The sequence below is a fragment of the Gelidibacter sp. genome (assembly GCF_035515035.1).
Lineage (GTDB): Bacteria > Bacteroidota > Bacteroidia > Flavobacteriales > Flavobacteriaceae > Gelidibacter.
On sequence record NZ_DATJCA010000093.1, the window covers coordinates 1 to 49,477 of the forward strand.

Sequence of the window (49,477 nt, forward strand, 5' to 3'; positions counted from 1 at the left end):
GAGTAAAACAAATTTATATAGAAATATATGCCAACAATTTCACAATTAGTACGAAAAGGAAGAGCCAAAATAACCAAGAAGAGTAAATCGGCTGCTTTAGATTCGTGTCCACAAAGACGTGGTGTGTGTACTCGTGTTTACACGACGACGCCTAAAAAACCTAACTCAGCAATGCGTAAGGTAGCAAGGGTTCGTTTGACAAACGGAAACGAGGTCAACGCATACATCGGCGGCGAAGGTCACAATCTACAAGAGCACTCGATAGTATTGGTTAGAGGTGGAAGGGTAAAGGATTTGCCAGGAGTTAGATATCACATCGTTCGTGGTGCCTTGGACACCGCAGGTGTTACAGGTAGAACACAACGTAGATCTAAGTACGGAACAAAACGCCCTAAGAAGTAAAACAAGTTAGGAGTTATGGGTTATGAGTTTTGAGTGTTTTTTACCTCAATAACTACGCTCTAACAACAAACAACTAAAAACTCAAAAAGAAGACATGAGAAAAAGAGCAGCAAAAAAGAGACCGCTTTTACCAGATCCACGTTTTAACGACCAGTTAGTAACTCGTTTCGTTAACATGATGATGTGGGATGGAAAAAAGTCTGTGGCTTTTAAAGTATTTTACGATGCGATTGACATTGTAGAATCAAAGAAAACTGACGAAGAAAAAACAGCCTTGGAAACATGGAAAGATGCTTTATCTAACGTAATGCCTCACGTAGAAGTACGTAGCCGTCGTGTTGGAGGTGCAACATTCCAGATCCCAATGCAAATTCGTCCAGATCGTAAAGTATCTACCGCCATGAAATGGATGATAACATACTCACGAAAAAGAAACGAAAAATCCATGCCAGCAAAACTTGCTGCTGAAATTTTAGCCGCGGCCAAAGAAGAAGGCGCTGCAGTTAAAAAGCGTATGGATACACATAAAATGGCAGAAGCTAATAAAGCATTCTCACACTTTAGATTCTAATATATGGCAAGAGATTTATTACTTACAAGGAATATAGGAATTGCAGCGCATATTGATGCTGGAAAAACAACCACTACAGAACGTATTTTGTTTTATACCGGGGTCAACCATAAATTAGGTGAAACTCACGAAGGATCATCAACAATGGACTTGATGGAGCAGGAAGCTGAAAGAGGTATTACCATTACTTCAGCTGCAACTACCTGTGATTGGGTCTTTCCTAAAGAAAATGGAGAGCCAACAGCAGATGCACAGAGTTATCACTTTAATATTATTGATACCCCAGGTCACGTTGACTTTACGGTTGAAGTAAACCGTTCATTACGTGTTCTTGATGGGTTGGTATTCTTGTTTAGTGCAGTTGATGGTGTTGAGCCACAATCTGAAACTAACTGGAGATTGGCTGATAACTATAAAGTACCAAGAATTGGTTTCGTTAATAAAATGGACCGTCAAGGTGCAAACTTTTTAGAGGTTAACAAGCAGGTTAAAGAAATGCTCGGGTCTAACGCAGTGCCAATTGTATTGCCTATTGGAGACGAGGGCGACTTTAAGGGTGTTGTTGACTTGGTAAGAAATAGAGCCGTAGTATGGCACGATGAAAACTTTGGAGCTACGTATGATGTAGTGCCTATTCCTGAAGAAATGAAGGAAGAAGTTCGTCAATACAGAGCTTTGTTGATAGAGGAAGTGGCTAGTTACGATGAAAACTTATTAGAGAAATTCATGGAAGATGAAGACTCTATTACAGAAGAAGAAGTACATGCTGCTTTAAGAGCTGCCGTTATGGATATGGCCATTATACCAATGGTATGTGGATCTTCATTCAAAAATAAAGGGGTTCAATTCTTATTGGATGCTGTTTGTCGCTACTTACCTTCTCCAATGGATAGAGAAAGTGTTGTGGGCGTGAATCCAGAAACGGATAAGGAAGAAAGACGTAGACCTGATGTTAAGGAGCCGTTTGCTGCTTTGGCATTTAAGATTGCTACAGATCCTTTTGTTGGTCGTTTGGCATTCTTTAGAGTTTACTCTGGACGTTTGGACGCTGGTTCTTATATCTTGAACAACCGTTCAGGTAAAAAGGAGCGTATCTCACGTATCTATCAAATGCACTCCAACAAGCAAAACGCGCTTGATTATATCGAAGCGGGTGATATTGGAGCGGCTGTAGGATTTAAAGATATCAAGACTGGCGATACCATGTCTGATGAAAAACATCCAATTGTTTTAGAATCTATGGACTTCCCAGATCCAGTAATTGGTATTGCTGTGGAGCCAAAAACTAAAGCTGATGTTGATAAAATGGGGATGGCATTGTCAAAATTGGCAGAAGAAGACCCAACCTTTACAGTAAGAACTGATGAAGCTTCAGGGCAAACAATTATATCAGGAATGGGTGAGCTTCACTTAGATATTATTGTTGACCGTATGCGTCGTGAGTTTAAAGTTGAAGTCAACCAAGGTGCGCCTCAAGTTGAATATAAAGAAGCTATTACCCAAGCTGCACAACATAGAGAAGTTTACAAAAAACAATCTGGTGGTCGTGGTAAGTTTGCTGATATCCAATTTACATTGGAGCCAGCTGACGAAGGTAAAGTTGGATTAGAGTTTATTTCTGCAATCAAAGGTGGTAACATTCCTAAGGAATTTATCCCGTCAATTGAAAAAGGATTTAAACAAGCCATGGTGAATGGACCATTGGCGGGCTACGAAGTTGATGCTATGAAAGTAACGTTGACGGATGGTTCTTACCATGATGTCGATTCTGATCAACTATCATTCGAATTGGCTGCAAGAATCGGATTTAGAAATGCTGCAAAAGCTGCTAAAGCGGTTATCATGGAGCCTATCATGAAGATTGAAGTGATCACTCCAGAAGAAAACATGGGTGACATTGTAGGAGATTTGAACCGTCGTAGAGGACAAATGAGTGATATGGGCGATAGAGCTGGAGCAAAAACTGTTAAAGCAACTGTGCCATTATCTGAAATGTTTGGATATGTAACCACATTAAGAACATTGTCTTCAGGACGTGCAACATCAACAATGGAATTTTCACATTATGCTGAAACACCTTCTAATATATCTGAAGAAGTGATTAAGGCAGCTAAAGGCGTCGAAGCTTAAACTATAAGAAAATGAGTCAAAAAATCAGAATAAAGCTAAAATCATACGATCACAGTCTAGTAGACAAATCTGCGGACAAGATTGTTAAAACAGTAAAAAGCACTGGCGCAGTTGTAACAGGACCAATTCCATTACCAACGCACAAGAAAATTTTCACTGTACTACGTTCTCCACACGTCAACAAGAAAGCTAGAGAGCAGTTCCAATTAAGTTCTTACAAAAGACTTTTGGATATCTATAGCTCTTCATCAAAAACCATTGATGCTTTGATGAAACTTGAATTGCCAAGTGGTGTTGAAGTAGAGATCAAAGTATAATTAGACCTGCGAAGGCAGGTGTCTCAAAATCAAATGACAACACGTTGTGATTGATTGAGAGATCCCCGCTTTCGCGAGGATGGACATGTCCTAAGCTGCGTGCGAAGGAAAAACGGTAAAAATACATTCAGGGCTGAAGTATTTTCGGCCCTGAATATTTTGAAACCGTAGGTACAAGTCACGACTTGTCCGTCCAGCGAGAAAATGAAAATGAGTAGATAGTAAGTAATTAATAATAATCAATAAATAATAATTATGTCTGGGTTAATAGGAAAAAAGATCGGTATGACCAGCATCTTTGATGAAAACGGGAAAAACATTCCTTGTACAGTAATCGAAGCTGGACCATGTATCGTTACCCAAGTCAGAACCGAAGAGGTTGACGGGTACAGTGCCCTTCAACTTGGTTTCGATGACAAGACAGAGAAAAGCGCCACAAAAGCTGAAGCAGGTCATGCTAAGAAAGCCGGTACTTCTGTTAAGAGAAAAGTCGTCGAGTTCCAAGGATTTGAAGGAGATTACAAATTAGGTGATGCCATCACTGTAGCACATTTCATCGAAGGTGAATTTGTGGACATTGCCGGTACATCTAAAGGAAAAGGATTCCAAGGTGTTGTAAAACGTCACGGTTTTGGTGGTTCTGAAATGTCCCACGGCCAACAAAGTGTTGGCAGGGCTCCTGGTTCTGTTGGTGCAGCTTCTTACCCTGGAAGAATATTCAAGGGGAAGAAAATGGCCGGAAGAATGGGTGGCGAAAGAGTGAATGTTGAAAATTTAAGAGTTTACAAAGTAGTTCCTGAAAAGAACTTATTGGTGGTTAAAGGATGTGTTCCTGGCCATAAGAACTCTTATGTAATTATTCAGAAATAATGAAAGTAGCAGTTATAGATGTAAACGGAAAAGACACGGGTAGAAAGGTTGAGCTTTCTGCAGATGTGTTTGCTATTGAACCCAATAACCATGCAGTTTACTTGGATGTTAAGCAATATCTTGCCAACCAACGCCAAGGAACGCATAAGACTAAAGAAAGAGCGGAAATCTCTGGAAGTACTCGTAAGATCAAAAAACAGAAAGGTACAGGTACTGCACGTGCAGGCTCTATCAAGTCTGGTGTCTTTAGAGGTGGTGGGCGTATGTTTGGTCCAAGACCAAAAAACTATAGCTTCAAATTGAACAAAGGCCTTAAGCGTTTAGCGCGAAAATCGGCCTTAACAATGAAAGCTAATGACGAGGCAATCGTGGTTATGGAGGACTTTAATTTTGATACTCCAAAAACCAAAAACTTCACTAACGTATTGAAAGCGTTGGGTGTTGAGAATAAAAAATCCTTGTTTGTGTTGGGAGCGTCAAATAATAATGTATATTTGTCCTCACGTAATTTAAAAGGTTCTGACGTTATAATGAACTCAGAATTAAGCACTTACAAGATTTTAAATGCAAATAAATTAGTCCTTTTAGAGAGTGCTTTGGAAGGAATTGAATCGAATTTAAGTAAATAAGGAAACATGAGCATCTTAATTAAACCTATTATTACTGAAAAAGCGACTATGAATAGTGAGTTGAACAACTGCTTTAGCTTTCAAGTAAATACGAAGGCGAACAAGGTTGAAATAAAAAAAGCGGTGGAAGCTGCTTATGGTGTTTCCGTTGAAAAAGTTCGTACTATAAGTGTCCGTCCAGATAGAAGAACCCGTCACACAAAGACTGGGATCCAAAATGGTAAAACAAATGCTGTTAAAAAAGCAATTGTACAGCTGGCGGAAGGTGAATCTATTGATTTATACACTAACATGTAATTAAAGACAAATGTCAGTAAGAAAATTAAAACCGGTCACACCAGGTCAGCGATTTAGAGTAGTAAATGGTTTTGACGCCATTACTACTGATAAGCCGGAAAAGAGCTTGCTCGTTCCGAACAAAAGATCAGGTGGTAGAAACAGTCAAGGAAAAATGACCATGCGCCAAATTGGTGGTGGGCATAAAAGAAGGTATCGTATCATCGATTTCAAACGTAACAAAACTGGAATTCCAGCAGAAGTTGCTTCTATCGAATACGATCCAAACAGAACAGCATTTATTGCTCTTTTAAACTATCAAGATGGTGAAAAACGTTACGTTATCGCTCAAGCTGGTTTGAAAGTTGGTCAGAATGTCGTTTCTGGAACTGAAAACATTGCTCCAGAAATAGGAAATGCAATGACGTTGAAACATGTACCGCTTGGTACTATTATTTCATGTATCGAATTGCGTCCTGGACAAGGAGCAATCATGGCAAGAAGTGCAGGTTCATTCGCTCAATTAATGGCGAGGGATGGAAAATTCGCATCTGTGAAATTACCTTCTGGAGAGACCCGTTTGATTCTTGTAGAATGTATGGCAACAATTGGCGCGGTGTCCAACCATGATCATCAGTTGATTGTATCTGGTAAAGCAGGTAGATCAAGATGGTTAGGAAGACGTCCACGTGTAAGACCAGTAGCGATGAACCCTGTCGATCACCCAATGGGTGGTGGTGAAGGTCGTGCTTCAGGTGGTCATCCAAGATCAAGAAACGGTATTCCAGCTAAAGGTTACAGAACACGTACGAAAACCAAAGCGAGCAACAAGTATATTGTAGAACGTAGAAAGAAATAATTGAGATAATATGGCACGTTCATTAAAAAAAGGACCTTACATCCATTATAAATTGAGTAAAAAAGTTGAAGAGAATGTAACTTCAAACAAAAAGACGGTAATCAAAACATGGTCTAGAGCCTCTATGATTTCACCGGATTTTGTTGGACAAACAATTGCTGTTCACAATGGTCGTCAATTTGTACCAGTTTATGTAACTGAGAACATGGTAGGTCACAAGTTAGGAGAATTTTCACCAACCCGATCTTTTAGAGGTCACGCAGGTGCAAAAAATAAAGGTAAAAAATAAGTAGAGCTATGGGAAGTCGTAAAAAACAAATGGCAGACGCTATTAAGGAAGAAAAAAAGCATATCGCTTTTGCAAAGCTTAATAACTGTCCTACATCACCTAGAAAAATGCGCTTAGTTGCGGATTTGGTAAGAGGACAAAAAGCTGAGATGGCTCTAAATATCTTAAGATTTAGCCCTAAAGAAGCATCTCGCAGATTAGAGAAGTTGGTGCTTTCAGCAATTGCCAATTGGCAAGCTAAAAACGAAGACGCAAGCATTGAAGATGCTGACTTATTCGTAAAAGAGATCAGAGTAGATGGTGGCGCAATGTTGAAAAGATTACGTCCAGCACCTCAGGGTCGCGCACACAGAATAAGAAAACGTTCCAACCACGTAACTGTGGTAATAGGAGCAAACAATAACACACAAGCTTAAATAGAGATATGGGACAAAAGACAAATCCAATCGGAAATCGTTTAGGAATTATCAGAGGATGGGAATCTAACTGGTACGGTGGCAATGATTATGGAGATAAACTTGCTGAAGACGATAAGATTAGAAAATATGTTCACGCTCGTTTATCTAAAGCAAGTGTGTCAAGAGTAATTATTGAGCGTACGCTTAAACTTGTAACCGTTACTATCACAACTGCAAGACCTGGTATTATTATTGGGAAAGGTGGCCAAGAGGTAGACAAGTTAAAAGAGGAGCTTAAGAAAATTACTGATAAGGAAGTTCAATTGAACATCTTCGAGATCAAGAGACCAGAATTGGATGCATTTTTAGTAGCATCTAGCGTTGCTCGTCAAATCGAGAATCGTATTTCATACAGACGTGCCATCAAAATGGCAATTGCTGCAACAATGCGAATGAATGCGGAAGGGATCAAGATCCAAATTAGTGGTCGTTTAAACGGTGCTGAGATGGCACGATCTGAACACTACAAAGAAGGAAGAATTCCATTATCGACGTTTAGAGCCGATATTGACTACGCTTTAGTTGAGGCACATACTACTTATGGTAGATTGGGTGTTAAAGTTTGGATCATGAAAGGTGAAGTGTATGGTAAAAGAGATCTTTCACCGTTGGTTGGATTATCCAAAAAACAAGGTGGCAAAGGAGGATCTGATGCGCCAAGACGTGGTGGGCCAAGCAAGGCTCGTCGTAGAAAGTAATTTTTAAAGTTAAAGAAAAATGTTACAACCTAGAAAGACAAAATTCCGTAAGCAGCAAAAAGGCCGCATGAAAGGAAATGCCGGTAGAGGACATGAACTTTCAAATGGAATGTTCGGTATAAAATCGGTACACGAAACGGGAATGTTTTTAACATCTCGACAAATTGAAGCAGCTCGTATTGCAGCTACACGTTTTATGAAAAGAGAAGGGCAACTTTGGATCAAAATATTTCCAGACAAGCCTATTACAAAAAAGCCTCTTGAAGTACGTATGGGTAAAGGTAAAGGTGCTGTAGAATATTGGGTAGCTGTAGTAAAACCTGGTAGGGTTATGTTTGAAGTAGGTGGCGTGTCAATGGACGTTGCAAAAGAAGCATTGCGTTTGGCAGCTCAAAAATTACCTGTAAAAACAAAATTCTTAGTCGCCAGAGATTACGGAGTTTAATACATAGATATTATGAAGCAATCAGAAATTAAACAGCTTTCTACAGCTGAATTACAAGATAAGTTAGGTGAAACTAAAAAGAGTTATGCAGACCTCAATATGGCTCATGCAATCTCACCTTTAGAAAATCCGATTCAATTACGCAACGTGAGACGTTCTGTAGCAAGAATTGCAACCGAATTAACTAAAAGAGAAGTACAATAATTTGTATTCCGCTGAACGATGGAAAAAAGAAATTTAAGAAAAGAACGTATAGGAGTTGTAACTAGTAACAAAATGATGAAATCCATCGTTGTTGCCGAAGTTAAGAAAGTAAAACATCCTATGTATGGAAAATTCGTGTTAAAAACGAAAAAATACGTTGCGCACGATGAGACAAATGACTGTAACATTGGAGATACGGTAAAGATCATGGAAACACGACCTTTAAGTAAATCTAAATGTTGGAGACTAGTAGAAATAATTGAAAGAGCTAAGTAATTATGTTACAACAAGAATCAAGATTAAAAGTAGCTGATAACACTGGAGCAAAGGAAGTATTGACTATCCGTGTTCTAGGTGGTACTAAAAGAAGGTATGCTTCTCTAGGTGATAAGATAGTTGTTTCTGTAAAAGATGCAACGCCTAACGGTAACATCAAGAAAGGAGCTGTTTCTACAGCCGTTGTTGTACGTACTAAAAAGGAAGTTAGACGCCCGGACGGATCATATATCAGATTTGATGATAACGCTTGTGTACTTTTGAATCCGCAAGGAGAAATGAGAGGCACGCGTGTTTTTGGACCTGTAGCAAGAGAACTTCGTGATAAACAATTCATGAAAATTGTATCATTGGCACCTGAAGTGCTTTAATGACTAATAAGATGACAAAGTTTAAAATAAAAACAGGAGATACAGTACAAGTCATTGCCGGAGACCATAAAGGTACAGAAGGTAAGGTTGTCAAGATCTTAAAGGAAAAAAACAAGGCGATCGTTGAAGGCGTGAACATGGTTAAGAAACATACTAAACCAAGTGCACAAAGTCCTCAAGGTGGTATTGTAGAGAAAGAAGCGCCTATTCATATTTCCAACCTATCCCTTTTGAACAAGAAAGGGGAAACAACACGTGTTGGTTATAGAATGGAAGGCGATAAAAAAGTGAGATTTTCTAAGAAATCAAATGAAGTAATTTAGTTATGGCATATATTCCAAGATTAAAACAAGAGTATAACGAGAAAGTAATTTCGGCTCTTACAGAAGAATTCGGATATAAGAACGTAATGCAAGTTCCTAAACTTCAAAAGATAGTATTATCTAAAGGAGTTGGTGCTGCCGTTGCCGATAAGAAGTTAGTAGACCATGCAGTGGACGAGTTGACCAAGATCTCTGGTCAAAAAGCGGTTCCTACATTATCTAAAAAAGATATCGCATCGTTTAAATTACGTAAAGGTATGCCAGTTGGCGCTAGAGTTACATTACGCGGTGAGCAAATGTATGAGTTTCTAGACCGTTTGGTGACATCAGCATTACCACGAGTAAGAGACTTCAACGGGATTAAGGCCAAAGGCTTTGACGGTAGAGGTAACTACAACTTGGGTATTACTGAGCAAATTATATTCCCGGAAATTGATATTGATAAAGTCAATAACATATCTGGAATGGATATTACGTTTGTTACTTCAGCCGATACAGATAAAGAAGCAAAATCGCTATTAACAGAATTGGGTTTACCTTTTCAAAAGAATTAAGATATGGCTAAAGAATCAATGAAAGCCCGTGAGGTGAAAAGACAAAGAATGGTAGATAAGTATGCTGATAAACGCAAAGCTTTAAAAGAAGCTGGCGATTATGAAGGCTTACAAAGATTACCAAGAAATGCATCACCAGTACGTTTGCACAACCGTTGTAAATTGACCGGAAGACCAAGAGGATACGTTCGTATTTTTGGAATCTCTCGTGTTATGTTACGTGAAATGGCAAACCAAGGGTTGATACCAGGTGTTAGAAAAGCATCTTGGTAATTGATGCGAAATTTCGCATCTCAATAAGAGTATGAACTGGGCAAAGGTTTGGGGAGAACCAAAAACCACGCCCGCAATTTAATATAAATGAATACAGATCCAATCGCAGATTATCTAACGCGAGTTAGAAATGCAGTTAAGGCCAACCACAGAGTAGTTGAGATCCCTGCATCCAATCTAAAAAAAGAAATTACTAAAATATTATTCGACCAAGGATATATTTTAAGTTACAAGTTTGATGACTCTTCAGTACAAGGCACTATTAAGATAGCGCTTAAGTATAACAAAGAGACTAAAGAACCTGTGATCAGAAAAATTCAAAGATTAAGTAAACCAGGTTTACGTAAATACGCAAGTTCTAGTGAAATGCCAAGAATCCTTAACGGTCTTGGAATTGCAATCGTCTCTACTTCTCATGGAGTAATGACAGGAAAGCAAGCGCATAGAGCGAATGTTGGTGGTGAATTATTGTGCTACGTTTACTAAAAAAGGGAAGATATGTCAAGAATAGGAAATAATCCAGTAGCAATTCCGGAAGGAGTTACAGTAGACGTGAAAGACAACGTGATTACCGTAAAAGGTAAGTTGGGTGAATTAACTCAAGAGTTTTCAAACGTTGAAATTACAGTTAAAGATGGTGAAGTGTCAGTGGCACGTCCATCAGACAGTAAAGAAGCAAGAACTAACCATGGTCTTTACAGATCATTGGTAAATAATATGGTACACGGAGTATCAGAAGGTTGGACCAAAAAATTGGAATTGGTAGGTGTAGGTTATAGAGCTACAAACCAAGGACAAAAATTAGATTTGGCTTTAGGATTCTCTCATAATATCGTTTTATCGGTAGCACCTGAGGTTATAGTAGAGACGATTTCTGAAAAAGGAAAGAATCCAATCGTAAAGTTGACTTCTCATGACAAACAATTGGTAGGACAGGTAGCTGCGAAGATTCGTGGATACAGAAAGCCTGAGCCTTACAAAGGAAAAGGAATTAAGTTTGTAGGAGAAGAATTAAGAAGAAAAGCAGGTAAATCAGCATAATCGATTAGTTATGGCATTGACAAAAAATCAAAGAAGATTAAGAATAAAAAACAGAATCCGTAAGGTTGTTTCTGGAACAGAAGCAAGACCTCGTTTGGCTGTATTTAGAAGCAATAAAGAAATTTATGCTCAAATTATAGATGATGTAACTGGTAATACTATTAGTGCTGCATCTTCAAGAGACAAAGATATTAGTTCTGCAAAAGGAACCAAATCAGAAATCGCTGCCCTTGTAGGGAAAGCGCTTGGTGAAAAAGCATTGAAGGCTGGTGTAGAAACGATCTCTTTTGATAGAGGTGGGTATCAATATCACGGAAGAGTAAAATCGTTAGCAGATGGTGCTAGAGAAGCAGGACTAAAATTTTAAGACTATGTATCGAAAATATAAAAACGCAGAATTAGTAAAACCAAGTGGTTTAGACCTTAAAGATCATCTTATAGGGGTACAAAGAGTTACTAAAGTTACTAAAGGTGGTAGAGCATTCGGTTTTTCAGCTATCGTTGTAGTTGGAGATGAAGCGGGTGTTGTTGGACAAGGTTTAGGGAAATCTAAAGATGTTGCAACTGCTATTGCTAAGGGTATTGAAGATGCCAAGAAAAACTTGGTAAGAATTCCACTTCTTAGAAAAACATTACCTCACGAACAAAAAGGAAAATACGGCGGTGCCCGAGTAAATATCATCCCAGCTACTGAAGGTACTGGAGTTATTGCTGGTGGAGCTGTAAGAACGGTTTTGGAAGCAGTAGGTATTCAAGATGTATTATCAAAATCTCAAGGATCTTCAAATCCTCATAACGTAGTAAAAGCAACTTTTGATGCTTTATTACAATTGAGAAGTGCAAAATCTGTTGCTAAGGATAGAGGAATTTCACTTGAAAAAGTATTTAACGGTTAATCAATACAATAATGGCAAAGATTAGAGTAAAAAAAGTAAAGAGTGCTATCAACCGTACGCTAAGACAAAAGAGAATATTGGAATCTTTGGGATTACGTAAAATGAATCAGGTTGTTGAGCATGACGATACGCCAAGTATCCTTGGAATGATTAATAAAGTTCAACATTTAGTTTCTGTTGAAGAAACAAAATAATACAGCATAATAATGGATTTAAGTAATTTAAAACCGGCTGAAGGGTCAGTTAAAAATCAAGGCAAAAGAATAGGTAGAGGACAAGGTTCTGGAAAAGGTGGTACTGCAACTCGTGGTCACAAAGGAGCTAAATCGCGTTCTGGTTATTCAAAGAAAGTAGGATTTGAAGGTGGACAAATGCCACTTCAAAGACGTGTGCCTAAGTTTGGATTTACAAATATCAATCGTGTGGAGTACCAAGGTGTGAATCTTGATAAATTACAACAATTGGTAGATGACAAAATCATTAAGGATACTGTTGATTTGGTGACACTTTTAGAACTGGGTATTGTAAACAAGAATGATCTTGTGAAAATATTAGGTCGTGGAGAGTTAACCTCAAAATTAACCGTAACCGCTCATAAATTTACTGCTTCAGCAAAAGCTGCTATTGAAGCTGCAGGAGGAGAAGCTGTAACTTTATAAGATCGTTTAGAGGATGAAATTTATAGAGACTTTAAAAAATGTTTGGAAAATAACAGAACTAAAAGATAGAATCATGCTTACGCTTGGTCTTCTTTTAGTTTATCGTTTTGGTGCTCAAGTAGTTTTGCCAGGAATTGACGCAAGTCAATTAGGTGCGTTGGCCAGTAATACCGATCAAGGTATTTTAGGACTTCTTAATGCCTTTACCGGTGGAGCTTTTGCAAATGCCTCTGTATTTGCCTTGGGGATCATGCCATACATTTCGGCTTCAATTGTTGTTCAGTTAATGGGTATTGCAATCCCTTACCTTCAAAAATTACAGAAGGATGGGGCGAGTGGTCAAAAGAAAATAACTCAAATCACACGTTGGTTGACTATTGGTATTTGTTTGGTGCAAGCACCTGGCTATTTAGCAAGTTTACCAGCTTTAGGGATTCCTTCCTCAGCATTTTTATTGGGAACAGGAACTATGTTCTACGTTTCTTCAGTAATTATTTTGGTAACTGGTACCGTTTTTGCAATGTGGCTGGGTGAAAAGATTACTGACAAAGGTATTGGTAATGGAATCTCATTATTAATTATGGTTGGTATCATTGCACGTATGCCTGCATCATTTGTTCAAAACTTCGCTTCTAGAGTAGAAGGTGGTGGAAACGGTGGTTTAATGATGGTATTGATTGAATTGGTAATATGGTTTGTGATCATCTTATTGTCCATCATGTTAGTCATGGGGGTACGTAAGATTGCAGTTCAATACGCACGTCGTACTGCTTCTGGTGGATACGAAAAGAATGTATTTGGATCAAGACAATTTTTACCTTTAAAATTGAACGCTTCAGGTGTTATGCCAATTATCTTTGCACAAGCAATTATGTTTGTTCCTACTTTAATTGGTAAAGGATTGGGTGAAGGTCCGGTTGGCCAATGGTTACAAACTAATTTCAATGACTTTTTTGGTCTTTGGTACAATATAGTATTCGCATTGTTGATTATCGTGTTTACGTATTTCTACACCGCCATTACTGTACCGACCAATAAAATGGCAGACGATTTAAAACGTAGTGGTGGTTTTATACCTGGGATTAGACCAGGAACAGAAACTTCTGAATATTTAGATAAGATAATGTCTCAAATAACCTTACCAGGTTCTATATTTTTGGCAATGATTGCTGTGTTCCCAGCGGTTGTAGTTAAATTGATGGGCGTGCAGGATGGTTGGGCATTGTTCTTTGGAGGTACATCATTACTGATTATGGTAGGAGTGGCAATTGATACCATGCAACAGGTAAACTCTTACCTATTGAACAAACACTATGACGGCTTAATGAAAACCGGCAAAAATAGAAAAGCAGTAGCTTAATATTATTATGGCAAAACAAGCATCAATAGAACAAGACGGATCAATAATTGAAGCATTATCAAATGCTATGTTCCGTGTTGAATTAGAAAATGGACATATTGTAACAGCGCATATTTCTGGTAAAATGCGTATGCACTACATCAAATTGTTACCAGGAGACAAAGTTAAATTGGAAATGAGTCCTTATGATTTATCAAAGGCTCGCATAACCTACAGATATTAGATTGCGGATTGACGTTTTTTGGAATTTTAAATCAACAATCGTTAATCATCAATCGTTAATTATTAATCATTTATAGAAATGAAAGTAAGAGCATCAGTTAAAAAAAGAAGTGCCGACTGTAAATTGGTACGTCGAAAAGGAAGACTTTACGTCATTAACAAAAAGAATCCTAGATTCAAACAAAGACAAGGATAGATATGGCAAGAATTGCAGGTGTTGATATACCAAAACAGAAAAGAGGAGTAATCTCTTTAACTTACATCTATGGGATAGGTGCAAGCAGAGCAAAAGATATTTTAGCCCAAGCTAAAGTTGACGAAAACACAAAAGTCCAAGACTGGACGGATGATGAAATCAGTAATATCCGTGAGGCTGTTGGAGCTTTTACTATTGAAGGTGAATTGCGTTCAGAGATCCAAATAAACATTAAGCGATTAATGGATATTGGATGTTACAGAGGTATTCGTCATAGAGTTGGACTTCCGTTAAGAGGTCAACGTACTAAAAACAACTCTAGAACTAGAAAAGGTAGAAGAAAAACTGTTGCTAACAAGAAAAAAGTAACTAAATAATAACAAGACATTAGTCATTAGTAATGAGACGTTAGATGAATCTGTCTGAAATGTAAAAGTCTAGGATTCTAACAACTAAAAGCTAACAACTAGAAACTAAAAATTATGGCAAAGTCAAGTACTAAGGTTAAAAAACGTAAGGTTATTGTTGAAGCAAACGGAGAGGCACACATTGCCGCTTCTTTTAACAATATTATCGTTTCTTTGACAAACAAAAAAGGTGACGTGATTTCTTGGTCATCAGCTGGTAAAATGGGTTTTAGAGGTTCTAAAAAGAACACTCCATATGCCGCTCAAGTTGCCGCTGAAGATGCTGCAGGTGTAGCAAAAGAAGCTGGTCTAAAGAAAGTGAAAGTTTATGTTAAAGGACCAGGTAACGGAAGGGAATCTGCTATCCGTTCTATCCATAATGCAGGTATTGAAGTAACAGAAATTATTGATGTTACCCCTATGCCGCACAACGGATGTCGTCCTCCAAAACGTAGACGAGTATAATTTATACGCGATATAGAATTAATATCAATCACATAATGTGGTTGATATTAGTTTTTTATGTGTAAATTTGCAAACTGAAAAAAATTAACAATCAAGTATCAACGAGAGATTACTGTTTATCGAAGGATAGATTAAGACCTTAATTCATAAGCACTCTCATAATTTAAATTAAGAAATGGCAAGATATACTGGTCCTAAAACTAAAATAGCCCGAAAATTCGGTGAAGCTATTTTTGGAGATGATAAAGCTTTTGAAAAAAGAAACTATCCTCCAGGTCAACACGGAGCAAACAAGCGTCGTGGAAAAAAATCTGAATACTCTATTCAGTTAATGGAAAAGCAAAAAGCTAAATATACTTACGGTATTTTAGAAAAGCAATTCAGAAACATGTTTAAAAAAGCAACTGCCGCACGTGGAATTACTGGTGAGTTGTTGCTGCAATTATGTGAATCTCGTTTGGATAACGTGGTTTTCAGATTGGGATTGTCGCCTTCACGTAGTGGTGCGCGCCAATTGGTCTCTCACAGACATATTACGGTCAACGGAGATGTCGTAAACATTCCTTCATACCAATTAAAACCTGGTGATGTGATTGCTGTAAGAGAAAAATCAAAATCTCTTGAAGTCATTCAAAATTCATTGGCTAACGCTAGCACTGTGTATGAGTGGATGACATGGAACAATGAAACCAAGCAAGGAACTTATGTTTCAATTCCTGAAAGAGTACAAATTCCAGAAAATATCAACGAACAATTTATCGTTGAATTATACTCTAAATAATAACTGATACAAAACGCACTATGGCAATATTAAATTTTCAAAAGCCCGACAAAGTCATTATGATTGATTCAACTCCTTTTGAAGGGAAGTTTGAATTTAGACCTTTAGAGCCTGGCTATGGATTAACAGTAGGTAATGCTTTAAGAAGAGTTTTGTTATCTTCTTTGGAAGGGTTTGCTATTACATCTGTTAGAATTGAAGGTGTTGATCACGAATTTTCTACAATTGCTGGCATAGTTGAAGATGTTACTGAAATTATTTTGAACTTAAAGCAAATTAACTTTAAGCGTCAAATTGATGAAATTGATAACGAAACCGTTACCATTTCAATTTCCGGACAAGAACAAATTACTGCTGGTGATTTTCAAAAATTCATCTCAGGATTCCAGGTGTTGAACAAAGATTTGGTCATCTGTAACTTAGATTCAAAAGTGAGCATCAACATGGAGCTGACTATTGAAAAGGGTAGAGGATATGTTCCTGCAGAAGAGAATAAGAAAGCATCTGCACCAATTGGAACGATCTTTACAGATTCAATCTTTACGCCAATAAATAATGTGAAATACGCAGTTGAAAACTTCCGTGTTGAGCAAAAAACAGATTACGAAAAACTAATTTTCGAAATTATTACTGACGGATCAATCAATCCTAAGGATGCATTGACTGAAGCAGCAAAGATTTTAATCCATCACTTCATGCTATTCTCTGATGAGCGTATCACATTGGAAGCGGATGAAATTGCACAAACAGAAACTTATGATGAAGAATCACTTCACATGAGACAACTATTGAAGACCAAATTGGTTGATCTAGACCTGTCCGTACGTGCACTTAATTGTCTGAAAGCTGCAGAAGTAGATAGTTTGGGAGATTTAGTGGCTTACAATAAAAACGATTTGATGAAATTCAGAAACTTCGGAAAGAAATCTTTAACTGAACTAGAAGAACTAGTGGGTGGGAAAGGTTTAAACTTCGGAATGGATTTAAGCAAATACAAATTAGATAAAGACTAACAAATCAGATTTACGATTTACGATTCCTGGTTAAAGGGATCGTAAATTGTTCATCAAACACTAATTAATCGCTTCATAATTTGCTCCTCAAAAAGGGTTGAAGCAAGATGAAGGTTATAAACAAATGTCATGAGACACGGAAAAAAAGGAAACCATTTAGGTCGTAAAACCGCACACAGAAATGCAATGTTGGCAAATATGGCTTGTTCTTTAATAGAACACAAACGTATCAACACTACAGTTGCAAAAGCAAAAGCTTTAAAACAATTTGTTGAGCCAATGATTACAAAGTCCAAAGAAGACACTACGCATAACAGACGTATTGTGTACAGTAGACTAAGACAAAAAGAGGTAGTAGCGGAATTGTTCAGAGATGTTGCACCAAAAGTAGGCGATCGTCCAGGAGGATACACACGTATCATCAAATTAGGAAATCGTTTAGGTGATAATGCTGATATGGCCATGATCGAATTGGTAGATTTCAACGAAATCTATAATGTAGATAAGCAACCTAAGAAAAAATCAACCCGTAGAGGTCGTTCTAAAAAATCTGATACGCCTGCAGCACCTGTTGCTCCAGTTGTTAAAGATAAATCAACCAACGAGGAAGAAGAATAAATGGTATACATTTATAAATATAAAAAAGGATAAACGTTTTAGTTTATCCTTTTTTTTATGCAATTTTGCAGCACTTTTGAATGATCTGCAAGATTTTCAAATCGCCCTCAAAAGGTCTTTAAAACCTCGTAGGTCTAATCAATTAATCAAGTAATATTTTTTATTTTGAAATATAACAAAAGACAAAAAGCCATCATTCTTCTTGCAGATGGCACCATTTTCCACGGTAAAACAATAGGAAAGACAGGTTCGGCCTTTGGAGAAGTATGCTTTAATACTGGCGCCACTGGTTATCAAGAGGTGATTACAGATCCTTCTTATTTTGGACAGCTTATGGTGGCTACTACTGCCCATTTAGGTAGTTATGGCACGCATAAGGATGAAATTGAATCTGATGCCATTCAGATTGCCGGATTGATTTGCAAGAATTTTAGCTTCAATTATTCAAGACCAGCTGCAGACGCTTCTTTGGAAGAGTTCTTAGACAAGTATAATCTATTTGCGATTTCTGACGTTGATACGCGTGCTTTAGTAAGTTATATTAGAGACCACGGCGCCATGAATGCGGTCATTTCCACGGAAGTCGATAACATTGAAGGTCTGAAAAAACAATTAGCTGAAGTTCCTGACATGAAGGGGCTGGAATTGGCTTCAAAAGTAAGTACGAAAGAGCCTTATTTTGTGGGTGATGAAAACGCAACCTACCGGATTGCTGCACTAGATTTAGGAATCAAAAGGAATATTCTTCGCAATTTGGCCAAAAAGGATGTGTATATTAAGGTATTTCCATACGATGCCACTTTTGAGCAAATGGATGCTTTTAAGCCAGACGGATTTTTTATTTCTAATGGCCCTGGAGATCCTGAGCCACTAGAAGGTGCCATCACTTTAACCAAAGAGATCATCAAGCAAAACCGTCCACTTTTTGGAATCTGTCTTGGGCATCAAATTATTGCATTGGCCAATGGGATATCCACCTATAAAATGAATAATGGCCATAGAGGCATCAATCATCCGGTAAAGAATCTTATTACGGGAAAAGGAGAAATCACTTCTCAAAACCATGGCTTTGCCATCAACAGGGAAGAAACTGAAAATCATCCTGACATTGAAATTACACATGTTCATTTAAACGATCAAACCGTGGCAGGCCTCCGAATGAAATCAAAGAATGTATTCTCAGTACAATACCATCCAGAAGCAAGTCCTGGACCTAATGATGCAAACTACCTGTTTGATCAATTTATAGAAAACATCAAAAACAAATAGTATTAAAACCTCAAGAAACCATCGGCTTTTTTGAGGTTTTCTTATAACGCAATCATTATCGCAGTTTTTAAATGTAATTCTGAAGGTGATGCGGAAATTTGGGCGAACTATTTCGTAAATTAGCACTAAGGTGAAAGCATCGATAAGCTATGGCTTTTCTGTGTTTCATCATAAGAAAATAACCATAACATTAAAACATATAACAATGAGTATCATCATCAACATTCATGCAAGACAAATTTTTGATTCACGAGGCAATCCAACGGTTGAAGTAGATGTCGTTACAGAAAACGGCATTATGGGACGCGCTGCGGTACCTTCTGGAGCTTCTACAGGAGAACATGAAGCTGTAGAGCTTAGAGATGGCGGAAAGGATTACATGGGTAAGGGCGTGCTTAAAGCGGTTGATAATGTCAATGCGATTATTGCTCAGGAACTTTTGGGAACTTCAGTCTTTGAACAGAATAAAGTGGACCAGATGATGATTGATTTGGACGGTACCAAGAACAAATCAAAATTGGGTGCCAATGCTATATTAGGTGTTTCCTTAGCGGTTGCTAAAGCGGCAGCAGGGGAGTTGGGTATGCCTTTGTACAGATATGTGGGCGGTGTATCAGCTAACACGCTTCCTTTACCAATGATGAACATCATCAACGGTGGATCACATTCTGATGCACCTATCGCTTTTCAGGAGTTTATGATCATTCCTGTAAAAGCTAAAAATTTCACTCATGCCATGCAAATGGGAACAGAGATTTTCCATAACCTCAAAGAGGTCCTGCACAGTAGAGGTTTAAGTACTGCTGTAGGCGATGAAGGCGGATTTGCGCCAAACTTGGCAGGAGGTACTGAAGATGCTTTGGATACCATCAAAACCGCCGTTGAAAAAGCGGGTTATACTTTTGGTGACGATGTCATGATTGCTCTAGATTGTGCCGCGGCAGAATTTTATGTAGATGGCAAATATGATTACAGCAAGTATGAAGGGGAGTCAGGAAAAGTAAGAACGAGTACAGAACAAGCTGATTATTTGGCAGAATTAGCGTCTAAATATCCAATTATCTCCATTGAAGATGGGATGGACGAAAATGACTGGGATGGTTGGAAATATTTAACTGAAAAAATTGGTAAAAAAGTACAATTGGTAGGTGACGATTTGTTTGTGACCAATGTAGAACGTTTATCAAGAGGTATTGAAAACGGTATTGCCAATTCAATTCTTATTAAGGTCAACCAAATTGGAACCTTGACAGAAACTATCGCTGCGGTTAATATGGCCCATAATGCCGGCTATACTTCGGTCATGTCACATAGATCAGGTGAAACCGAAGATTACACTATTGCCGACCTAGCAGTGGCATTAAACTGTGGACAAATTAAAACGGGTTCAGCTTCTCGCAGTGATCGTATGGCAAAATACAATCAGTTGTTGCGTATTGAGGAAGAGCTCGAGAAGGTGGCATATTTCCCAAATGAAAAGGCATTTAAGATCAAGAAATAACTTTAAATAAAAATGTTTATTAAAAAGCCCAAACGTTCATCTGTTTGGGTTTTTTATTGAACTTCTATAACGTGGTTTTCATCATTTAAAAAAAAGTCAGATTTTAAAATGAATACAAAAGCCCATTTGATAGTTCGTATTGGGATTTTGGTATCGTGACCACTGGGTACGCATCAAAATTGTATATAAATGAAGTTTTGAAGGCAAGATTTTCCCAAATCTTGAATAGCACACTTGTGGTACTTGATAATCTATAATCCTTTAGTTTATCCAATCTGGGCTGGTAATAACTGGTGCTAATGATGCCGATAGTTTCTGTGGGGTAGAGGCTGAATGATAAATACGTACTTCCGCGGAAGTCTTTGTGGATTCTATCTATTGCAATATCTGAGGCTTTTTCATGTTCATACATAATTAATGTCCCCAAATAAAACCGGTAGTCCTCATGGGAGGTCAGTTTGAATCGCGGTCCAGCACCAATCAATCCTCTAAAGTCTATTTCGGAGATGGCATCGTATTGTGCTTGCACAAAACCTTCCATTTTAATTTTTTCTGTGATCTTATGATTATAGCGCAAATGCTGGGTGCCTTTATTAACGAAAGATTCGCCTGCTGCTTTTTCAAATTTTAAATCGTTGACAAAAAGCCACAATTCCTTCTTGTTGTTAAATTGAATATCCGCTTTCGTCGCAATTTTAAAAATGTTGTTTTTATTTTTGATGAAGCTTCCATCCAGACTCACAGATCCAGTCCATTTTGCAGAATCGGTTTTTTTTCTCAAGGTTTCTACATTAATCACTTGTGCTTGTGAATAACTGCAAACTATTAAAAATAGCAAACAATTAATTAGTCTCATAGAAATCGATTTTATTCAAATAATAATTTTACTTTTTCTCAGGTAAAACTGAGCAGTTTTTACTATCATTCTTTGATAGGCAAAATTAAAAAACCTAGTCAATAACAGTCTAACATAACCAATGTTTTGCATAGTTTTTATTAATATTAGGATTGTTAAAATGCTTGTTAAGTTGCTTTATATATCGTGATATATTTTGTAATTTCGTAACATCCATCAAATAAAAACTCATATAAAACTTATAAATCCATATGTCAGATAAAGCTACGTTAGAAATACACGGTAAGAAATACGAATTTCCATTAATTGTCGGCACCGAAAATGAGGTTGCCATCGATATCAGTAATTTAAGAAGTACCACAGATAGTGTTATTACGCTTGATCCAGGTTATAAAAATACGGGTTCTTGCGAAAGTGCCATCACATTTTTGGATGGCGAAAAAGGCATCTTAAGGTATCGTGGATATTCTATTGAGGAATTGGCTGAAAAAGCAGATTTTCTCGAAGTGGCTTTCCTTTTGATTTTTGGAGAATTACCAACCAAAGTGGAGTTGGATAAATTTCATGCAGACATCAAGGCACAATCTGTTGTTGATGAGGATATTCGCAAAATAGTAGATGCGTTCCCTAAATCTGCACATCCCATGGGTGTTCTTGCGTCGCTTACCAGTGCACTAACTGCATTCAACCCATCTTCAGTAAATGTTGATTCTGAAGAGGATATGTACAAAGCCATTTGCAAGATATTGGGTAAATTCCCTGTATTAGTAGCTTGGACCTTCCGTAAAAAGAACGGATTGCCATTAGATTATGGCGATAAAAATCTGGGTTATGTTGAGAACATCCTTAAAATGATGTTCAAACAACCTAATGAAGAATATAAAATCAATCCAATCATTTTAAATGCTCTGGATAAATTGTTGATCCTTCATGCTGATCATGAGCAAAACTGTTCTACTTCTACGGTAAGAATTGCTGGTTCATCTCACGTAGGGTTATTTGCGTCTCTATCTACAGGTATTTCTGCGCTTTGGGGTCCACTTCATGGTGGTGCCAATCAAGCCGTATTGGAAATGTTGGAAGCTATCAATCTTGATGGTGGCGATACCGATAAGTATATGGCTAAAGCAAAAGATAGAGAAGATCCATTCCGTTTGATGGGCTTTGGACATCGTGTGTATAAGAACTTTGATCCAAGAGCTAAAATCATTAAAAAAGCAGCGGATGAAGTCTTGAATGATTTAGGTGTAGCGGACAAAATTTTAGAGATTGCCAAAGCTTTGGAAAAAGAAGCCTTGAAAGATCCTTATTTTGTGGAGCGTAAACTTTATCCCAATGTCGATTTCTATTCCGGAATAATTTATAGAGCCATGGGCATCCCAACAGATATGTTTACGGTGATGTTTGCTTTAGGACGACTACCGGGGTGGATTGCACAATGGAGAGAAATGAGATTGAACAAAGAACCTATAGGGAGACCTAGACAAGTTTATATTGGTGAAACTTTAAGGTCCTTTAAAACATTAGATAAACGATAAAAGAAATCTATAAACGCATTAAAGCTTCATTTTTTCAAATGGAGCTTTTTTTATACTTTACAGCATGTTAAAATTGAATATTAAAAATGAGACATCTAGGCTAAGGGCAGTTGTTTTGGGAACCGCCATCAGTAATGGTCCAACGCCCAAAGCAGAAGATGCTTATGACCCAAAATCATTGGAACATATTAAGGCCGGGACCTATCCTGTTGAATCGGATATGGTACTTGAAATGGAAGCTGTTGCTAAAATATTTGAAAAATATGAGGTTAAGGTTTATCGTCCTGAACTGATCACCGATTTTAATCAGATTTTTGCACGAGATATTGCTTTCGTAATTGACGACATTTTCATTAAGGCCAATATTCTTCCCGATCGAGAACAGGAGTTGGATGCCATTCAGTATGTCATTAATCAAATAGACCCTGCAAAAGTAGTTAGTCCTCCCGAAGAAGTCCATATTGAAGGGGGCGACGTGATGCTCTGGGACGACCATATCTTTATTGGGACCTACAAAGGCAGTGATTATAGCGATTATATTACCGCACGAACGAATATGGAGGGAGTTAACTTTATTAAGGACATGTTCCCCAATAAGATTGTCAAAGAGTTTGATTTGGTGAAATCAAGAATAGAACCCCGAGATAATGCCTTGCATTTAGACTGTTGTTTTCAACCTGTTGGAAAAGATAAGGGCATAATCTATAAAAGTGGTTTTAGGGAAGAAAGTGACTATATGTATTTGGTCAATTTGTTTGGAAAAGAAAATCTATTCCATATTACACGTGAGGAAATGTACCATATGTATAGTAATGTGTTCTCTATTTCAGAAGATGTGGTCATTTCTGAGCGGAATTTCACTCGTTTGAATGATTGGCTTCGTTCTAATGGGGTGACTGTGGAAGAAGTGCCTTATGCCGAAATATCCAAGCAGGAAGGCCTGTTGAGATGCAGTACGATGCCTCTGATTAGGGATTAAAGACGCTTTTAAGATGGAACATAAAAGATTTTAAAAATTAATACTGCAAGCCAACGACACCCGAGGTTAAAATAACGACACAAAAAGCTAATATAAAGTTGTAGCGCATGTTTTCCTTAAAGTGAAAGTACAGTAAAAAAGCCAAATTTATTATGCTATATATGAGAAGTGCAGTGTGCAGAAAGCCTTTGCTATCTAGGTAGACTGTCAAAGCGGTTAAGATGATAATATTGCTGATAACAAAATACGAAAGTGCCAATACAACTTTCTTCTTATTAGACTCACTTAAAAACTCGTTTCTTAAAAATAGCTTTACAGGAAAAAAATAGATGCTAACCAACACTGCAATGACCAAGAAGACAACTGCGGGAATAACGTTTTTTATGGTTAAAAAATGCATCACACTCTGTAGGAGCACTAAGATATAATCTTTTTTTAAAAGTGTTTTAGAAGCCATGGTGTTAGCGTCTGGAATGAATAGTTAAAAATTCTCTTTTGTTTAGTAATGTAAAGGGATATGGTCACCAATCCAAATAACTCGTAATTCGAACACAATAAATATATTCAATAAAATACGATAAGCAATAGTGAGATGGAAATATTTCGGAAAGAAATCCGTCTATTTTCCGTATAAGAAATAATGATTGACCAAGTCAATATAAATGCGTTTCGCCTCGTCCGGCGTCACACTTTTTACCTGAAAAAGGGCATTGGTCTTAAAAGCAGTAATAATTGGTTTTTTGCCTTTAGGGGTCTTGTAGTTATTGGTTGCCTTTTTGTAATAGGCGTAAAGGCGAAGTAACAGATCGGCAGGAAAGGGTTCTGTGTAGCTGTTGATGCGTTCTACCGCCTCATTAAATTCAATATCTAAACTATCTTCTGGAGTCATTTTGTTTCTGCAATTACGCTCATGCCACCTTTTACTTTTTGGTTAAGTGTCACTTTTATATCCGCATCCAAAGGTAAAAACAAATCTACTCTCGAACCAAATTTAATAAATCCAGAATCGGCTCCTTGTTGCACTTCGTTATCAACTTGGGCGTAGTTGACAATACGTTTTGCCAACGCTCCCGCAATTTGACGATATAGAACTTGACCGAGAAATTTATTTTCCACGACTACCGTAGTACGCTCATTTTCTTCACTGGCTTTTGGATGCCATGCCACCAGGAATTTTCCGGGATGGTATTTGCTGAAGACTACTTTCCCTCCTATGGGATAACGTGTCACGTGTACGTTTATGGGCGACATAAAGATGGACACTTGGATGCGTTTGTCCTTAAAAAATTCTTTCTCAAAAACCTCTTCAATCACCACAACCTTACCATCTACTGGCGATAAAACATGATGGTCGTGAAGCTGTCCAATTCGCTTTGGATTTCTGAAAAACTGAAGAATTATCAGGAAAAATGCGATGACCACTAGCATCAAACTCGTTCTTAGCCAAAATATCGTGACAAAGTAATCAATGCTCATGATGGCTATCACCACCACTGCGATGGTAATCATCACTATTTTATGGCCTTCTTTATGTAACATAGGGGAACAATCTTAAAAATAAATAAAAAAATGGAGCAGCAAAAATAATACTATCCAGCCGATCTAACAAACCGCCATGCCCTGGCATGATGACACCGCTGTCCTTAACACCAGCCTGTCTTTTGAACTTAGACTCTATTAAATCGCCAAGGGTTCCAAAAACGCTCGCAATGATACTCAAGATGAGCCAGTGTGTAAAATTTAATGTGCCTGTAAATGTAGCAATAAAATAACTGGCCACACAAGCAAAAAATAGGCCTCCCAAAAATCCTTCCATAGTTTTCTTTGGAGAAACGCTTGGGAACAGTTTCTGTTTTCCGAAATTTTTACCTACAAAATAAGCTCCTGTATCGTTCACCCAAATCAAAATAAATGCACCTAACAATAACATGGGTGTAAACTCTTTGTCATTATTGGCAATCAAAATTAAAAAGATAAATGCACTGGTGAGATAAAATGTCGTGAGTATATACCGTTTGGATTCAAACAATGGAATTGTTTTTTCAGAAAATAAGTCCTTGATTAAAAAAAGCTGTACAAAAATGGTGAGGACATGAAGGATTTTTATGGTTTCGTTGAAGCCCAAATCCGTTTCAGGAATGACCGCCCAAATGCTAAAAGCCAAATACATTACCGTGAACACAATATAAGGTGCCTTGCTTTCTAATTGGATAAGTTTTTTGAACTCGGCCATACAAATAAGCCCAAACGCAAAAAAAAGAACCACCAACATATATTGCCAGTAAATGGATAGTATAAGTAATGAAATGTAGATAGCGCCAGAAACGGCTCTTGTGCTAAGTTCGTTCATCTGTGGGTTTTATTGGGTTTTTAAAATCAGATGAGGGATTTTAAATAAACTTCTGAACATAGAATAAAGTAAAGGTTTGTTATAGATCTTCAAGTAGCAGCAAATATAGGTTTTTTGAGCTACTTCCATAACTAAGAAAGTTTTTATCTTCTATGGCTTTGAAATGTTTGATAGTGGTGATGTTGGTAGGAATTTTATCTCTATTTTTATTTTTAATGCCTCTAAGTCCTTCGCCAATATTCTCTACAAACTGACTTGTTGTTGCATAGATTACAAAATTTGGGGGTAAGTCTCGTAGTTGCTTCTCTGCAATTTGATTACTAGAGATCAATAGGGAGCCATCATCTGCAATCAAGTATTCGCAGGTTGAAAGAAAGTAGTCACTTTCAGATGGGTTCCTTGTAGCTTTAAGATCAAAATCTTTAAATAAGTCCTTCAGTCGTGAGTCTAAAAGAAAAACACTATTGCCTTCCCAGTTATTTTCATGAAGAATGTTTTTAAAGGTTTTATAGATTTCTTCCATGTTTTCACAATAGAGAAATTTGCCCCCATTAGCTTTAAAATTTATAGTAAATTTCTCGTCTATAGGCAGCTTGATTTCAGGCATGTACTTGCCTCTCTCTTCGCTTTGTATGTGATCTTCTGGCGTGTTTCTTAAGCCGAAAATTTTACGAAATAGACTCATGTATGGGTTGCTATTAACCTGATTTTACTAATGATTAGCTCAAATATAAAAAAACTTAAATTAACATTAGATTAATTTAAGTTTTTTATATGAATTTGAAATAGATTCTCTAAATTAACGGCTCATCTTTTTTGACATCCTCAACCGGTACTTCAACATTCTTAATTTCAGGAGTTGGTTGTTCTACATTTTTCGCACGTTCCAGGACGTCTTTTTCATATGGGCGTGTACCAAAAATACGCTCGAGATTATCTTTAAAAATCACTTCTTTTTCGAGTAATTCTTCCGCTAGTTCGGTTAATTTATCTTTATTCTCTTCCAAGATCTTAATGGCACGCAAGTACTGCGTTTCAATAATTTCAGAGATTTCTTTATCAATCAACTCTGCAGTTTGCTCACTATAAGGTTTGGTGAAACCGTATTCAGATTGTCCTGAGGAATCGTAATAAGTTATATTACCTACTTTGTCACTCAATCCATATACAGTTACCATAGCGCGTGCTTGTTTTGTAACTTTTTCCAAATCGCTCAAAGCACCCGTTGATATCTTATCAAAAATAACCTTCTCGGCAGCACGACCCCCAAGGGCAGCACACATTTCGTCCAACATTTGCTCTGTTCTTACAATCAGGCGCTCTTCTGGCAAATACCAAGCGGCACCTAAAGAACGTCCTCTAGGTACAATGGTTACTTTAACTAAAGGAGCAGCATGTTCCAACATCCAGCTTATAGTAGCGTGTCCAGCTTCATGGAACGCAACCGCACGTTTCTCATCTGGAGTGATAATTTTATTTTTCTTTTCAAGACCGCCAATAATTCTATCCACAGCATCCAAGAAATCTTGTTTGTTTACTGCCTTTTTACCTTTACGGGCAGCAATCAAAGCGGCTTCGTTACATACGTTGGCAATGTCTGCGCCAGAGAATCCCGGAGTTTGTCTCGCAAGAAAATCGATATCTAAATCTTCACCTTTTTTGATTGGTCTTAAATGCACCTCAAAAATTTCCTTACGTTCTACGATATCTGGAAGGTCTACAAAAATTTGTCTGTCAAATCTACCAGCACGCATTAGCGCCTTATCTAAAATATCAGCTCTATTGGTTGCAGCAAGAACAATAACGTTGGTATTGGTGCCAAAACCATCCATTTCCGTCAATAGTTGATTCAGTGTGTTTTCACGCTCGTCATTAGAACCTGACATGGCATTTTTGCCTCTGGCACGTCCAATGGCATCAATCTCGTCGATAAAAATGATAGAAGGCGATTTTTCTTTGGCTTGTTTAAACAAATCTCTCACCCTTGAAGCTCCAACACCTACAAACATTTCTACGAAATCTGAACCAGATAACGAGAAGAACGGTACTTTGGCTTCTCCTGCTACGGCTTTCGCCAATAAGGTTTTACCTGTTCCTGGAGGTCCTACTAGGAGCGCTCCCTTTGGGATCTTACCACCTAAAGACGTATATTTTTCTGGTGTTTTTAGGAAATCAACAATTTCTTGTACTTCTTCTTTGGCACCTTCCAAACCGGCAACATCTTTAAAAGAGGTCTTGACATCAGTGTTTTCATCAAACAATTTAGCTTTGGATTTCCCGATATTGAAAATCTGACCACCGGCACCACCGCCAGCACCACCAGACATACGTCTCATGATAAAGATCCAAACCCCGATAATCAGTACAAATGGTAGGAGGCCTAATAGGAAATCTCCCCATACGTTGTGCTCCGTTTCAAAAGTAACTTCGGTATTGCTGAGATTGTTTTCCTTAATAACATTTCTGATTTCTTCTTGAAAAAGTGCTAGATCTCCAAATTCGAACTTGTAATTCGGACTCGGAGTCACAGAAGGTAAAAAGTTAGTAGGTTTTGTGCCTTTATGGGTTTCTGTCTTTAAAGCTGCGTCTGTCATATAGACCTTGGCCTCTCTGTTGTTGACGATTTCAACTTTGGCTACATCACCATTTTTTAAATATTCAAAAAACTGAGCAGGGGTTGTACTTTTAGCATCCTGTCCACCAAAACCACCGGAGAATATCTGAACCGCTAAAAAAGCAGCTATCACCATCCCGTAGATCCAATAAGGACTTAATTTTGGTTTTTTGTTTAAGTTTTTATTTTCTTTTGACATTAATCTCTTTTTAGTAACTGGTTTCTATAATGGTTGTTTTTGCGTCGCCCCAAAGGCCTTCTATATCGTAGTATTGTCTAATATGCTTTTGAAATACGTGTACCACCACATTGACATAATCCATTAAAACCCATTCTGCATTCTCACTCCCTTCAATATGCCAAGGATGATCTTTAAGTGTTTTGCTGACTTTCTTTTGAACGGCACCCACAATGGCGTTAACCTGTGTATTTGAATTTCCTTCACAAATAATGAAATAATCACAAACCGTATTTTCAATGTCCCGTAAATCGAGAATTTTTATATCTTTTCCTTTGACGTCTTCAATACCTTCTAAGATAGTGGAAATCAGTTCATCTGAGTTTTTATTTTCTTTCGCCATTAATTTATTTTAAATTTGTGCAAAGTTATTGCTTTTTTTAATTCTTTTAAGCCTTATAATCTCATAAGAAAATTATAATTTATTGAAGCTTGCACATGCGTATAATCAAACTTGATGCCATTGACTCGACCAACACTTATTTAAAAACGCTTAGTGGTGGTGGGAATGCTGAAGATGGGTTAGCGGTCGTGACTGATTTTCAGACCAATGGGAGAGGTCAAATGGGCACGGTATGGAGCTCTCAAGAGGCGAAGAACCTTACCTTTAGTGTGTTCAAAGATGTTTCATTTCTTAACATTAAACAGCATTTTTATATCAGCATGGCCGTTTCCTTGGCCGTCTATGAAGCCGTAAAAAGCTTAGGAATAACAAAAATAAAGGTGAAATGGCCCAACGACATTTTGTCAGACGATAAAAAGATTGCAGGAATTCTAATTGAGAATGTCATCAAATTGAATGTTATTTCAGGATCCGTTATTGGAATAGGGCTCAATGTCAATCAAACTGATTTTATGGATTTGCCAGCAGCGTCGTCTTTGCTTCTGCTTTCTGGCCAAGTCAATGATTTGGACGAAGTTTTGAACATTATTTTAAAACAGATAGACCTCCATTTTAATTATTTGAAAGAAAAAAAATTTAATACTTTAAAAGCGCGATACGAATCGCATCTGTTTAGAAAAAATAAACCTTCAACATTTAAAGATGCTGAAGGTTCTATATTTTCGGGTTATATTGTTGGAATTTCAGATTTTGGCCAATTATTAGTCAAAGTGGAGAACAACATTATAAGAAGTTTTGATTTTAAAGAAGTAGTCTTGTTATACTAAACAGCTTTACTCATGTTTTTTACCAATGTTTCAATGAATTTTGAAATTGGTCCTTTAATCATCATGGCCATCATAGGATTGAAATCGCCTTCAAAGGTCAATTGAACATCACTTTGATTGGTTCCTGTTTCCTGAATATTGCCAACCAACGAAAAATCTAATTTTCCACCTGCGGCGCCAAGTACGATTTTATTGGGCGCGATACTTTCCTTTTTCTTCAATACAATCTCAGGCATTCCTTTTAATGCGAATAAAAATTTATCGTCGCCTAACACTTCAAATTTACTGATGTTATCAGGCATTAATTGCTCGAAATTCTTAACATCCGATAGGAAGTCAAACACTTCTTGTGGACTTTTTTCGAGGCTTACTTTTGGTGATTCTAAATTCATTTTTATATTTTTTTAATCCATCTACGCTACAGCTATGGAAGGACATTTATATTTTTGCTGTTAGGTCGTTTAGTTATGTTAAACCATTTCTCGCTAAACAGCTTTACGACTTCAAATCTAAATCAAGAAGCATTCCATTCGCTCGGATTGGCATTCCAATCAGCTAAAACTTCTTGCTCTTTTGGGGTTATATATTTGGTATCTAAGGCTTGTTCCAAAAGACATTCATAGTTGCTTAAGGTTTGTAAGGTAACATCAGCTTCTTTAAAATTGTTGTTGGCAATTTCAAATCCATAAGAGAAAATTGCCACCATTCCTTTCACATTAACACCAACCTCTTCAAGGGCTTTTACGGCATTGAGGCTGCTGTTTCCTGTACTGATCAAATCTTCCACTACCACAACGCTCTGACCTTTTTCAATATGGCCTTCAATTTGATTTTGACGTCCATGACCTTTTGCTTCAGGTCTGACGTACACAAATGGCAATCCCAAATATTCAGCTACCAAAACACCTATTCCTATGGCGCCAGTTGCTACACCTGCAATAACGTCTGGTTTTCCATATTGCTGTTCAATATGTTTGGCCATGGTTTCCCGGACGAAGTTCCGGATAGGTGGATAGGAGAGAACAATGCGGTTGTCACAGTAAATGGGCGACTTCCAGCCAGAAGCCCACGTAAAGGGATCGTTGGGCTGTAATTTAATGGCGTGAATCTGTAATAGCAGTTCAGCCGTTTTCTTAGCGGTTTGTTTGTTGAGAATCATGGCGCAAAATTAAACAATTTTATAGATTTTAAATTTAAAAATTTACTGAAAAATTTTTTCAAAAACATTGCTGTGAATCAAATTATTATATTTTTACAAATTCAATACTTATTAAAGAAAAGATGTATAAAGTTTTTGTCAATGACAAACCTATTATTTTGACCACAAAAGTCAAAAAGGAAAAACATTTTAAAAATTACTTAATGAGTACCGTCAATATAGGCAAAGTTATTAGAGAACTCAACTCTACCAACTTGGAAGGGGTGCGCATCATTGGAAAAAACGAGGAAAAACTCTTAAAATCCTTTCTGAAAAAATTACCCAATGTGGTCGCCGGTGGCGGTAAAGTATTTAACGATAAAGGCGAGATTCTTTTTATATACAGAAACGATAAATGGGATCTACCCAAAGGGAAAATAGAAGGGGATGAGAGCATTGAAGAAACTTCTTTACGGGAAGTTGAAGAAGAAACCAAGGTCAACGGTTTGAAAATAATCAAACCTCTAGAGACTACCTATCATATTTTTAAAAGGAATGGACGGCACCAACTTAAGATTACCTATTGGTTTGAAATGACTTCATCTTATAAAGGCCAATTGGAACCTCAGCTAGACGAAGGTATTACTAAGGTAGAATGGTTGAACCCCAAGCAGATTAAGACGGCAATGGAAAATTCGTATGCGAATATTAAGCTATTGGTTTGAGTTTAATTTGAGCACTTTTAAAAGCACTGGACTAAAGCAACGATTAATCTTCTTATTGTTTTGTAGTCTGCTCTAACCAGACTTCTATCAATTTTTTCATAATACACTACCTTACTCTATACACCGGGTACTGTAGATGTGCCAATTCATAATATGGACTGTGTTTGTGCAACCAATCCAATTGAGCATACCAGCTTTTGGCAAAATCAGGTTCTGATTTTCTTTTGGCTTCAAATTCCAGTTTTAATTCAGCATTAGTTTTCAATAATTCTTCTGCTATGTCTTCAAATGCATATGGAGAGAACCCTTCTTTTTGTTGTAGAATCGTATCGAAGAAATTCCAGTTAAAAAATGAATCAGGTCCTTGTGGTTCTAAAGTTTCCAATAAATACCTAAAAGCTTCTTGATCAGTAGAAATATAATAATCCCCTTTTTTGAAGGACATTTCTTGGAGCGTTGAAATCACATTGGTATTGTAGTGTTGGTAATGGCCTTCATAAGCTTGACTTCTGGTTTTGTAGGTATCAATTTTATAGCTTTCAACGGTAATGGTGGTATCATTTTTAAGAACTTCCATTTCCACTTGGTTGAGTTTTAATAAGTCAATGACGTTCCACCAACCTTGCGGAATGATATATGCTTTTGGTATGGAAACTTCAACTTTCGGTTTGAAATAATTTTTATAGACCACGTCTTTTGTGAACGGTTTGCTTCTATCATATTTTAAACGATTTCCACCTGTAATTTCACTCGGAATCATTTTGCCTTCGTAGCCTTTAAATTTCAAAGTAGTCGTTTTTGTAGTGTCCACCGTCCATTCTAACGAATAGGTTTTGGTAGCTTGAAAATGCTTTATGGCATGACTGCGTAATTGCCTTATCTTATCATGGTCTTTTTCCATGATGTCCAACATGCTTTTCATTAATTCGTAAGTGCCTTCCACTCGTGGTTTGTAAGGTTTGAGCATGTGTGTTTCCACCATCATTCCTAAACTGTTGAACAATGCCGCATAGCCTGTAGAATACCGTGGTGAGTCCATAAACTGAGTAAAACCTGCTTCAGGTACTTCATTAAAAACATTCACGTATGGTGTAATGTCCCATTTCTTGTTGGCTAATTTTTCTTCCAAACTTGGCATCATTTCCTGATGTAGGTAGGCGCCAAGATCGCCGCCAAGTTTATTATGCTGTGTAAATAGGTGAGTCAAGGTATATTGGTAATCGGCGCCATTGCTTACATGATTGTCAATAAAAACCGCAGGTTGCACTAAGTGATAAATTTGAGTAAACGAACGTGCGTTTTTGGTGTCTGCCTTTATAAAATCGCGGTTCAAATCATAGTTTTTGGCATTCCCTCTAAAACCATATGCCAAAGGTCCCATCTGGTTGGTACGTGTGGTAGAATTTCTATTTAAACTTCCGCCAACATTGTAAATTGGTATGGTTACTAAAACAGTCTGTTTTGGCGTTGCTATAAGACCTTGTGCAAGATCTCTGAACAACAGCATCGTCGCATCAATGCCATCAGGTTCTCCTGGATGGATGCCGTTGTTGATAAGCATCGTCTGCTTCGTTCTTCTGACGATTTCAAAGTCGAAAATTTTATCCGGATTGAAAGTTACTAAATGTAAGGGTTTGCCAGAATCGGTCATGCCTATGCTGTCCAGTTTGATTTGTGGATAGTTGTCTGCCAAGAGTTGATAAAAGTCAATCACTTCCTGATACGTGCCAGTTTCAAGTCCGTTACTTTTTTCAAAGACCGTCATATAATCTTTTGATGGATTTTTTTCTTGGGCAAAAATAGAAAGACTAATAAAAAGGAAAATAAAAATGGTTTTCATCAAGAGTGGTTAGCGATTAAAATCTGCACATATATAAACGTGCATAAGCTTCCAAATTTAATGAATTTAAACTAATTTTGTTCGCATAAATTCGACTTCACTATGCATCAAACCACAAATACCATCTTAATGATTCGCCCCGTACATTTCAGGATGAATGAACAAACCGCGGTCAATAATTATTTTCAGGAAGACCTGGATCTAAAGAATTCTGAAATCAATGCAAAGGCTCAAGCCGAATTTGATGCCTTTGTAGAAAAACTCAGAGCCGTTGGTGTTCACATTATTGTGGAAGATGATGACAAGCTGAATGACACACCAGACTCGATATTCCCTAATAACTGGGTAAGTTTTCATGAAAACGGAGACGTGGCCCTCTATTCTATGTTTGCTGAAAACCGACGTAAGGAACGACGTGAAGAGCTTCTCGATCGTTTGGAGGAGGAAGGCTTCAGGATTGATAATATAATGGATTATACCAGTGCCGAAGAAGATCATTTCTTCTTGGAAGGTACCGGCAGTATTATCATGGATCGGGTTAATAAAAAGGCATATTGTGCACTCTCTCCCCGAGCAGATGAAGAATTGTTTATCGAATTCTGCGAAGATTTTGATTATTTTCCAGTCATTTTCACTGCGTATCAAACGGTGGATGATGAACGTTTGCCTATTTATCACACCAACGTCATGATGTGTATTGCGGAAACTTTTGCCGTCATTTGTTTAGATAGTATTGATGACAAAAAAGAGCGTAAAAACATAGTAGACCATCTCAAAAAAGACGGAAAGGAAGTTATTGCAATTACCGAAGCTCAAATGCACAGTTTTGCAGGAAATATGTTGCAGGTAAGGGGAGCTGGTGAAAAACGTTATTTGGTGATGAGCAAAGCGGCTCATGATAGTTTAACAAGTTTACAAATTGCAAAACTGTCCATGCATTGCGAGGTGTTGTACAGTAATTTGGAAACTATAGAAACTTGTGGTGGTGGCAGCGCTCGTTGTATGATGGCGGAGGTGTTTTTGCCGAAAGCGGAATGAAATTGAAGTTGAAATTGAAGTTGAATTTGAAACTTTAACCGCGAGGAACGCAAAGTTATGCGGGAAGAGCTCAGGTCATATTTATCGTCCTTCTAAGATGGAGCCAAGTTTGGGGTTGAGGTTGAAACTAGCCACTCGAAATTCGAAACTCCAAACCAGAAACCCAAAACCTTCCTTAATTTTCTTCTTCCGTTTTTACCTTTGGAAGTTCCACATAGAATTTTGTGCCCACATTAAGCGTACTTTCTACCCAAATACGACCTTGATTAAGTTCTACCAATTCTTTACAAATCGTCAAGCCCAAGCCCGTTCCTTTCTCATTTTTGGTGCCAACGGTAGTGAAGTTATTATTTTGAAAAAGTTTTTTCAGGTTGTCCTTAGGAATTCCAACGCCGGTATCTTCCACACAAATCAAGGATTTTCCATTGTGTTCTTTGTTTGAAATGGTAATAATATCTCCTACACGACTAAATTTCACCGCATTGGTAAGTAAGTTTTGAATTATTATTTCCACCATACTTCGATCCGCATAAATAAAATCACGTTGAGATTCATCTATAAGGACAATTCTTTTTTGCTCCATTTTTTGTTCTACCAAACTGATTTTGCTGTGAAAGACCTCTTGAATGTTGAAAAGCTCAGGATTTGGTTCTAAATTTTGCATTTGCGATTTGGACCAATTCAGAAGATTGAATAATAATAAGGACGCATTATCTGCATTTTCACTCAATTCTGGGATCAACTCATTAAACTCCTCTCTACTGATACTGTCTTCTTTAAGTAAATCTAAAAACGCTTTGATGGAGGAGATGGAGTCTTTTAAATCGTGTGAAACTATACTGAACAATCGGTCCTTTACATCATTGATTTCTTCCAAGTGGAGTTTTTGTTCCATAATAGCTTCATTTTGAAGTTGGATCTGCTCATTCTTTTCTTCAAGTTCCTGCGTATATTTAATGGTGCTTTTTCTTTTCAAATAAATTAAAAGCAAAAATGTCGACACGATTAGAAAAGCGACAATCAAGCCGTAAGAAAGGAGCTTTAAATTATTGACCTGATCTTTATTGTTTACCGTTTCAATGTTTGTTGAGGCAGGAACATTCTCACCAGTGGATTCATTTTCAAGAATTTCTTCAATAGATTCCGTGTTTACCGGCAATTGAGGTTTGTTTTCTTGATCTAAGGTCTGTTTTAAACTAAAATATTCTCTTTGCCAGCGGTAGGCACTTTGAAATTTTCCTTTGGTAGAATCCAAAGCCATTAAAAGCTTATAGTTTTTAAGGAGTTCTTCGTTGTTTCCAACCCCTTTTGCCAAGTCATGGGCTTCGTAGATCTGGCTTTCTGCAAGTCGGGTGTTTTTTTGTTGAAGATTAAGATGACCAATCGAGTTCAGAGCTCTTAAGATCCCTTCTTTATCATTTATTTTTCGATTGAATTTAAGGCCTTCAACAAGGTAGCTAGCCGCCTTGTCATAATCTTTAAACTTAAGGTATTCTTCACCAATACGAGGTAATATTTCACCCCTCAACAATTGGTCGGTTTCAGGATTGAGCATCGCTAAAACGGCGTCATAATATTCAATTGCCTTTCGGTGTTCTTTGCGTTTTGAATATAATAAAGCAATATTCTTTGTAGATGTTTTGATTCCGGCGCTATCCTGTAAGCGCTCCCTAACGTTTAAAGCTTTCAAGTTAAATTCAAGCGATTTGTCAATTTGATTTGTATTGAAATACGCTTTCGCCAAATTGTTATAGGCCAAACTAAGATCTTCGTGCAGGTTTTGTTCTTCAAATATTCTAATGGCCGATAGAGAATTCAACAATCCCGTTTTATAATTTCCCCTTTTTATCTCTATAAGTCCAATACTGTTGCTCACTTTAGCAATTCCTAAAGCGTCATTGAGTTCAGTATATATTTGTTTGGATTTATTAAAATGGTCAATAGCATTGAAGTAGTCGTTCTTATCGGCATAAATAAGGGCTTTAAAATAGTTTGCTGCAGCGATACCTTTAGTGTAGTTAATTGCTATTGAAAGCTGCTCCGTTTCTGCAATATATGAGAGTGCCTTTTGATAATCTTGTGCTTTGTAAAGCGCTTTGATGAGGTGTATTGAGGTATCAACCTTAGAGGAATCCTGTTTTTGAAAAGCTAATTGTATAGCAAGACTGTCTATCTCTTTGGTTTGGGCATAACCTGATAAGATAGCAAAAAAGGCAGCTAAGGAAATTAACCGTTTCATTTTCTTGCAATTAGTTATAAATTGTAATGTTGATGTGATTTGAGCTTGCCTTGAGGGAGAGGATAGGCACGTTCACAAAATACAATAACAATGCTGTTAAGGATTCTTAAATATTATGAATCAACGTTTTTGGGACCTTGATTAATAGCTTCGTCAAAAATGGATAAAAGGGTTTTAATAATCTAATTTTTGGGTTTTAATACCAATAAATTAGATGAAGTGACGTGGCGTATTTTTTAAAATATTCGGATATCGGTTGAATGGTCAATATCTTAGGAAAACGACACTTTTATCGATGAAATGCACAGGCGTGATTAGTAGAAAGTTGGTTGTAATTAAGCTTTCCAATTCATTAGTACATACATTTTTTAAAAATTGAAATGCATATTGATTACCTTCCATGAAATTAACGAGTCGAGATGATGAATAAAACAATTAAAACAATTTTGATGATCGTAGGTGCGGTCCTACTGGTATACGGTATTTACACCTTAATTGCTCCAGAAGCTTCTATTGGGATTGGTGATTTAAGTATTGATGTTCAGGATAACACAGATGCTTATATGACCATTGGCCTAGGGTTAGTAGCTTTGGTATTGGGATTTCTTGGAGGTAAGAAAGTGTAACAGAGTCTACTTATTTTTAAAAACGTCATAATCTGGCAGAGCTTTACGGTTAAAATCAAATATAGATTGGTTTTCCCAAGCACTGCCATTTGTTGAGGTGTTTTCATTAGCATTAAAGGCAATCCAATGCCCCATATCAAAAGCCAATTCATGGGATTCTGACCGTTTTGTGGCGTGTGCCTAATTTTAGAAGGACGAGATGCGTTCGATTTTTGGAAATATAATCCAAAAGGGTGATTGACTTGCCGTTTTCATCTTTATAATCCACAGGATATGATTGCAATTCCAATTGAAATGATAAATCTCTAACTTTATAAAGTTGAGGTTCTATCAGCTTTATATTATAGGAAGTGTATTGAAATCCCCGTATCCTGTGATAAGACATAGGTGACTCAGAATGTGGAATCTGTTTATCGTGAGATGTTCTCAGCTTCAAAATTAATCAAATCCAAAAGAGTTAAGCCATCTATTATTTTAATCGATTTATGCACTTATTATTTTTCAATAACAATACAGCTTTTGCATTAAAAAAAAATTAATTAAAACGCTATCTTTGCAAACTTAAATTGAATAGCAGATGAATCTTCAGGAAACCTTATCACATCAAGTAAAAAAAGCAGTAGAGGACATTTTTGGCGCGACCTTAGAGTCCGTAGAACTGCAATCAACCCGCAAAGAGTTTGTTGGCGATGTCACCGTGGTAATTTTTCCAATGTTGCGCGTGATAAAAGGAAATCCGGTACAGATAGGTGAGCAAATTGGCGACTATGTTTTGGAGAAAATCGATGAGGTAAAATCTTTCAACGTTGTCAAAGGATTTTTAAATATTGAAATTGAAGACGCTCATTACCTTGATATTTTTCAATCCATAAAAGATAAGAAAGACTACGGATTTGTTGCTTCCAATCCAAATGAAAAGGCCGTTATGGTGGAGTATTCTTCACCAAATACCAATAAGCCTTTGCACTTGGGACATATCAGAAATAATTTATTGGGCTATAGTGTTGCTGAAATTTTGAAGGCATCCGGGAAAAAAGTTTATAAAACACAAATTATTAATGACCGAGGAATTCATATTTGTAAGAGCATGTTGGCTTGGCAGCGTTTTGGAAATGGTGAGACGCCGGAATCTACTGGATTAAAAGGTGATAAGTTGGTAGGAAACTACTACGTGAAATTTGATCAAGAATACAAAAAGCAAATCCAAGAGTTGATGACTCAAGGGAAATCGGAAGAAGATGCCAAGAAACAGGCTCCCATCATAATAGACGCACAAGAGATGCTCCAAAAATGGGAAGCCGGTGATACAGAAATAGTTGCACTTTGGGAAAAAATGAACGGCTGGGTTTATAAAGGTTTTGATGAAACTTATAAGAATTTGGGCGTTGATTTTGATAAACTTTATTATGAAAGCCAAACCTATCTTTTAGGAAAGGAATTTGTAGCCGAAGGTTTAAAATCCGGAGTGTTTTTCAAAAAAGAAGATGGCTCTGTTTGGTGCGATTTAACCGAAGATGGCTTGGATGAAAAGATTGTACTCCGTTCGGACGGCACCGCAGTTTACATGACTCAAGATATTGGTACCGCTATACAACGTGTTAAAGATTTTCCTGATGTTGGTGGCATGGTTTATACCGTTGGTAACGAACAGGAATATCATTTTCAGGTCTTGTTTTTGATCATTAAGAAACTCGGGTTTGAATGGGCTAAAAATCTATTCCATTTAAGTTATGGGATGGTCGATTTGCCTTCTGGTAAAATGAAGAGTAGAGAAGGGACCGTAGTAGATGCTGATGATTTGATTGTTGAGATGGCACAAACTGCTGAGGAAATCTCTGAAGAATTGGGCAAATTGGAAGGCTATTCTAAATCTGAAAAGGAAAAACTTTATCAATCCATCGGTTTGGGGGCATTAAAATATTATATTTTAAAGGTCGATCCAAGAAAGCGCATTCTTTTCGATCCGAAGGAATCTATCGATTTTCAAGGCAATACAGGTCCGTTTATCCAATACACTTACGCCAGAATCCAATCCATATTAAGAAAATCGGATTTAACGACTGTTATTGACATGCAATATATTTCACTGCACGAGAAGGAAAAGGAATTGATCAAGCAATTGTTATTGTTTCCTGAAGTCATTCAAAATGCGGCAGAGAATCATAGTCCAGCATTGGTGGCCAATTACACTTACGATTTGGTTAAGGAATTCAATTCTTTTTATCAAAATGTGTCCATTCTTGGCGCTGAAAATGATAACGGAAAAGCCTTTAGGGTAGCGTTGTCAAATAAAGTGGCGGTGACCATAAAAAATGCATTTGGTTTATTGGGTATTCATGTGCCGGAACGGATGTAATATATTAGTGAAACCCAAAACATAGAAGCGAAGCGCATGCAGTTTTGAGGGCTGTCTAGATAGATATGGGAAAATCCACTTTTTAGCTGGATCTGAAGTTCAATATCTGATAAGCTTCCCAGGATGATATTTATTAAGCCCTTAGGTTTTATAAATAGACATCAAATATGTAAATTTGCAACTCAAAAATTAATTCTTGTAGTTTTTAATACTGCAAACAGAAGACTGAAGACATATGTTTAATAATTTAAGTGAAAAGTTAGATAAGGCCCTACACGTCCTCAAAGGACATGGAAGCATTACGGAAGTCAACGTTGCTGAAACCTTAAAAGAGGTGCGTAGAGCCTTGTTGGATGCCGATGTCAACTTTAAAATTGCCAAAGAATTCACCAATACGGTTAAGGAAAAAGCATTGGGTCAAAACGTGTTGACCACTTTGCAACCTGGCCAATTGATGGTCAAGTTGGTCAAGGATGAGCTGACTGAACTAATGGGTGGTGATGTTGAAGATATCAACCTTTCAGGCAATCCGAGCATAATTTTGATGTCTGGTTTACAAGGTTCTGGAAAAACCACTTTTTCCGGGAAACTTGCCAACTATCTTAAAAACAAAAAAACAAAGAAACCTTTATTGGTAGCCTGTGATGTTTATCGTCCTGCTGCGGTTGATCAACTCCATGTTGTTGGAGATCAGATTAATGTTGAGGTTTATAGCGACAAAGAAAACACCGATCCTGTAGCCATTGCGAAGGCAGGTATTGCCCATGCAAAAGCAAACGGTCATAATGTGGTCATTATAGATACCGCTGGACGTTTGGCTGTTGATGAAGCGATGATGACGGAAATCTCTAATATCCGTGATGCCATTCAGCCACAAGAAATTTTATTTGTGGTAGATGCCATGACCGGTCAAGATGCGGTCAATACGGCGAAAGCCTTTAACGATGTCTTGAATTTTGACGGTGTTATTCTTACTAAGTTAGATGGTGACACTCGTGGGGGTGCGGCCATTTCCATAAAATCTGTAGTTAATAAACCCATCAAGTTTATTGGTACGGGTGAAAAAATGGAAGCCATTGACGTGTTCTATCCATCACGTATGGCCGATCGTATTTTGGGCATGGGGGATGTCGTGTCTCTTGTTGAACGTGCCCAAGAGCAGTTTGATGAAGAGGAAGCGCGAAAAATTCAGAAAAAAATTGCTAAAAATCAATTTGGTTTTGATGATTTCTTGAAACAGATTCAGCAAATCAAAAAGATGGGGAATATGAAGGACCTGATCGGGATGATTCCTGGAGCTGGAAAAATGATGAAAGATGTTGACATTGACGATGATGCTTTTAAAGGTATAGAGGCCATTATCCATTCCATGACACCATTAGAAAGAACAAACCCATCAGTTATTAATGCCAGTAGAAAGAAACGTATTGGAAAAGGCTCAGGAACTTCGGTGCAAGAAGTCAATCAGCTTTTAAAGCAATTCGACCAAATGAGCAAGATGATGAAGATGATGCAAGGTGGAAAAGGAAAAGCCATCATGCAAGCGATGAAGGGGATGAAGTAGTGTTCAGTCTCCAGTGTTCAGTTACAGTGCTAGTTTTTAAAATAATTAATAAACAATTGCGATATGGATTTCAAGAAGTTGTTAGCGTATCAAAAGTCATTTGATTTGTCTATGGATATTTTTGAAGTCTCTAAAAGTTTTCCAAAAGAGGAAACTTATTCGTTAATTAGTCAAATAAGAAGAAGTTTTTGTTCAGTCTTTGCTCACATTTCTGAATCCTATAGAAAGCGATTGTATCCGGGACATTTTGTAAGTAAGCTTACCGATGCAGATGCAGAAAATTCTGAAACTTTCACATGGTTGGAATTTGCTTTGGCTTGCAAATATATAGATGATTCTACATTTCAGGATTTAAACATCAAATCTTTAGAAATTGGATAACTAATAAATTTTATGATCAATAATTCAGATAAATTCGGAGATAAGCCAGAGTAATATTTTTGTCAAAATTAAACTGAAAACTACGACTGCGACTGAAAACTAATAAATAATAATGATTCTACTCGACGGAAAAAAAGTAAGCAATGACATTAAGAATGAAATTGCGGAACAGGTAAAGAAAATGAAAGCCAATGGCGAAAAAGTGCCTCACCTCGCTGCAATTATTGTAGGTAACGATGGCGCAAGTCTGACTTATGTGGCCAGTAAGGTAAAAGCGTGCGAACGTGTAGGATTTGAATCCACCATGGTGCGTCTTTCCAATACCACCAGCCAAGTTGAATTATTGGATAAGATTAAGGAATTGAATGAAAATCCAGATATTGATGGGTTTATCATTCAACTGCCGTTACCAAAGCAGATTGATACGCAAAAAGTACTTTTAGCTGTAAACCCAGATAAGGATGTGGATGGTTTTCACCCGATGAACTTTGGTAAAATGGCACTAGATATGTCTACTTTTATACCTGCAACACCATTTGGGATATTAGAACTCTTAGATAGATACGGGGTGGATACTCAAGGAAAACATACCGTGGTTATTGGTAGAAGTCACATTGTAGGAAGACCAATGAGTATTTTAATGGGAAGAAAAGGGTTTCCAGGAAATTCTACGGTTACTTTAACACATAGCCACACCAAAAACATCACACAAATCACTTCTCAAGCCGACATTATTATTTCGGCTCTTGGGGTGCCGAATTTCTTAAAAGCCGAAATGGTAAAAGATGATGCGGTTATTATTGACGTTGGAATCACCCGTGTTCCTGATGATTCAACCGAAAAAGGTTATCGTATTACTGGGGATGTCGATTTTGAAAATGTAAGTAAAAAAGCGAGCTATATAACACCAGTTCCAGGTGGTGTAGGTCCAATGACGATTGCCATGTTACTTAAAAACACACTATTGGCAAGAGAACGTCAAATGTAAACTTCAATAAAAAATAAAGGGCATTATGCACATTTTATATTCATTAGTGCCCTTAATAATTCAGCGTGTAAAGATGGGGAGCCTGGAGCATATTGTTCCTATTCTTATCGGAATTTTATTGGGGCTTGTGGCCATAGGTTTTGCCAAGAGAAATCTAAATGCAAATAGCCAATACCGGTTGATTCATTTCATTGCCATTGGTATCTCATTGACTGTTCTAAGTTTTCATCTTCATAAATTGATATTTGAAGACTATAATATCCAAAAAGATTTACCCTTATACCTATGTAGTCTATTGGCTATTTTAATCCCTGTGTTTACGTTTTATCGTAAATTTTGGATGTACGAAATCTTGGTATTTTGGATTATCGCTGGTACCCTACAAGCTGTAATAACTCCTGATATTGCATCAGGTTTTCCAACTTTTGATTATGTCAGATATTGGGTGGTTCATTTGGGGCTATTGTTAGTTATAAGTTATGCTACTGTTATCTTTAAAATGACTCCCAATTTCAGCAGTGTATTCAAATCATTTTTCGCATTACAACTGTATTTTATTATGGTCCTAGCGGTTAACTATCTGTTGAGCGCCAACTACTTTTATCTTAGTGAAAAACCGAAATCCTCCTCGTTATTGGATTACCTTGGGGAATGGCCGTATTATATTATCGTTGTAGAACTTATTTTAGTGCCCTATTTTTTAATCATCTACGTTCCGTTTTATTTATTTCAAATGAAAGGGAAGCGAAATAGTCAATAGGAAACTTGAATTATTTGGCGAATAATTGGTCCATATCCTTAAAGGCTTTAAATTCTAAAGCATTCCCAGACGGATCCATGAAAAACATAGTAGCCTGTTCTCCTACTTGACCTTCAAAGCGTATGTAAGGTTCTATGACAAATACAATACCTTTTGCGGATAGATCCTTTGCAAATTCCTGAAACGAATGCCATGGCAATACAACTCCATAATGTGGTACCGGAACATTTTTCCCGTCCACGCTGTTATGGTGTGAATCTTCTATGGCTTTTGGTTTGTAATGAATGACCAATTGATGGCCAAAGAAATTAAAGTCCACCCAATGGTCTGAGCTTCTGCCTTCTTCACAATTTAAAACATCCCGATAAAAAATTCTGCATTCCTCAAGATTATGTACGGGAATGGCAATATGAAATGGAGAAAGTGCGGTAGTCATGAACTAATTTGTTGGTTCGTCTTTTCTATACTTTAACATGGAAACACCAGCTATAAAAAAAACACCTCCCAAAATAGTCAATGCCCAAGGGCTTAATGAGGTAAAGTTATTTCCGAAGATGCCCAAAACACCCAATATTAGGGCAATCATTCCTCCAATGGTCAAGATTAAGGCTAAGATTCTAATCATATATTTTTATTTAAGATGTTGTACGTGTTATAATTATCGAGAATTTATTTTAGTTGCTTTTTCTTCGTGGGTTGGGTTTGGCGTGGGGCATCTTTTTTTCTTTTGACATCTGTTTTGCCGAACTATCCAAAAGTGCATTCATCTCCTTAAATTCTTCACTAGTCAATTCCCGATAGGTGCCCACTGGAATATCCAATTTTATGTTCATGATCCGGATGCGTTTTAAAGTTTCTACTTCATAATCCAAGTACTCACACATTCTACGGATTTGTCTATTCAAACCTTGCGTAAGAATAATTCGGAATTCGTTGGTGCCCAATTTTTCAACCGTACATTTTTTGGAAATGGTATCTAAAATAGGTACGCCATTGGACATGCGCTCGATAAATGTTTGCGATATAGGTTTATTGACCGTGACAAGATATTCCTTTTCATTATTATAACCAGCTCGCAATATTTTGTTGACAATATCGCCATCATCGGTAAGTAAGATCAGGCCTTCACTAGGTTTGTCCAACCGTCCAATTGGAAAAATTCGTTTGTGATAGTTGATATAGTCAATGATATTATCTTTTTCCACACGTGTATCTGTGGTGCATACAATGCCAATGGGTTTATTAAAGGCTAAATAAACAAAACCTTCATTAGTATCCTTAATCGGTTTTCCATCCACGTGAACGACATCATCTTTCGATATTTTTGTTCCCATTTCAGGAACTTTTCCGTTGATGGTCACGCGACCTGCTTCAATGAGTTTGTCGGCTTCCCTGCGTGAGCAATAGCCTACTTCACTTAAAAATTTGTTGATACGTTTAAGATTCTCTTCCATAGTACAAAGATAATGGTTTTAGGCTTCAATAAACGCGTAAATATGTTCGGCAACAGAAGGATCAAGTAAAGAATGGCCTAAACCTTTAGTGGTAATGAGCTGACTATTTTTAAAACTATTTTTTATGAGTAGGGCGTCGTTATAAGGAATTATATGGTCGTCTTGATCATGAATAATCAAACCCTCAGATTCAATCGTTGCAAGAAACTTAGCAGTGGACAACGTGTCCGACGGACTTCCGAAGCGATCAATTATCGTCTGTTCCAATTGCGAAACGATCCGATCATTATAACCTAACATGTCTGTATAGCGTTTCATGACATCCTGAAATTCAGAAGGTGAACCCAGTAAAATGAGCTTCTTTAAATTGACAAATTGATATTTATGCTGAAAATAAGCGGAGGCCATCCCGCCTACAGAATGACCGATAATAATGTCTGGAGAGAATCTTTTGGCAACCACATTAATAAATTCAGCATATAACATGGCGTCAAATGCGATACCTCCAGATTTTCCATGGGCAGGTGCATCAAGGGCAATGACATTAAAACCTTTTTTTTTAAGGTCTAAGATCAGTTTTTTCCATCGGGCAGAATTGCTTTCCCAACCATGGGTCAATAGAATGGTTTGCTTTTTTCCCAACCATCTATAGGTCATAATGTTATAGTGTTTATATTTAAGTTCTTCTTGGTAGGCGGTATGTAAAAAATCAGATTGTTCCTCGTTTATTCTTCCTGCTCGGGGTGTGGTAAACAAGTACATGGCCTTATCTGCAGCATATGGTTTTGAAACATAGCTCAGCATATTATAATACGACCCAATTAATTTAATAAGAACTTCCTTCATGAAGATTTAGATATGGGGTTAAGGCTCTCTGTTCACAAGATCCATTGAGAATGCTGGAAGGCAAATAGCAAGATATACACAAGGTTCTGTGTAGGGATTTGAATACTGAACACGTGTGTTCTTTTCTATTTTTATAGACTCACCTGCGGATAAAATTACGGTTTCCTCCCCAATGATAAATTGTTTTTTACCACTTATGATAAATGTGTATTCATCAAATTCCGGTGTTTGAAACGGTTCACTCCAGCCAGCAGGTGCGATCATGTGTGCCACACTTAACTGGGAATTGCCATCTGTAGCCCGTCCAAAATGTTCCTTAATTATTTTTCCATCGGTTGTTGGTACCACAAATGGAGACGTTTGTATTGTATAGGGTTTATTTGCCATAATAGTTCAAAGTTTAAATATCCAAATTTCAATTTCTTAATTCCGTAAATCCTCAGTCAGTTTTCAAGCGTTAATAATTAACCCGCCTATATCGCCCGCCATGACGAATTCATTGGGGCAGGAAATTGTACATTCGGGCGAGTCGTTAATCCGAAAATATCACTCACTGTTTCCTACTCACTTCAAAGGTTTCTTCTTTATCATACCGCCTCTAATGTCCTTTACAAGGCCCATAATTATAAATGCTTTCTCATCAATTTTATCTATTTCTGTATGCAGTTTTGCCAGTTCGAGCCTGGTTACGACCGTATAAATAATGTCTTTATCGTAGCTTTCGCCATTTCCTCCGTAACCTCCTTTTCCAGCATAAATGGTGCAGGCGCGTCTCAATTTTTCAACAATCATTTTTCTCAGTTCTTGGTGCTTCTCTGAAATAATTGTGACCCCTACATATTCTTCAACACCATCCACAACAAAATCAACTGTTTTTGCTGCAGATAAATAGGTTAAAATCGCATAGAGTGCAATTTCTATTGATAAAATATAAGCACCAAACGAGAAGATAACAATATTGATCAAAAGTAATACGTCGCCAATGGTAATTGACAGTTTTTTGCTGAGCCAAATGGCCAATACTTCAGTGCCATCAATAACACTTCCTCCACGCATTGCCATACCTATTCCCAATCCGAGAAAGAACCCTCCAAACACCGCTATTAGTAAGCGGTCTTCAGTGATGGTTGGATACTCCACATAGTGCACTACCAACGCTAATATGGCAATGGTAATTATACTCCTTACCGCAAATTTCACACTGAATGTTTTTGCTGCAAGTATTAAAAATGGGATGTTGACTAAAATCAATAGAAAACTCAAGTCAATTTGAGTGATGTTCTCTAAGAGAAGTGAAATACCTGTGGCGCCCCCATCAATAAACCGGTTAGGCAATAAGAATCCTTTTAAGCCGAAACCGGCTGAAAATACGCCAATCAGTACATAAGTGTAATCCTTGATAAAGTGCTTGATTTCTACTCGAATCTGTCGCGCTAAAGGAATTACTTGTCGGTTGTTGATTTTTGCAGATGAATGTTCATACTCAAGTTTTTTTCGAGCAATTGTAACTAATAATTTCGAGAAAAATGAACTCATCTTTTAGGTTTTTTGGTTTAGTTCCAGTGGATGAAAAAGTATTTTACTTTTGCATTATCTGGAATCTGCGAAGCTTCAATCGATAAACTTCTATCAAAGCGTAAATTGGATGGCAACTCTTTTTTATCAATGGTGAAAGAGGCATTAATATCTTTAACACTCACAACAATGGAGTTGATGAGGTTGTCAATTTTTGAAATTTGGTAGGCATTTTGGATATCCTTGAAGGTGCTGAGGGTTGAAATGCCTTTTTCAGTTTTATAGCGCGGGTCCAGTATCCGAACACTGTTGATCACAGCTGTTGAATCTGCTCTTTTTTGTGGCGAAATACTCAGCAATGCAATCCCATCCTTATCATAAACTTCTATAGAATTGATATTTCTCGTAAACTCATCTTTCCCAATATAGTCGGCAACGGAATCCTTTTCAAAAACCATTTTTAAATCTTTGACCTGAGTAGAATCCGTCAAGTTTCCGATATTATGCTTTTGAATTAAAAAAGGATCTTGATCCTTTCCACAACTGGTCAATAAAATTGAAAATAGGGCAATGTAAATAAAAGTTTTCTGCATTTTTAATGGTGATTATGTTATCAGTAAATAATTGGTTAATGGCTATTTTTTTTATTTCTTTTTCATGGCTTTTGAGAGGATGCCAAAAACACTTCTTATAAATGTAGCACTGGTGAGCACTTTTACAATAGGGTTCATTGCCGAACTGCGACGTGTGGTCGTGGTGCGCTGTTTGGATTGTGCTTTCTTTAAATCTTCCAATTCTTTTTTTGCCTTTTCCTTTTCCTCCTCAGCTTGTGCTCTTTCAATCTTTCTATTCAGTATTTCATAAGCACTGTCCCTGTCAATCGTCTCATTGTATTTTTTGATCAGTTTTGATTTTGACAGTAAGTTTGACAATTCGGCGTCGCTAAGAATATCCATTCGGCTCATAGGTGCACGCATCATAGTGGCGGCCAGAGGTGTAGGTCGGCCTTTTTCATCCAAAGCACTTACCAAAGCTTCACCAGTTCCTAAAGAAGTCAAAATACTTGCGGTGTCATAATAAATGCTGTCCGGATAATTTTGCGCGGCTAATTTGATGGCTTTTCGGTCTTTGGCGGTAAACGCGCGTAAGGCATGTTGAACTTTCAATCCTAATTGGCTGAGGACGGCCTCTGGAACATCAGTCGGATTTTGGGTAACAAAATAAATCCCAACCCCTTTACTCCGAATCAACTTTACAATACTTTCAATTTGGTTCAAAAGTGCCTTTGATGCTTCGTTAAAAATGAGATGGGCTTCCTCTATGAACAACACCAATTCGGGACGGTCAGTATCACCTCTTTCTGGGAAAGTGGAATAGATTTCAGCCAATAGCGTCAACATGAATGTGGAAAACAGTTTTGGACGGTCTTGTATATCCGTCAGTCGTAGAATGTTGATATAGCCCCTGCCATTTTCGTCCACCCTTAGCAAGTCGTCCACCTCGAAGGAGGTTTCACCAAAAAATAAATCGGCACCTTGCTGTTCCAATTCTACCAGCTTTCTAAGAATGGCACCCGTGGAGGCAGTTGAAATCCGACCGTATTCTGCTTCAAATTCATTTTTCCCTTCTTGGGTTGCATATTGTAAGATCTTTTTAAAATCCTTGATGTCCAAAAGGGGCATTTTGTGATCATCACAGTATTTAAAAATCACGGATACAATTCCGGATTGCGTTTCGGTTAAATCCAAAATTCGCGACAAAAGTACGGGGCCAAATTCGCTTACCGTTGCTCTCAGTCGCACGCCATCTTGTTCCGATAAGGTTAAAATCTCAACCGGAAATCCCTTTGCTTCAAATGGGATGCCGATTTTGGTGTGACGTTCATCAAT

At 37.4% G+C, this 49,477-nt stretch carries 65 protein-coding genes; 45 read left to right on the top strand and 20 right to left on the bottom strand.

Features of this window, described 5'->3' with window-relative positions; translation table 11 throughout:
* Window positions 1–27: 27 nt before the first annotated feature.
* From rpsL to eno, 34 genes are all read left to right on the top strand, one after another.
* A complete protein-coding gene (rpsL, locus tag VLZ86_RS07110) occupies window positions 28–402 on the top strand; it encodes a 30S ribosomal protein S12 (protein WP_325449940.1) in 375 nt (124 codons plus the stop codon).
* A 94-nt stretch (window positions 403–496) separates the two neighbouring features.
* Window positions 497–973 carry a 30S ribosomal protein S7 gene (gene rpsG / locus VLZ86_RS07115; protein WP_325449941.1) on the top strand — a complete coding sequence of 159 codons (477 nt, stop codon included), beginning with the start codon at window positions 497–499 and terminating at the stop codon, window positions 971–973.
* 3 nt (window positions 974–976) lie between these two features.
* Complete coding sequence (fusA, locus tag VLZ86_RS07120) at window positions 977–3,103, top strand: elongation factor G (protein ID WP_325449942.1); 2,127 nt, start codon at window positions 977–979, stop codon at window positions 3,101–3,103.
* Window positions 3,104–3,114: 11 nt separating this feature from the next.
* Window positions 3,115–3,420 (top strand): 30S ribosomal protein S10, encoded by a 306-nt coding sequence (gene rpsJ, locus VLZ86_RS07125; protein WP_129018480.1) that lies wholly within the window; start codon window positions 3,115–3,117, stop codon window positions 3,418–3,420.
* Window positions 3,421–3,675: 255 nt separating this feature from the next.
* The gene (gene rplC, locus VLZ86_RS07130) at window positions 3,676–4,290 is read left to right on the top strand and encodes a 50S ribosomal protein L3 (RefSeq protein WP_325449943.1); all 615 of its coding nucleotides are present in this window, start codon (window positions 3,676–3,678) and stop codon (window positions 4,288–4,290) included.
* Window positions 4,290–4,919, top strand: a complete 630-nt coding sequence (rplD, locus tag VLZ86_RS07135; RefSeq protein ID WP_325449944.1) for a 50S ribosomal protein L4 — start codon at window positions 4,290–4,292, stop codon at window positions 4,917–4,919. The genes rplC and rplD overlap by 1 nt, the downstream gene beginning before the upstream one ends.
* Before the next feature lie 6 nt (window positions 4,920–4,925).
* A complete protein-coding gene (gene rplW / locus VLZ86_RS07140) occupies window positions 4,926–5,216 on the top strand; it encodes a 50S ribosomal protein L23 (protein ID WP_325449945.1) in 291 nt (96 codons plus the stop codon).
* Between the two features lie 10 nt (window positions 5,217–5,226).
* Window positions 5,227–6,054 (top strand): 50S ribosomal protein L2, encoded by an 828-nt coding sequence (rplB, locus tag VLZ86_RS07145; RefSeq protein ID WP_325449946.1) that lies wholly within the window; start codon window positions 5,227–5,229, stop codon window positions 6,052–6,054.
* Window positions 6,055–6,064: 10 nt separating this feature from the next.
* Entirely contained in the window at window positions 6,065–6,343 is a 279-nt protein-coding gene (gene rpsS, locus VLZ86_RS07150; RefSeq protein ID WP_129018485.1) for a 30S ribosomal protein S19, read from the top strand.
* Between the two features lie 8 nt (window positions 6,344–6,351).
* A complete protein-coding gene (gene rplV / locus VLZ86_RS07155; RefSeq protein WP_027126036.1) occupies window positions 6,352–6,759 on the top strand; it encodes a 50S ribosomal protein L22 in 408 nt (135 codons plus the stop codon).
* A gap of 8 nt (window positions 6,760–6,767) precedes the next feature.
* Window positions 6,768–7,499, top strand: a complete 732-nt coding sequence (gene rpsC, locus VLZ86_RS07160; protein ID WP_325449947.1) for a 30S ribosomal protein S3 — start codon at window positions 6,768–6,770, stop codon at window positions 7,497–7,499.
* Window positions 7,500–7,518: 19 nt separating this feature from the next.
* Window positions 7,519–7,944, top strand: a complete 426-nt coding sequence (gene rplP, locus VLZ86_RS07165; protein ID WP_325449948.1) for a 50S ribosomal protein L16 — start codon at window positions 7,519–7,521, stop codon at window positions 7,942–7,944.
* Window positions 7,945–7,956: 12 nt separating this feature from the next.
* Window positions 7,957–8,148, top strand: a complete 192-nt coding sequence (gene rpmC, locus VLZ86_RS07170) for a 50S ribosomal protein L29 (RefSeq protein ID WP_027126039.1) — start codon at window positions 7,957–7,959, stop codon at window positions 8,146–8,148.
* Window positions 8,149–8,166: 18 nt separating this feature from the next.
* Complete coding sequence (gene rpsQ / locus VLZ86_RS07175) at window positions 8,167–8,424, top strand: 30S ribosomal protein S17 (RefSeq protein ID WP_013869035.1); 258 nt, start codon at window positions 8,167–8,169, stop codon at window positions 8,422–8,424.
* 2 nt (window positions 8,425–8,426) lie between these two features.
* Window positions 8,427–8,795 (top strand): 50S ribosomal protein L14, encoded by a 369-nt coding sequence (rplN, locus tag VLZ86_RS07180; protein ID WP_129018488.1) that lies wholly within the window; start codon window positions 8,427–8,429, stop codon window positions 8,793–8,795.
* An 11-nt stretch (window positions 8,796–8,806) separates the two neighbouring features.
* Window positions 8,807–9,118: a 50S ribosomal protein L24 gene (gene rplX / locus VLZ86_RS07185; protein ID WP_325449949.1), complete on the top strand. Its 312-nt coding sequence runs from the start codon at window positions 8,807–8,809 to the stop codon at window positions 9,116–9,118.
* A gap of 2 nt (window positions 9,119–9,120) precedes the next feature.
* Window positions 9,121–9,672 (top strand): 50S ribosomal protein L5, encoded by a 552-nt coding sequence (gene rplE / locus VLZ86_RS07190; RefSeq protein WP_325449950.1) that lies wholly within the window; start codon window positions 9,121–9,123, stop codon window positions 9,670–9,672.
* A gap of 3 nt (window positions 9,673–9,675) precedes the next feature.
* Window positions 9,676–9,945: a 30S ribosomal protein S14 gene (rpsN, locus tag VLZ86_RS07195; RefSeq protein WP_325449951.1), complete on the top strand. Its 270-nt coding sequence runs from the start codon at window positions 9,676–9,678 to the stop codon at window positions 9,943–9,945.
* An 87-nt stretch (window positions 9,946–10,032) separates the two neighbouring features.
* Window positions 10,033–10,431, top strand: a complete 399-nt coding sequence (gene rpsH / locus VLZ86_RS07200; protein WP_325449952.1) for a 30S ribosomal protein S8 — start codon at window positions 10,033–10,035, stop codon at window positions 10,429–10,431.
* A gap of 12 nt (window positions 10,432–10,443) precedes the next feature.
* Window positions 10,444–10,986: a 50S ribosomal protein L6 gene (gene rplF, locus VLZ86_RS07205; protein WP_325449953.1), complete on the top strand. Its 543-nt coding sequence runs from the start codon at window positions 10,444–10,446 to the stop codon at window positions 10,984–10,986.
* A 10-nt stretch (window positions 10,987–10,996) separates the two neighbouring features.
* Window positions 10,997–11,353, top strand: coding sequence for a 50S ribosomal protein L18 (gene rplR / locus VLZ86_RS07210; protein ID WP_325449954.1), 357 nt, complete (start codon window positions 10,997–10,999; stop codon window positions 11,351–11,353).
* 4 nt (window positions 11,354–11,357) lie between these two features.
* Window positions 11,358–11,882, top strand: a complete 525-nt coding sequence (gene rpsE / locus VLZ86_RS07215; RefSeq protein WP_129018495.1) for a 30S ribosomal protein S5 — start codon at window positions 11,358–11,360, stop codon at window positions 11,880–11,882.
* Window positions 11,883–11,893: 11 nt separating this feature from the next.
* The gene (gene rpmD, locus VLZ86_RS07220) at window positions 11,894–12,076 is read left to right on the top strand and encodes a 50S ribosomal protein L30 (RefSeq protein ID WP_325449955.1); all 183 of its coding nucleotides are present in this window, start codon (window positions 11,894–11,896) and stop codon (window positions 12,074–12,076) included.
* Window positions 12,077–12,088: 12 nt separating this feature from the next.
* On the top strand, window positions 12,089–12,541 hold the full coding sequence (gene rplO / locus VLZ86_RS07225) for a 50S ribosomal protein L15 (RefSeq protein WP_325449956.1): 453 nt from the start codon (window positions 12,089–12,091) through the stop codon (window positions 12,539–12,541).
* 13 nt (window positions 12,542–12,554) lie between these two features.
* Window positions 12,555–13,901, top strand: a complete 1,347-nt coding sequence (gene secY, locus VLZ86_RS07230; RefSeq protein ID WP_325449957.1) for a preprotein translocase subunit SecY — start codon at window positions 12,555–12,557, stop codon at window positions 13,899–13,901.
* 7 nt (window positions 13,902–13,908) lie between these two features.
* On the top strand, window positions 13,909–14,124 hold the full coding sequence (gene infA / locus VLZ86_RS07235) for a translation initiation factor IF-1 (RefSeq protein WP_146893516.1): 216 nt from the start codon (window positions 13,909–13,911) through the stop codon (window positions 14,122–14,124).
* Window positions 14,125–14,202: 78 nt separating this feature from the next.
* Complete coding sequence (gene ykgO / locus VLZ86_RS07240; RefSeq protein WP_008269159.1) at window positions 14,203–14,319, top strand: type B 50S ribosomal protein L36; 117 nt, start codon at window positions 14,203–14,205, stop codon at window positions 14,317–14,319.
* Window positions 14,320–14,321: 2 nt separating this feature from the next.
* Window positions 14,322–14,696: a 30S ribosomal protein S13 gene (gene rpsM, locus VLZ86_RS07245; protein ID WP_325449958.1), complete on the top strand. Its 375-nt coding sequence runs from the start codon at window positions 14,322–14,324 to the stop codon at window positions 14,694–14,696.
* A 105-nt stretch (window positions 14,697–14,801) separates the two neighbouring features.
* Window positions 14,802–15,191 (top strand): 30S ribosomal protein S11, encoded by a 390-nt coding sequence (rpsK, locus tag VLZ86_RS07250; protein ID WP_325449959.1) that lies wholly within the window; start codon window positions 14,802–14,804, stop codon window positions 15,189–15,191.
* A gap of 175 nt (window positions 15,192–15,366) precedes the next feature.
* The gene (gene rpsD, locus VLZ86_RS07255; protein WP_325449960.1) at window positions 15,367–15,972 is read left to right on the top strand and encodes a 30S ribosomal protein S4; all 606 of its coding nucleotides are present in this window, start codon (window positions 15,367–15,369) and stop codon (window positions 15,970–15,972) included.
* A 20-nt stretch (window positions 15,973–15,992) separates the two neighbouring features.
* Window positions 15,993–16,985: a DNA-directed RNA polymerase subunit alpha gene (locus tag VLZ86_RS07260; RefSeq protein ID WP_325449961.1), complete on the top strand. Its 993-nt coding sequence runs from the start codon at window positions 15,993–15,995 to the stop codon at window positions 16,983–16,985.
* Between the two features lie 129 nt (window positions 16,986–17,114).
* Window positions 17,115–17,603: a 50S ribosomal protein L17 gene (gene rplQ / locus VLZ86_RS07265; protein ID WP_325449962.1), complete on the top strand. Its 489-nt coding sequence runs from the start codon at window positions 17,115–17,117 to the stop codon at window positions 17,601–17,603.
* Window positions 17,604–17,768: 165 nt separating this feature from the next.
* A complete protein-coding gene (gene carA, locus VLZ86_RS07270; RefSeq protein ID WP_325449963.1) occupies window positions 17,769–18,872 on the top strand; it encodes a glutamine-hydrolyzing carbamoyl-phosphate synthase small subunit in 1,104 nt (367 codons plus the stop codon).
* Window positions 18,873–19,077: 205 nt separating this feature from the next.
* Window positions 19,078–20,373, top strand: coding sequence for a phosphopyruvate hydratase (gene eno / locus VLZ86_RS07275; protein WP_325449964.1), 1,296 nt, complete (start codon window positions 19,078–19,080; stop codon window positions 20,371–20,373).
* A 103-nt stretch (window positions 20,374–20,476) separates the two neighbouring features.
* Here eno and VLZ86_RS07280 read toward each other — a convergent pair whose 3' ends face one another.
* Window positions 20,477–21,229, bottom strand: coding sequence for a DUF481 domain-containing protein (locus tag VLZ86_RS07280; protein ID WP_325449965.1), 753 nt, complete (start codon window positions 21,227–21,229; stop codon window positions 20,477–20,479).
* Window positions 21,230–21,480: 251 nt separating this feature from the next.
* Here VLZ86_RS07280 and VLZ86_RS07285 point away from each other — a divergent pair, with 251 nt between their 5' ends.
* On the top strand, window positions 21,481–22,767 hold the full coding sequence (locus VLZ86_RS07285) for a citrate synthase (RefSeq protein ID WP_325449966.1): 1,287 nt from the start codon (window positions 21,481–21,483) through the stop codon (window positions 22,765–22,767).
* Between the two features lie 64 nt (window positions 22,768–22,831).
* Window positions 22,832–23,746 carry a dimethylarginine dimethylaminohydrolase family protein gene (locus tag VLZ86_RS07290; protein ID WP_325449967.1) on the top strand — a complete coding sequence of 305 codons (915 nt, stop codon included), beginning with the start codon at window positions 22,832–22,834 and terminating at the stop codon, window positions 23,744–23,746.
* A gap of 37 nt (window positions 23,747–23,783) precedes the next feature.
* On the opposite strand, the gene VLZ86_RS07295 is transcribed toward VLZ86_RS07290, so the two are convergent.
* The 7 genes from VLZ86_RS07295 to rsfS form a co-directional block, all read right to left on the bottom strand.
* The gene (locus tag VLZ86_RS07295; RefSeq protein WP_325449968.1) at window positions 23,784–24,203 is read right to left on the bottom strand and encodes a hypothetical protein; all 420 of its coding nucleotides are present in this window, start codon (window positions 24,201–24,203) and stop codon (window positions 23,784–23,786) included.
* 162 nt (window positions 24,204–24,365) lie between these two features.
* On the bottom strand, window positions 24,366–24,635 hold the full coding sequence (locus tag VLZ86_RS07300) for an acyl-CoA-binding protein (RefSeq protein ID WP_325449969.1): 270 nt from the start codon (window positions 24,633–24,635) through the stop codon (window positions 24,366–24,368).
* Window positions 24,632–25,285, bottom strand: coding sequence for a phosphatidylserine decarboxylase family protein (locus tag VLZ86_RS07305; protein WP_325449970.1), 654 nt, complete (start codon window positions 25,283–25,285; stop codon window positions 24,632–24,634). Before VLZ86_RS07305 ends, VLZ86_RS07300 begins: the two co-directional genes overlap by 4 nt.
* Window positions 25,275–26,096: a phosphatidate cytidylyltransferase gene (locus tag VLZ86_RS07310; protein WP_325449971.1), complete on the bottom strand. Its 822-nt coding sequence runs from the start codon at window positions 26,094–26,096 to the stop codon at window positions 25,275–25,277. Before VLZ86_RS07310 ends, VLZ86_RS07305 begins: the two co-directional genes overlap by 11 nt.
* A gap of 79 nt (window positions 26,097–26,175) precedes the next feature.
* Window positions 26,176–26,781, bottom strand: coding sequence for an LUD domain-containing protein (locus tag VLZ86_RS07315; protein WP_325449972.1), 606 nt, complete (start codon window positions 26,779–26,781; stop codon window positions 26,176–26,178).
* 109 nt (window positions 26,782–26,890) lie between these two features.
* Window positions 26,891–28,909 carry an ATP-dependent zinc metalloprotease FtsH gene (gene ftsH, locus VLZ86_RS07320; protein ID WP_325449973.1) on the bottom strand — a complete coding sequence of 673 codons (2,019 nt, stop codon included), beginning with the start codon at window positions 28,907–28,909 and terminating at the stop codon, window positions 26,891–26,893.
* Between the two features lie 10 nt (window positions 28,910–28,919).
* A complete protein-coding gene (gene rsfS / locus VLZ86_RS07325) occupies window positions 28,920–29,291 on the bottom strand; it encodes a ribosome silencing factor (RefSeq protein ID WP_325449974.1) in 372 nt (123 codons plus the stop codon).
* A gap of 95 nt (window positions 29,292–29,386) precedes the next feature.
* Between rsfS and VLZ86_RS07330 the strand changes: the two genes are divergently transcribed.
* Window positions 29,387–30,118 (top strand): biotin--[acetyl-CoA-carboxylase] ligase, encoded by a 732-nt coding sequence (locus VLZ86_RS07330; RefSeq protein WP_325449975.1) that lies wholly within the window; start codon window positions 29,387–29,389, stop codon window positions 30,116–30,118.
* Here the strand turns inward: VLZ86_RS07330 and VLZ86_RS07335 are convergent.
* On the bottom strand, window positions 30,115–30,510 hold the full coding sequence (locus VLZ86_RS07335; RefSeq protein WP_325449976.1) for an SRPBCC family protein: 396 nt from the start codon (window positions 30,508–30,510) through the stop codon (window positions 30,115–30,117). The genes VLZ86_RS07330 and VLZ86_RS07335 overlap by 4 nt on opposite strands.
* A gap of 122 nt (window positions 30,511–30,632) precedes the next feature.
* Complete coding sequence (gene pyrE, locus VLZ86_RS07340; protein ID WP_325449977.1) at window positions 30,633–31,277, bottom strand: orotate phosphoribosyltransferase; 645 nt, start codon at window positions 31,275–31,277, stop codon at window positions 30,633–30,635.
* 122 nt (window positions 31,278–31,399) lie between these two features.
* Between pyrE and VLZ86_RS07345 the strand changes: the two genes are divergently transcribed.
* Window positions 31,400–31,981, top strand: a complete 582-nt coding sequence (locus VLZ86_RS07345; protein ID WP_325449978.1) for an NUDIX hydrolase — start codon at window positions 31,400–31,402, stop codon at window positions 31,979–31,981.
* A 106-nt stretch (window positions 31,982–32,087) separates the two neighbouring features.
* Here the strand turns inward: VLZ86_RS07345 and VLZ86_RS07350 are convergent, their stop codons facing one another.
* Window positions 32,088–33,821 carry a M14 family metallopeptidase gene (locus tag VLZ86_RS07350; protein WP_325449979.1) on the bottom strand — a complete coding sequence of 578 codons (1,734 nt, stop codon included), beginning with the start codon at window positions 33,819–33,821 and terminating at the stop codon, window positions 32,088–32,090.
* 102 nt (window positions 33,822–33,923) lie between these two features.
* Between VLZ86_RS07350 and ctlX the strand changes: the two genes are divergently transcribed.
* Complete coding sequence (gene ctlX, locus VLZ86_RS07355) at window positions 33,924–34,859, top strand: citrulline utilization hydrolase CtlX (protein WP_325449980.1); 936 nt, start codon at window positions 33,924–33,926, stop codon at window positions 34,857–34,859.
* Window positions 34,860–35,034: 175 nt separating this feature from the next.
* Here ctlX and VLZ86_RS07360 read toward each other — a convergent pair whose 3' ends face one another.
* Window positions 35,035–37,098: a tetratricopeptide repeat-containing sensor histidine kinase gene (locus VLZ86_RS07360; RefSeq protein ID WP_325449981.1), complete on the bottom strand. Its 2,064-nt coding sequence runs from the start codon at window positions 37,096–37,098 to the stop codon at window positions 35,035–35,037.
* 419 nt (window positions 37,099–37,517) lie between these two features.
* Between VLZ86_RS07360 and VLZ86_RS07365 the strand changes: the two genes are divergently transcribed.
* The 6 genes from VLZ86_RS07365 to VLZ86_RS07390 all read left to right on the top strand — a co-directional run bounded on the left by VLZ86_RS07365 (window position 37,518) and on the right by VLZ86_RS07390 (window position 43,773).
* Window positions 37,518–37,724: a hypothetical protein gene (locus VLZ86_RS07365; protein WP_325449982.1), complete on the top strand. Its 207-nt coding sequence runs from the start codon at window positions 37,518–37,520 to the stop codon at window positions 37,722–37,724.
* A 577-nt stretch (window positions 37,725–38,301) separates the two neighbouring features.
* Window positions 38,302–40,080, top strand: a complete 1,779-nt coding sequence (gene argS, locus VLZ86_RS07370) for an arginine--tRNA ligase (protein ID WP_325449983.1) — start codon at window positions 38,302–38,304, stop codon at window positions 40,078–40,080.
* Between the two features lie 235 nt (window positions 40,081–40,315).
* Complete coding sequence (gene ffh / locus VLZ86_RS07375) at window positions 40,316–41,644, top strand: signal recognition particle protein (protein ID WP_325449984.1); 1,329 nt, start codon at window positions 40,316–40,318, stop codon at window positions 41,642–41,644.
* A 63-nt stretch (window positions 41,645–41,707) separates the two neighbouring features.
* Window positions 41,708–42,025 (top strand): four helix bundle protein, encoded by a 318-nt coding sequence (locus VLZ86_RS07380; RefSeq protein WP_325449985.1) that lies wholly within the window; start codon window positions 41,708–41,710, stop codon window positions 42,023–42,025.
* Between the two features lie 112 nt (window positions 42,026–42,137).
* Window positions 42,138–43,013 carry a bifunctional 5,10-methylenetetrahydrofolate dehydrogenase/5,10-methenyltetrahydrofolate cyclohydrolase gene (locus VLZ86_RS07385; RefSeq protein ID WP_325449986.1) on the top strand — a complete coding sequence of 292 codons (876 nt, stop codon included), beginning with the start codon at window positions 42,138–42,140 and terminating at the stop codon, window positions 43,011–43,013.
* Between the two features lie 25 nt (window positions 43,014–43,038).
* Window positions 43,039–43,773, top strand: a complete 735-nt coding sequence (locus VLZ86_RS07390; RefSeq protein ID WP_325449987.1) for a TIGR02206 family membrane protein — start codon at window positions 43,039–43,041, stop codon at window positions 43,771–43,773.
* Window positions 43,774–43,783: 10 nt separating this feature from the next.
* On the opposite strand, the gene VLZ86_RS07395 is transcribed toward VLZ86_RS07390, so the two are convergent.
* From VLZ86_RS07395 to VLZ86_RS07430, 8 genes are all read right to left on the bottom strand, one after another.
* A complete protein-coding gene (locus VLZ86_RS07395) occupies window positions 43,784–44,209 on the bottom strand; it encodes a VOC family protein (RefSeq protein ID WP_325449988.1) in 426 nt (141 codons plus the stop codon).
* Between the two features lie 3 nt (window positions 44,210–44,212).
* On the bottom strand, window positions 44,213–44,398 hold the full coding sequence (locus VLZ86_RS07400) for a hypothetical protein (RefSeq protein WP_325449989.1): 186 nt from the start codon (window positions 44,396–44,398) through the stop codon (window positions 44,213–44,215).
* Window positions 44,399–44,447: 49 nt separating this feature from the next.
* Window positions 44,448–45,227, bottom strand: coding sequence for a 23S rRNA pseudouridine(2604) synthase RluF (gene rluF / locus VLZ86_RS07405; protein WP_325449990.1), 780 nt, complete (start codon window positions 45,225–45,227; stop codon window positions 44,448–44,450).
* Window positions 45,228–45,245: 18 nt separating this feature from the next.
* On the bottom strand, window positions 45,246–46,073 hold the full coding sequence (locus VLZ86_RS07410; protein ID WP_325449991.1) for an alpha/beta hydrolase: 828 nt from the start codon (window positions 46,071–46,073) through the stop codon (window positions 45,246–45,248).
* 18 nt (window positions 46,074–46,091) lie between these two features.
* The gene (locus VLZ86_RS07415; RefSeq protein WP_325449992.1) at window positions 46,092–46,460 is read right to left on the bottom strand and encodes a cupin domain-containing protein; all 369 of its coding nucleotides are present in this window, start codon (window positions 46,458–46,460) and stop codon (window positions 46,092–46,094) included.
* Window positions 46,461–46,637: 177 nt separating this feature from the next.
* Window positions 46,638–47,609 carry a YitT family protein gene (locus VLZ86_RS07420; protein ID WP_325449993.1) on the bottom strand — a complete coding sequence of 324 codons (972 nt, stop codon included), beginning with the start codon at window positions 47,607–47,609 and terminating at the stop codon, window positions 46,638–46,640.
* A 17-nt stretch (window positions 47,610–47,626) separates the two neighbouring features.
* A complete protein-coding gene (locus tag VLZ86_RS07425) occupies window positions 47,627–48,181 on the bottom strand; it encodes a hypothetical protein (protein ID WP_325449994.1) in 555 nt (184 codons plus the stop codon).
* A 51-nt stretch (window positions 48,182–48,232) separates the two neighbouring features.
* Window positions 48,233–49,477 (bottom strand): helicase HerA-like domain-containing protein (locus tag VLZ86_RS07430; RefSeq protein WP_325449995.1); only part of this gene is annotated, 1,245 nt, incomplete at its 5' end.

Coding starts and splice junctions, on each gene's coding strand:
- ctlX (WP_325449980.1), top strand. CDS start 33,924: ATGCATCAAACCACAAATACCATCTTAATGATTCGCCCCGTACATTTC.
- ftsH (WP_325449973.1), bottom strand. CDS start 28,909: ATGTCAAAAGAAAATAAAAACTTAAACAAAAAACCAAAATTAAGTCCT.
- argS (WP_325449983.1), top strand. CDS start 38,302: ATGAATCTTCAGGAAACCTTATCACATCAAGTAAAAAAAGCAGTAGAG.
- VLZ86_RS07285 (WP_325449966.1), top strand. CDS start 21,481: ATGTCAGATAAAGCTACGTTAGAAATACACGGTAAGAAATACGAATTT.
- rsfS (WP_325449974.1), bottom strand. CDS start 29,291: ATGGCGAAAGAAAATAAAAACTCAGATGAACTGATTTCCACTATCTTA.
- ykgO (WP_008269159.1), top strand. CDS start 14,203: ATGAAAGTAAGAGCATCAGTTAAAAAAAGAAGTGCCGACTGTAAATTG.
- rpsL (WP_325449940.1), top strand. CDS start 28: ATGCCAACAATTTCACAATTAGTACGAAAAGGAAGAGCCAAAATAACC.
- VLZ86_RS07345 (WP_325449978.1), top strand. CDS start 31,400: ATGTATAAAGTTTTTGTCAATGACAAACCTATTATTTTGACCACAAAA.
- VLZ86_RS07420 (WP_325449993.1), bottom strand. CDS start 47,609: ATGAGTTCATTTTTCTCGAAATTATTAGTTACAATTGCTCGAAAAAAA.
- VLZ86_RS07365 (WP_325449982.1), top strand. CDS start 37,518: ATGATGAATAAAACAATTAAAACAATTTTGATGATCGTAGGTGCGGTC.
- rpsD (WP_325449960.1), top strand. CDS start 15,367: ATGGCAAGATATACTGGTCCTAAAACTAAAATAGCCCGAAAATTCGGT.
- VLZ86_RS07330 (WP_325449975.1), top strand. CDS start 29,387: ATGCGTATAATCAAACTTGATGCCATTGACTCGACCAACACTTATTTA.
- rplV (WP_027126036.1), top strand. CDS start 6,352: ATGGGAAGTCGTAAAAAACAAATGGCAGACGCTATTAAGGAAGAAAAA.
- rpsM (WP_325449958.1), top strand. CDS start 14,322: ATGGCAAGAATTGCAGGTGTTGATATACCAAAACAGAAAAGAGGAGTA.
- VLZ86_RS07400 (WP_325449989.1), bottom strand. CDS start 44,398: ATGATTAGAATCTTAGCCTTAATCTTGACCATTGGAGGAATGATTGCC.
- secY (WP_325449957.1), top strand. CDS start 12,555: ATGAAATTTATAGAGACTTTAAAAAATGTTTGGAAAATAACAGAACTA.
- rpsJ (WP_129018480.1), top strand. CDS start 3,115: ATGAGTCAAAAAATCAGAATAAAGCTAAAATCATACGATCACAGTCTA.
- rplP (WP_325449948.1), top strand. CDS start 7,519: ATGTTACAACCTAGAAAGACAAAATTCCGTAAGCAGCAAAAAGGCCGC.
- rplB (WP_325449946.1), top strand. CDS start 5,227: ATGTCAGTAAGAAAATTAAAACCGGTCACACCAGGTCAGCGATTTAGA.
- VLZ86_RS07295 (WP_325449968.1), bottom strand. CDS start 24,203: ATGGCTTCTAAAACACTTTTAAAAAAAGATTATATCTTAGTGCTCCTA.
- VLZ86_RS07395 (WP_325449988.1), bottom strand. CDS start 44,209: ATGACTACCGCACTTTCTCCATTTCATATTGCCATTCCCGTACATAAT.
- VLZ86_RS07425 (WP_325449994.1), bottom strand. CDS start 48,181: ATGCAGAAAACTTTTATTTACATTGCCCTATTTTCAATTTTATTGACC.
- VLZ86_RS07385 (WP_325449986.1), top strand. CDS start 42,138: ATGATTCTACTCGACGGAAAAAAAGTAAGCAATGACATTAAGAATGAA.
- VLZ86_RS07290 (WP_325449967.1), top strand. CDS start 22,832: ATGTTAAAATTGAATATTAAAAATGAGACATCTAGGCTAAGGGCAGTT.
- rplW (WP_325449945.1), top strand. CDS start 4,926: ATGAGCATCTTAATTAAACCTATTATTACTGAAAAAGCGACTATGAAT.
- rpsC (WP_325449947.1), top strand. CDS start 6,768: ATGGGACAAAAGACAAATCCAATCGGAAATCGTTTAGGAATTATCAGA.
- rplE (WP_325449950.1), top strand. CDS start 9,121: ATGGCATATATTCCAAGATTAAAACAAGAGTATAACGAGAAAGTAATT.
- VLZ86_RS07260 (WP_325449961.1), top strand. CDS start 15,993: ATGGCAATATTAAATTTTCAAAAGCCCGACAAAGTCATTATGATTGAT.
- VLZ86_RS07310 (WP_325449971.1), bottom strand. CDS start 26,096: ATGAACGAACTTAGCACAAGAGCCGTTTCTGGCGCTATCTACATTTCA.
- rpsK (WP_325449959.1), top strand. CDS start 14,802: ATGGCAAAGTCAAGTACTAAGGTTAAAAAACGTAAGGTTATTGTTGAA.
- rplX (WP_325449949.1), top strand. CDS start 8,807: ATGACAAAGTTTAAAATAAAAACAGGAGATACAGTACAAGTCATTGCC.
- rpsE (WP_129018495.1), top strand. CDS start 11,358: ATGTATCGAAAATATAAAAACGCAGAATTAGTAAAACCAAGTGGTTTA.
- VLZ86_RS07305 (WP_325449970.1), bottom strand. CDS start 25,285: ATGTTACATAAAGAAGGCCATAAAATAGTGATGATTACCATCGCAGTG.
- pyrE (WP_325449977.1), bottom strand. CDS start 31,277: ATGATTCTCAACAAACAAACCGCTAAGAAAACGGCTGAACTGCTATTA.
- fusA (WP_325449942.1), top strand. CDS start 977: ATGGCAAGAGATTTATTACTTACAAGGAATATAGGAATTGCAGCGCAT.
- rplD (WP_325449944.1), top strand. CDS start 4,290: ATGAAAGTAGCAGTTATAGATGTAAACGGAAAAGACACGGGTAGAAAG.
- rplC (WP_325449943.1), top strand. CDS start 3,676: ATGTCTGGGTTAATAGGAAAAAAGATCGGTATGACCAGCATCTTTGAT.
- rplF (WP_325449953.1), top strand. CDS start 10,444: ATGTCAAGAATAGGAAATAATCCAGTAGCAATTCCGGAAGGAGTTACA.
- VLZ86_RS07410 (WP_325449991.1), bottom strand. CDS start 46,073: ATGAAGGAAGTTCTTATTAAATTAATTGGGTCGTATTATAATATGCTG.
- rpsN (WP_325449951.1), top strand. CDS start 9,676: ATGGCTAAAGAATCAATGAAAGCCCGTGAGGTGAAAAGACAAAGAATG.
- VLZ86_RS07415 (WP_325449992.1), bottom strand. CDS start 46,460: ATGGCAAATAAACCCTATACAATACAAACGTCTCCATTTGTGGTACCA.
- VLZ86_RS07280 (WP_325449965.1), bottom strand. CDS start 21,229: ATGAGACTAATTAATTGTTTGCTATTTTTAATAGTTTGCAGTTATTCA.
- rplO (WP_325449956.1), top strand. CDS start 12,089: ATGGATTTAAGTAATTTAAAACCGGCTGAAGGGTCAGTTAAAAATCAA.
- rpsG (WP_325449941.1), top strand. CDS start 497: ATGAGAAAAAGAGCAGCAAAAAAGAGACCGCTTTTACCAGATCCACGT.
- rpsH (WP_325449952.1), top strand. CDS start 10,033: ATGAATACAGATCCAATCGCAGATTATCTAACGCGAGTTAGAAATGCA.
- VLZ86_RS07335 (WP_325449976.1), bottom strand. CDS start 30,510: ATGAATTTAGAATCACCAAAAGTAAGCCTCGAAAAAAGTCCACAAGAA.
- rpmC (WP_027126039.1), top strand. CDS start 7,957: ATGAAGCAATCAGAAATTAAACAGCTTTCTACAGCTGAATTACAAGAT.
- infA (WP_146893516.1), top strand. CDS start 13,909: ATGGCAAAACAAGCATCAATAGAACAAGACGGATCAATAATTGAAGCA.
- eno (WP_325449964.1), top strand. CDS start 19,078: ATGAGTATCATCATCAACATTCATGCAAGACAAATTTTTGATTCACGA.
- VLZ86_RS07360 (WP_325449981.1), bottom strand. CDS start 37,098: ATGAAACGGTTAATTTCCTTAGCTGCCTTTTTTGCTATCTTATCAGGT.
- VLZ86_RS07300 (WP_325449969.1), bottom strand. CDS start 24,635: ATGACTCCAGAAGATAGTTTAGATATTGAATTTAATGAGGCGGTAGAA.
- VLZ86_RS07350 (WP_325449979.1), bottom strand. CDS start 33,821: ATGAAAACCATTTTTATTTTCCTTTTTATTAGTCTTTCTATTTTTGCC.
- VLZ86_RS07380 (WP_325449985.1), top strand. CDS start 41,708: ATGGATTTCAAGAAGTTGTTAGCGTATCAAAAGTCATTTGATTTGTCT.
- rplR (WP_325449954.1), top strand. CDS start 10,997: ATGGCATTGACAAAAAATCAAAGAAGATTAAGAATAAAAAACAGAATC.
- rpsQ (WP_013869035.1), top strand. CDS start 8,167: ATGGAAAAAAGAAATTTAAGAAAAGAACGTATAGGAGTTGTAACTAGT.
- VLZ86_RS07390 (WP_325449987.1), top strand. CDS start 43,039: ATGCACATTTTATATTCATTAGTGCCCTTAATAATTCAGCGTGTAAAG.
- rplQ (WP_325449962.1), top strand. CDS start 17,115: ATGAGACACGGAAAAAAAGGAAACCATTTAGGTCGTAAAACCGCACAC.
- ffh (WP_325449984.1), top strand. CDS start 40,316: ATGTTTAATAATTTAAGTGAAAAGTTAGATAAGGCCCTACACGTCCTC.
- VLZ86_RS07315 (WP_325449972.1), bottom strand. CDS start 26,781: ATGAGTCTATTTCGTAAAATTTTCGGCTTAAGAAACACGCCAGAAGAT.
- rpmD (WP_325449955.1), top strand. CDS start 11,894: ATGGCAAAGATTAGAGTAAAAAAAGTAAAGAGTGCTATCAACCGTACG.
- rpsS (WP_129018485.1), top strand. CDS start 6,065: ATGGCACGTTCATTAAAAAAAGGACCTTACATCCATTATAAATTGAGT.
- rluF (WP_325449990.1), bottom strand. CDS start 45,227: ATGGAAGAGAATCTTAAACGTATCAACAAATTTTTAAGTGAAGTAGGC.
- rplN (WP_129018488.1), top strand. CDS start 8,427: ATGTTACAACAAGAATCAAGATTAAAAGTAGCTGATAACACTGGAGCA.